Raw genomic sequence first — 56,092 nt, forward strand, 5'->3', positions numbered from 1 at the left:
GGCCTGTTCTGGGTCTTGGAGGCAATGCGCGGCTGGTTGATCGCACGCTGCTCGAGACCGTTGTACCAACTCCTCGACGTACTGGCGTTCAGCGCCACAGTGACTCGAGCGGGCACCCCGTACACCGAATCCATCAAGCTCAGCCAACGTGTCTCCCAGTTGGGGCAGCCCCTACGGACGTTCGCCGACCATGCCTCCTCGGACTTCGGCAACCGGCAGGCTCTACGCAGCAACCTGGTCGACCACGTCAATCAGGTCGACGCAACCTTCGGCAAAGTGGCGAACCAACTCGTCAGCGACCGGGAGTCGTCAGCCCGGAAACTGGGAGAACTCGCTGCTCTCGGTGCGAACAGCATCGCTGTTGGCCGCTTCGCAGCAATACTGCCGGCAGAGGAACTCGCGGTGGACGCCCCGCTCGAACCGGACCAGCTCGACGGCCGTCGCCTCGCAAAAGCCTGCCTGTGGAGCGTTGCGAGCGTAACTACCTTTTTCCTAGCCTTATCCCTATTGGGTGCACCTTCGGCGCTACTGCTACCTATGGCAATGATCGCCTTCATTGTGCTGGTGTACGGGATACTCGCCTTCCAGTACGGATTGCTGGAAGCCAGTCGACTGACGCGCAGCATCGGAGGGTTCTTCTCCGCAAATCCGCCTATTTAGCTTCGAATCGTTATGGAAGCAACTTATTTAACATCAAGTGTGGGCCACCACCCAGCTGGCCGCCCTTTAGTGGTCACATCGGCTCGGACTGACTGCGGAGCCCATACCGGGACCTGTCGTTACGCTGCTGGGAGTTCTGGAAGGTGCGTTTTATCTGCCGACACTCCTCCGATCGCGAGGCCCAGCATGAGAGCCCCTTCGAGAGCAGATAGTACGGCGCCAATCTGTTCCCGCTCCTCTGGCGATCCACTGTCGAAGTGTTTCATCTTCTGCAGCTTGTTACGTGCAGAGACGAGCACGCGTGCCAATACATCGTGAAGTGGGCTGGGACCTGTACCGTCATCGAACTGAGTGGGTTCACGCGGCAATACCGGTTCGCCACCGTAGATGAAGCACAACGATTCGGCACGCTTAGTTGGCTTCCGTACTCCATCTTGGATGTGCGTGGTTTCCGGTTCGTCAGGAAAGTTGGTATCGACCCAGGCAAGAACGACACTGGGGGGAAATGCTTCGCGCATAATCCTATCAATCAGTTCGATGAGAGAATTAGCGGCTTGCGAGACACCGTCCTCGGAGTAGGTGAGCGCATCACGCGCCCCACGGATTTTCCGCACGAGCGATGAATTTGCTCGCTCAACTCTACGCATCGATGATTCGGTTACGAGTTTGCGGAACTTAGCCACAAGGTCATCCGACTCTTCCTTCTTCCATTCCTCTAGATCCGCCCCGCCTCCCGTGGCCCTAGCCATAGGAAGAGAGGAGAGCACCTTCTCTCCCAGAAATGCATCGAGACCGAGGACCATATCCACAGCATTAAATGCAAGGAACTGGGCTCGACTTGCAGGCTTGATCTGATTTTTGGAAACAAGAGAGAGTGCATCGCCCCACGCGATAGCGAACGGCATGAGTGCGCGCACTCCGCGCCGAACGGCCAACGCCAGGACGGCGGCATCCTCCTGGAAGGCTTGGATCAAAAGTCGATACCGGGCGGCACCCAAAAGCTTCTCAGCGAACTTACGATACGAGTCACCATTGAAATTCTCAAGCCATGTCTTCACTTCCTCGACGCCGCCGAATTCTTCGACGACGGAAGATATTATGCGCTCAAGGCGCTCTCCATCGTCGACGAAGCAGCTTTCGATCTTTTCTTGCCATGGTCGGGAGTCGCCGGGATCCGTGAGTGCCTTGGCAACCGTCACCACGGCTTCCGCTACCAAGATCGCCGACTCTCTGATCCGCAGGGCTGCCAACAGAGCGGGATCGAGGCTCCGCACGTACGTAGCGAGACTCGACGTGTGGGTAGGAAAGGGGGACGGCTCTTGCATGATCACTTAGCCTCGCTTCGCACTGTCGCACGCTCAGTGCAAAAGTATCGGGGCAAGTAATGTTGCTGGTACTGGGTTTCGAAGTCTCACCAGGTCCCGACGGCGCCAGCCCAATTGACTGAGCAGTGTGTGATGACCATCGGGGCAGAGCCGTGGACGGCTCTCAGAGGACAGCTCCGGGTGAGTGGGCGCGGCGGGTCAGACCTCGATGGAGGCGACGACGACCACGGTGCGCAGGGCGGTAACGAAGTACAGGACGCGGACGGCTTCGACGTCGTCGGTGTACTGGCGCAGTTGGGGGCCGGTTGTGTCGCCTGGGATCGACGCGCCGATGTCGGGAGCGACGGAGATGACGCATGTTGGCCCGTCCGAGGTCAGGCCGGGCCAACGTCACGTCGGGGGTGGGCGAGTCGGACTTGTTCAGCGGCGGCAGCGACGTGCCAGGAGCGACCGCCAGGTGAAGCGCAGGCGCCGGACGCCGGGAGAGGGTGCCTTCTGGGGCAGGTCGAGGTGGACAAGCGGACGCGGCGGCTCAGCGGCAGCAGTGGGCGCTGGCGTCGGCGCTGTGGTGGCGTCGGCGGGTTCGCTGGTGGCGGTAGTCGTTGCCGGGAGGGCGAGCTGGGTGGGGGTGGTCTGTGTGCGCTGCTGGGCGTGTTCACGGGCGCGGCGGCGTCGGTGACGTTCGCGGCCGTGTTCGGCGCGTTCCAGGGCGGACATGGTGGCGTGGGCGCAGGCGGGGCGGAAGTCGTTCCGTTTGCCCAGGGCGAGCAGCGGCTGGGGGACCAGGCCCCACCATGTGGCGCCGTCGGCGGGTTGCGGGTGGGAGATGGTCCAGTCCCGTTTCCAGGAGGCCATGTCTCCGCTCCAGTCCTCTCCGGCCTGGTGGGTGTAGGTGCGCTGGTGGCCGCCGTAGGGGAGGAGCAGGGTGTCGTCGGCGAGCCAGCACACGGTGGCGCCGGCGGCGGCGAGCTGCCGCTGGGCGGGGGAGGGGCGCACTTTGGTATGCGCGATCGTTTTGCCGTAGGGCTGGACGTTGACGGTTCCGGCCACGTCGCAGTGCAGGGGGTCGTCGCGGTCGAATACCCACCAGTGAGCGGTCAAGGTCGGGTACTGGGTGCGGGTCTGGGTGAGGCGACGAGTGACGGCGGCCGGTGTGAGGAGGCGGCGCGGTCGCTCCAGGACGACGACGTGCTCGCCGCGGCGCACGATCAGGGCGGGCGGTATGTCCCAGCGCTGTCCGGCGAGTTCGACGTCGATGCGCAGGCTCAGACTCCCGTCGGGAAAGACGTGAAGGAGCTGTTCGTACAGGGCGAGCATGGTGGTGAGGTCGGCCTGGATGTCGGCCTGGTGCTGGGCGGGGGCCGGGCAGTGGTCGGCGCCGGAGGAGACGGTGTCGTGGCGGAAGCGAGGCGTGAAGCGGGAGTCGGGGCTGGAGGGCCACTGCAGGATCAGCCGGTGGCCGCAGGCCAAGCACCGGTAGCGACCGTCGGCGCGGCCGTGAGGCAGCCGGGCGGAGGCGGCGGCATCGCGGCGCAGGTCGATGATCCGTCCGTGGTCGGCGACGTCGACGGCGAACTGGCCCATCCGCGGCAACTTGCTGCGTGCACTGCGGCGCGCGACACCGGTGGACAGAGCAAGTGGGCGGGGAGGGGCACCAGGAGTGGTACCAGGGCGGGGCGAGCGGGTGGGGGTGGTGCCGGTGGCGGAGAGGGCCATGCGGTGGGACTCCAGGTTCGGGAAGGGACGGGGCGTTAAGAGGAGCCTTGCCCGGATGGAGTTGTCCGTCAGTTGTTCGGTCGCGTTTTCGCAGGTGGCGGCCGGACATGGCCGGACTGGTTCGGACAGGCATCTGTGACCGGACAACGTTCCGGCGCGCTCTGTCGCCAGTTTCTGACTGTCCGTACGCTGATCGTCGGGGTACGGCGAGGGGACAGCCGGATGGCGGGGAGGGGTCATGGCGGAGAAGAGCCCGGGCGGTCGGGGATATGGCGGGTTCCACAAGGACGCGACGCCCGAGAGCATCGAGCTGGCGAAGTTCCTGCGCGGCCTGGTGACGCGGGCGAGTAAGACGCAGCGGGATCTGGAGGAACCCACCGGCTACGGAAAAAGCACCATCTCCTCATTCCTGAGCGGCGAGACCGTGCCTTCTCAGGCCTTCGTCGAGAAACTGGTCACTCACGTCACCCATCCCCGTCAGCGACCGGCGTGCATGGGGGAAGCGTTACGTCTGTTCGTCGCTGCTCAGCGCCCGAAGCCAGCCCCGGTGCTTCCCGTGCCGCGGACGGCGGTGCAGGACGATCCGTCGGCGGCGTTGGCCAGCGTCGCGGCAACTGCCCAGGACCAGGCCGCGAAGGCCCACGAACAACTCTCACAAGCCCACGAACGCAACCGGGAGCTGATAGAGGAGCGGGGCCGTACCCAGCAGCTGGTACTGAGCCTCAGCCGGTTCACCGCCGAGCTGCAGCAGCAGGTCACGACTCTGCAGGACCAGTTCGACGAGGAAAATGAAGAGAACGGGGCACGTCTTCGCCAGCTCACCGACCAGTTAAAGGCGGCGCAAAGAGAGCTGCGGCGGGCGCGGGCCGGCCGAGACGAGACCGAGGTTCTCCTGGCTCGGCTGCGTAAGCGCAGTGACGAGCTGGAGGAGGAACTCGCTCAGTCCCGCCGAACCGTCACCTCCTTCGAAGAGTCCGGGCTGCCGCCGATGCCGGAGGAGCTCCAGGAGGCTTTCTTCCGTGCCGACTTCGATGCGGCCCTTCGCGCCGCTGAAGGGTTCCTCAATGACGGCCAGCGGCGACGGGACGCGGTCAGCGATGAGTGGAGTGTGATCCGCCCTCGCCGGTCAGCGATGCGGACCGTCGATCGTCTACAGACCGGCTGTCATCTGCTGGCACGCGCATTCGGGTGCCTGGCGATGATGTCCGCAGCGGCGCTCCTCGTGGCGGCCGCCAGATCCGGCGCGGGCGGCTGGACGTTCCTGCTCAGCATGCTGATGCTGGTCGGCGTCGGCGTCGTCAGTGATCCCTGGGGTCCGGTGGCGCAGCTGTGGCCGGCCATCCGCGCCGGATTGCGCCGGGAGCCATTGTCTCGGCCCATCACCATCAGCGCGCGGGCCATGGCCGTGCGGGCAGGACGGTGCCTGATCGCCGGGCTGGCCGCGACCGGCGCCGCACTGAGCGTGGAATGCTCGGTGCAGTGGAGCGCCTGGTGGCTGGTGCCGCTGCTGCCGGCGACCGCCGCGTGCGCTGGGTATGCAGTGTTCGGCCACGATCCGCGCGTCGTCCTCCTGGTGCAGGAGGTCGTGGGTGAACTGGGCGCGGACTTCAAGACTCCGCCGCATCCGCACCGCGCACCGGCAGCCGCGATGGGAATGACGTCGCCGATCGTCTTGAGCGACTCCGAATGGCTAGAGGCGCGACGAAAGGACATCGGGGACTCCCTGACGGGTGGCTGGCGTCAGAGCGCCCTGTGGATCAAGCTGCTCGTCCTGTTCTCCGCCTTCCTGGTCGGCATCGCCGTCGTCGGCGTACTGGCCAACACCGTGTCGAGCAGGGCCCACACGTGGCATCCCGCGGGCGGCTGGCACTGGCACAACGTGGCCGCAACGATCGACGACCCAGTCCACGCCTACCTGACCACGCACTCCGCCGGACTGCCGCTCCCCGTCACCACACTGCATCTGCTGTGGATCGCCAGCGGCGCGGCGCTACTCCTGATGAGCTTCCTGTTCGGCGGCTTCGGGGCGCGGACGACCTGGATTCTGTGGGGTGCCGCAACCGTCCTCATGGTCTGGTCGGGCACGCCAGGGGGCGCCCGTCAGGTAGCAGCCGGCCTCGCCGTGATTGCTTGGGGGCTGGCGTCGATCCCTGCAATGCGGGGCCTCAACCTGCGCTCGATCACGTCGCAAAGCGTGATCGTGTCGAAGGACTCCTAGCGCGCGGGCGTGCCGCCCCAGGAATGCCATGTCACAGCTCCGCGATAGACAGCAGGATGAGTCAGACCTCGATGTAGGCGACGACGACCACGGTGCGCAGGGCGGTGACGAAGTACAGGATCCGTACGGCTTCGATGTCGTCGGTGTACTGGCGCAGCTGGGGGCCGGTGGTGTCGCCGGGGATCGGCGCGCCGGCGTCGGGGTCGACGGAGATGACGACCAGGGCGCGGTCCAGGGCGTGGATGTCCGCCTCGCTGGTGATGTTCTCTAGTTGCTTGGCGGCGGAGTCGGAGAAGGCGATCCGGGCGCGGCGGGGCCCGTGGCCCGACGTCATCAGGCGACGGCCGGCCGCTGCGCGGCGAGCCGGGCGAGGTGCGCCTCGCGCAGTTCTTCCCACGGCGTGCAGTCGTCGGGCGAGGGGAGCCCGTTCTCGGCAATGTCCTCCAGGACGGCGGCGAACTGGTCGGCCCGCTCGCGGGTCTGGGCCGCGTAGGCGCGGACGGCGTCGGCGGCTGCGGGCTCCAGCTGCTGCCGGACGGCTCCGTCGGCGGGGGCCGGCTGGTCGGTCATCGGAGCCTCCAGGCGCAGGACTGGCGTGTGCCTTCACGGTATCGCCGTAGAGGGCAGCGGGGGTGACTACCGGAAGTTGTTGTTCGCCGGGCTGCTGCACCAGGAAGAGCTCCGCAGGACAACGGTGTCGGATGGGGGCGCGTTCATCCGGAAAGGATGCTTCCTGTGTGATGTTGGGCACGCGATGGGCGGGAACTGGCTTGCGGGGCTGGACGTACCGTGTACGCGAAGCCACGTTGTTGGGCTTCGGATTCCGTTGTGCCGAGTCTGTGAGCCCAGCGTGACGCGGGTAGCGGGCACGCGATGCCCGGGATTGGGCACCGAGTGCCTGCTGAGGGGCGGAGGCAAACAGGCGGCCCTCATCCTACGCATCCTGCACCGGAACTTGACGGGACAGCAGGTCCTGCGGCGCTCGGGTAAAGTTCGGCCATCCGTCTCTCCAGGGGCTCATGCACGCTCGTGCCTCCCCGGGAGTCCACGAAGGCATGTGGGCCTCCGACGGGGGACCTGCGAAATCCGCAGGCCCTCACGGAAATGGGGTGACGGTCCCGATGGTTGTGCAGGATCTGCCAGAGGGGCACTGCCTGTGCTGCAGCAGGCGAGGTCGGTTCTACCGGATCGCTCGCTGGCTGGGGCCGGTCTACACGGTCTACCGGATCGTGTCGGACCACTGGCCCTGGTAATGCGGAAAGCCCCGACCTGACGGTCGGGGCCCGCGTCTGCAGACGGTGTGCGAGGAAGGCCTCACCCTAGGCTTCGCGGGCTCGTGGGTGGGGCCTTCTTGTTTTCCCGAATGCGGTTACCGTCGCGTAGTGCAAGCGAACACCGACTTTTGTGGTACCCGTCACACTCTCGCGCGGTGACTTCCCCATCGTGCCTCAACTTGTGCTGGATATGCGACAGCTGACTGCATGCTGATCAGAACCCAGACTTTGCGCTACGCCCGTAATACCCCAGCTTGAGGGTGGTTTGGAAGGCTCGATCCCGCTTGCAATGTGGCGCACATCACACACCCCATGGGGTGAGTGTTCGCACTCCCGAGCGAAGTTATATGGGGCGTTTTGCCGGGTGTTCTCCTGGTGGGAAGTCACGGACTAGATCACTCCGCTTGTGAGCGGAGGTACTTTAGACACCGTTTCCTTTGGTGCTGCTGGGTCGTTGGGTGATTTGTGACAGACCTGGTTGAGCGGCTGGTTCCGGATGACTTGTGGGTGCTGTTCCGGCGAGTGGTGCCACCCATGGAGATCAAGCGTCCGCAGGGCGGTGGACGGCGTCGGGCGGGTGACCGCGAAACGCTGGCCGCCATCATCTTCGTAGCCAATTCAGGCTGTACGTGGCGGCAACTGCCGCCGGTCTTCGGCCCTGCATGGCCTACCGTCTACCGTCGCTTTGCCCAATGGAGTCGGGGGCGCGTCTGGGCCCGACTGCATCGCGTCCTCCTCGACGAGCTCGGTGCCCGAGGCGACCTGGACTGGTCGCGGTGCGCGATCGACTCCGTCAGCCTGAGGGCGTCAAAAGGGGGCTACTGACTGGACCGAATCCGACCGACCGTGGCAAGAGCGGATCGAAAATCCACCTGATCACCGACCGCAACGGCCTGCCCCTGTCGCTGGGCATCTCCGCCGCCAACACCCACGACAGCCTTGGACTCAAGCCGCTCGTGTGTGGCATCCCGCCGATTCGCTCCCGGCGCGGACCACGTCGACGACGGCCGGCGAAACTGCATGCCGACAAGGGATACGACTACGACCACCTGCGCAAATGGCTCCGACAGCGGGGCATTCGTCACCGCATCGCCCGCAAAGGGATTGAGTCCTCACACAGGCTCGGTCGACACCGCTGGGTGGTCGAGCGCACGGTGTCCTGGCTGGCCGGATGCCGCCGCCTACACCGTCGCTACGAGCGCAAGGCCGAGCACTTCCTGGCCTTCGTAGGCATCGCCGCTGCCTTGATCAGCCACCGCAGGCTGGCACGCTCGCCGGCCGCCTAGGCGAGGGCTCTGGCCAGACGGCGATAGCCCAGCTCCTGCGCGCCCAGAACCTGACGAAGCCTATCAAGGCCGCCAGCCTCCAACTCTCGCTGAGCGTCGATCTGACAGGCCCGTTCGTAGGACATCAGGCTGCCGCCAGGGTCAATCTCAAGGCCGATCGAACCCGGCCACAGGGCTGCGGTGCTTCGAGCAAGGGAGTGGATCTCTGGCAAACCGTAATGCTCATCAGGTTGCTCAAGCGCCTGCAAGATTCGCCCCATCAGCATGAAGCCGGCCTGGGTGAATGGTGCGGCACGGTCCACCGAGTAGCTGCTCTGAGCAGCATCCAGGCCGGACCGAGCATGTTGCAGTACATCCTGATCGAGCGTCCGACCTGGTGCGCCCCGCAGACCGGCCCGTAGACCTGCATCGGCAAGGTAGTACGGGTCAGCGAGTCCAGCCCGCTCAGCGAGGATGTACAGGGCCCCTCCGATCCGCAGTCCAGTCGAGCATGCCAGCGCCCGCGCCGACGTGCTGTCCAAGTCTCCGTGCATGATCGGACCAACCTCGCAGACATAGTGGATCAGGGCGGCCCCACCGTACTGCCACCATGAACCCGCACCCTGGCGTGACTACGGCCAAAGGAAACGGTGTCTTACTCGCCGGGTCTGACAACGAGTGACTGTCGAGTCTCTCCCGTTCGGCGCGTCGCAGATCAACAGTCGCTCGGTACCCGTCTCAGGCTGCGAATCCGATGTTGGTGACGTACTCGTACTGGCCCCACTGGGACCCGAGGTCGACCACCGCGTCATCGACCCACGCGTTGTCGAGCGCATCGTCATCGTCGGCAGCCCATGCGGCGACGATCCGGTCCCAGTGCCGCACGTTCAGCGTCCGGTACTCCACCACCCGCTGTTGGGGTCGGGTGACCTGTGACTGGTTGAGCGGGTGGAACTCCACGCGGGTGCCGCGGCCGTCGCGGTTGAGGCGGGCCAGCAGGTAGCGGGCGACGTTCTCGCGGCGCACCGCGCGGTAGGCGTGCTCGATCGCGGCAAAGTTCGCGCGGGACGGGGAGCGGGTGCCGGCGAGCCAGGCCCGGATGGTGCGGGGCGTGGCGGTCAGGCCGGCTTCCCGCGCGGCGGCGCGTGCGCGGTCGGATCGGGTGAGGTAGTGCAGGCGGGCGAGCAGGCCGCGGCGGACGGTGATCGGGGTGGCGACGTACCCGGCGAGGGCGTCCAGTTGCCGCGCGACGGCTTCGTGGCCCTTGATGCCGCGCGCGCCAAACTTGCCGAAGTCGAGGTTGCGCTCAGGCATTGGCTTCTCCTGCACCTGCTGGCTCGACGTCGTACCGCTGAAAAGGTCCTTCCATGACGTCGACCTCCAGGATACGTACGCCGTCCCGTCCGGTTCGGTACCGGACGTCGTGAATCAGGTATTCCTCTCCGGATTCTTCACGGCTTTGAAAGTACTCAGCAGCGGCTGCCAGCAACTCGGAAAGGCGGCGGCTGCGTGTGCGGTCGAAAAATCCGACGCTGTGGACAGGGTTGGTGTTCCAGCGTGCAGCAGTCACGCCATTGTTCGCTTCTGGCATGTCAGGCCTCTTCTGGGGTCGCGGTGTCGGTGCTGCCGACGGTGTAGACGTCCTTGACTTTCGCTTCGGTCACGCCGCGCCCTTCGGGGAAGACAGCTTGCCAGTCGCCGGCGACGTGGAGTTCGTCGGTGCCCATGGCGCGGACGACCATGAGGCCTTCGTCGTAGGCGCGGTGGGCCTTCCACCACAGGTTCGCGAACGCCTGCGAGCGGATCAGGTGCATCCAGTCGGCCCTGTACAGCTCACGGTTGTAGTTCGACTCCCCCATGGTGGAGACGAACTTGGAGTACATGGCCTTGACGTACTCCAGCGTCACGTCGTCGCCGTCGGCGATCGCCTGGTCCCGGGCGTCTTTCAGGGTGATCCGGAACTTCTCCAGCAGGCCCTCGGTGGCACCCGAGGTCCAGGATTCGTGGATCACGGGCGGGTCGCACAGGCCGTACTTCGGCCCGGAGATCCGCAGTAGCAGGCGCAGGGTGGGCTCGGTCACCCACAGCGGGCCCGGCTCGTCGCGCTGGCCGATCGGGTTGGGCAGGACCGCGTCGTGGTCCCAGTCGGGCGGGGTGATCAGGTGGACACCGGCGCGGCGCCGGTCGTGCTGCCCACCCTCGGAGTGCTCCAGCTGTCCGAGCGGCAGGTGCGTCTTGAGCGCGCTCAGGTAGGCCCCGTTGATGTCCAGCGCGGTCACCTCGTGGACGCCGGCCGGGAGTTCGGGGCGGGTCCACTTGGGGCGGGCCTCCCACACCTGGTCGGCGCCCCGCGCGGTCTGCTTGCGCAGCACGTCCGGGAGCCACGGGTGGGCGACGATGTCGTAGCGGCCGCCGAGGCGGGCCTGGTCCAGCAGGGCCATCGCGTCCGGGATCGCCCGCTTCACCAAGGCCGCCGTGGCGGCCGCGACGTCCCCGCCGTGCTCGCCGAGCGCGGCCGCGACCGCCGAGGCAATCCGCCCGGCGAGCGGGTCGGGGGCGTCGGCGGGCTTCACCCGGCGCCCGGCCGCCACGACCTTCACCCCGCGCGAGCCCTGCCCCGCTCCGCCGGTACGGCTCTGCCCACGCTGCACGAGGGCGGGGGCCGGTTCGGGTGCCGGGGCCGGCTGCACGGTCGCGGTGGTGCATTCGGCGGGGTCCAGGTGCTGGGGGAACCCGGCGACCTGGTGGCGGGCCGGCTGCCCGCAAAGCACGCACGGCTCGGGCGCGGCCAGTTCGTCCTGGTCGTCGTCGCCGTCGTCGCGGCGGTCGTCGTCGGCGGAGGGCGCCGCGGGCTCTCCCACTTCGGCGCCGGAGTCGTCGGCGGCCGCCGCGGGCGTCGTACGGCTGGCGAGCGTTGCCTGTGCCTGCTCGAGGAAGTACGCGTACTGCTCGCGGGTCTCGCCGCTCGGGTCACGGCCGGCTTCCCAGCCGCCGAGCGTCGACGCGCTCACGCCGACCGCGCGCGCCACCTGAGCCTTCGAGAGCCCCAGGTCCTCGCGCAGCCGGCGCCGCACCTCTGGGGCTGGTAGCGGGAGCTCGTCCCGAACTCCGGCAAGCAGGGCGTCGATGGCGGCACGGCCAGTGGTGTTCGTGTCCCGGTCCATCGGGACTTCCTTCCTTGATCGTCTGTGTGCCTCTGTGGGGGCCGATCTCCACCCCGCAGCGGGTGATTGTCTGTGAGGGGGGAGTTCGGCGCTACACGAGGCGCTGAGCGGCTTCTGGGGGGTGCTCAGCGGCGGATCACGAGTCCAGGGCGGCCATGTCGCGGATCCGGCCGTAGTGGAGTTGGTGGGCCACGGTGACCGTGCAGAGCGACCCGTTGCGGTTCTTGCCGATGATCAGGTCGACCTCGCCCGCGCGGGCGCTGTACGGGTCGTAGGCGTCCTCGCGGTGCAGCAGGATGATTGCGCTGGCGTCCTGCTCGATCTGGCCGGAGTCGCGCAGATCCGAGACCTGTGGGCGTTTCCCGTCACGGCTCTCTGCACCACGGTTGAGCTGCGCGCAGCAGATGATCACCGCGCCGGTCTCCTCGGCCACGATCTTCAGTTCGCGGCTGATCTCGCTCACGCGCTCGTAGGGGGACTGGCGGCTGCTGCGCTGGTCGGTCTCCATGAGCTGGAGGTAGTCCACGATCACCAGGGGCGGCCGGCCGGTCTCGCGGGTGATCGTCTGGACACGGTGGCGTACGCGGCTGGGGGAGACGCGGGAGCTGTAGTCCATCCACACCGGCAGGGTCTGGAGGTCGGGCACGTGGCGGGCAAGGCGCGTCCAGTCGTCGTCCTCGATGGCCGGGCCGCCCTTGAGCAGCCGCCTGAGGCTGACCCTCGAACGAGCCGCCAAGATCCGGTTGTTGACTTCCTTGCGGCCCATCTCCATGGAGTGCACGAGGGTCGGCCGGCCGCTGCTGGCGTTGGCGATGGCCACGCCGAGGGTGAGCGCGGACTTGCCCATGCCGGGCCGTCCCGCGACCACGACCACGTTGCCGGCGAGCATCATTAGGACTTCGTCCAGGTCGACCAGGCCGGTGACGGCGGCGGCCTCTTCGGTGGTCTCCAGGCTTTCCAAGTGGGCGTGGAGGTCGTCCCCGAGGCGGCCGAAGTGCCGGTCGGCCTCGCCGCCCGCCGCGAGGAAGTCCAGCTCGGTCTGGACGGCGCGGACGGTGTCGGTCACGGCGTCCGGCGCGGTCTGACGAGCCATCTGAAGGCCTCGCCCGAGCGAGGCCTGAAGGGCGCGGACCTTGGCATAGCCATGAACGAGAGCGGCGTAGTGCTCCACCTCGGCCGAGGAGCACGCGACCCGGACCATCTCGGACAGGGCCACCCGGCCGCCGACCCGCTCCAACTCGCCCATCGCGGTCAATTCAGCCACGACCATAGGCAGACCGGTCGGCTCGCTCCTGCCGTGCAGGCTGCGGATGGCGGACCACACGGTCTCGTGCGCGGGCCGGTACCAGTCGCCGTCCTTGATGATCCGGGCTGCGTCCGCGACGGGGTCATAGGCGGGCGTGGCCAGCATGCAGGCGCCCAGGATCGAGGCCTCGCCGTCCTTGTCCGCGGCCGGCGGCTGCTCCAGCATCGCCTCGGTGTCGGTCGTCATCGCTGCGCCTCCCCGGCCGCGGCCGCCGTCACGCCCGGGTGGGTGCAGCGGCGCATCGGCGCATCGTCGTTGTCATCGAGGAGCCAGCCGCTCGGGTCGCACGCTGTGCATGCCGCGACCAGCGCGAGACGCACGGCGGCCGCGTCCGGGCCGCCTTCCGAGCCCGCGGCCGCCACACGGGGCTTGACCTTCGCGTACAGGCGCAGGTCGTCCACCCACCCGGGCAGGCACTTCGCCCAGGACGCCGCGCCTTGGGTGTTCTTCAGCACGTCGGCCTCCAGCAGGGCCCGACCGGCGTCGTCCAGGTCGGCCAGTAGCGGCCAGCCCTGGTCCCGCATCGCGCGCAGCAGCCGCGGCGCGCACCTTCTGGCCGTGGCTGCGCCCGCCTGCCAGCGCTGCATGCTGGCCAGGAAGGCGGCAGCGTTGCGCAGCTGCTCGTCGGTGAACTCCGGCGTGCGCTCCGCCCGGCCCTGCTGCTCCCGTTGTGACGGGAGTGACCGTGCCGGGCCAGTGAGGGGGTTGGGGGAGGAGGATTCCTCCTCCTCCGGGGGGTGTGGGGGGGGCGAGGCGGAGTGCGGGTTTTCCGTATTCCGCCTCTGACCAGGCGAAACGCGGGTTTCCAGATCGCGGGTTTTCCGCGATTCGGGTCCGGACTGCGGGTTTTCCGCATTCCGGCTCTGACCAGGCGAAACGCGGGTTTCCTGCGATTCGGTGGTGTGGGGATCGCGGGAAACCCGCGTTTCGGGGCTGACCTGCTGCGATGCCGCGATGCCAAGGTCGACGTACTGGGTGTTGTTGGCGGGGTTCCGGTACACCCGGGTGACCCAGGTCGGGCGCCCGGTGGACGGGTCGAAGACACTGACGCGGGCGAGGTGGCCGGCGGTCGTCAGCCGCTTCGCGATGGCGTTGTAGCGGTCTTTGCCCATCTTCCAGCCCTGAGCTTGGAGGTCCGCCCGGATCGCTTCCATGGTCGACGGCAGGCGAGGATCGCGCAGCAGCAACTCGGCGAGGACGCCGAGGTCTTCAGGCTGGAGACCGGGCGTACGCACCAGTTCGCGCCGCAGGATGACCTCTTCCGGGGCCTCCCAGCCACGCTCCAGGTAGCTGGAGCCGAAGTCGTCGCTCACCGCGCCACCTCCACCAGCTGGTGGACGACGGCAGCCGGGACGGGCGTGCGCTCCCGTGCAGCCGGTGGGCGCGAGACGGTCCGCGCGGCTGGCGGACGGTAGAACAGGCGACGCAACTGTGTCATCTCCCCAGGTAGGGGAGCCGTGACCAGAGAATGTGATCTAGTGCCTGGCCCGGAGTAGTGGCGTTGCGCTATTTGTTGCGCATACTCTGGGTAGAGGTGACCACGCGGGCCAACGGCCCACGGGCATCACCCGGCAGACGAGGTCACCTCGCTGCTCACGACTCGAAGCTTTTGCAAGGGCGAGCGAGTCGGACTTGGAAGCGGCTCCTGTTGTGGCGACAGGGGCCGCTTCGCATTTAAGGAGATCGGGAGAGCATCAGCTTGCTCAACCTGCCTCTCGCTGAGTCGGTTCCGGGTCGGACATCACGTCTGGGTGCTTATCGGCCCAACCCTGCAGGAGCCGGACGTAAGCTTCCAAATGGCGCCGTCGCGGCTTGGCGATTCCGGTCTCCCAGCGGTGGAAGGCGACCCTGGTGACACCGAAGACCTCGGCGACTTCTTCCTGCGTGAGCCCGTCGGCCTTGCGGAGACGCGCCCGAACATCCGGCGGCGGCATGGTGTCCGGCCGCGCGAGTAGAGCGTCGACTGCATCAAGTAGGTCAGACACTGTTCCCCCTCTCCTCACGTGATCCAGAACTATACATAACTCTGCACTCCGAGCTGTGGAGTTGCCGGCGTGTCAGGCGAAGATCTTGCCAAGCTAGGGTCACCAGCATGCGTCTCGCCCTCTTCGACCTGGACGGAACCCTCGTCGACCGCCGATCGGCCTTCCCGGACGCCATCGCCCAGCTCAGCCACGATCACGGCTACGGCCCCGAGATCGAGCGCTGGCTGGTCACCGAACTGAAAGACCGAGCGAACCGCAGCGACTTTGAGCGCCTGCAGGCCACCTTCCAGCTCAACGAGTCGGCCGACCATCTGTGGCGCGTGTACGTGGACCGCATGGCGGCCGCCGTGCACTGCCGCCCGGCCGTCCTTGACAGCCTGGCACGACTCCGGGCCGCCGGGTGGAACATAGGCGTTGCGACCAACGGCTCCAGCGACATCCAGCGCGCCAAAATCCAGGCAACCGGCCTTGCGGACCTGATCGACGGGGTCGCCGCGTCCGGAGACATAGACGTCCGCAAGCCGGACCCTCGGCTCTTCGAGCTCGCCGCCGCACGGTGCGGCACCCAGCTCACCCCCGGCGACTGGATGACCGGAGACAACCCCGAAACCGACATCGCCGGAGGCTACAAAGCAGGGCTCCGCACCATCTGGGTCGACGGCCGCCCCTGGCCCGCCAGTCTTGCCACACCCCACCACACCGTCGGTGACGTCACCGAGGCCATCGACTACCTCCTCACCCACTCCGCGGAGTAGCCCCATGCCCCACCAGCCGATTGTCGGCATCCTGCACCCCGGCAGCATGGGCGCCGCCGTCGCCGCCTGCGCCGCGACGAACGCGAACACGGTCCTGTGGTGCGAGGCCGGACGCAGCCCCGCGACCATCGCGCGCGCCGAGCGGTTCGCCCTGACCGGGATGGCCACGCTGACGGAGCTGCTGGACCGCAGCGACATCGTCCTCAGCCTCTGCCCGCCGGCCGCTGCCGAGGAGCTGGCCCACGAGGTCGCCGAGCACGGCTTCACCGGCGTGTACGTGGAGGCGAACGCCATCAACCCCGAGCGAACTGTGCGGATCGCCGAGTTGCTCGGGTCCACGGCGATCGTCGTCGATGGAGGCGTCATCGGTTCCCCGCCGGTGGGCGGCAAGAGCCCGACCCTGTTCCTGTCCGGCCCTACTGCCGCGGTCACCGAGGTCGACGCGCTGTTCGCCGGCACTGACGTGCAGACGGGGATCTTGGGCACGGAGGTCGGGAAGGCGTCCGCGCTGAAACTGTCGTACGCCAGCTTCCAGAAGACCTCCCGCGTGCTCGTGGCGCTCTCGGTCGGCCTCGCCCACCAGCACGGCGTCGACCAGGAGCTCCTCCAGGTCGCCGCCCGGCGCAGCGACTCGTACCTCGCCGAGCCCGAATACATCGCCAAGACCGCGGCCCGCGCCTGGCGGTGGGGCCCGGAAATGGAAGAGGTCGCCGACGCGCTCGCCGCGGCCGGCCTCCCCCCGGAGATGCTGCGCGCGGCCGCGTCCACGCTGGCACGCTGGAACGACGCCAAGGACGACGCCGAGCTCACGCTCACCGACGCCCTCGACAGGCTCGCCCAGCCGTAGCCCACGCTCATACCGACGCCGCTCCCACCCGCTGCACCAGCAGCTGTTCAATGAGCCGCGCCGACTCCTGCGGGGAGACCGACGAGGTGTCCACGGTCAGGTCCCAGACCATGTCCCGGTGCGCGTCCAGGTCCTCCTGCGTCGCCTCCCACGCCGCCAGCCGCGCGGCGGTATCGCGGTCACCCCGCGCTTCGGACCGGTGCGCGGTCACCTCCCTCGGGCACCACAGCAGCACCGTCGACCAGAGCGCCGGGTAGCCGCCGACCACGGCTCGGATGCCGTCGATCTGCCCGAGGTGCAGCACCGGCACCCCGGCCGCGAACGCCGCCGCGAGCCCGGGCCGGTCGACCGCGTAGGTGTTGCCGTACCGCCGGTTCGCATAGACGACGTCGCCCGCGGCCTCCAGCGCGAGCAGCTGCTCGGCGGTGCCCATCCGGTAGCCGTCGCGCTTGCCCGATCCGACCTTCAGGCGCTTGAACTGCCGGTAAGAAGAGGCGAGGTGGGCCAGAGCTCGGGTGACGGTGTCCTTGCCCGCGGCAGGCGGCCCGTAGAGGACGACGCCGTGCTTCATACCGCCACCGCCCCGATCGCCTGCCGGGCCTGATCCGCGAGCGAGATCGCGCCCCCCATCCGGTTGTCCACCACCAGGTGCGGGACGACCGGACGGAGGTTCACGTTGACGGTGGCGATGTATTCCTCCCACCGCTCCAGCTTCCAGGCGTCCCGGGCCGCGCCGCGGTGCGAGATGTACTCGTGCATCGACTCCACATCGCACTGCACCCAGATCGGCGCCACGTCGACGCCGTGCGACGCGCACCGGTTGATCAGGCGCTCCATCCATGCTTGGTCCGTGAGCTCAGCGATGAAGGGGGCGGTCACCACGGTGCTGATGCCGCACGAGACGTTCGAGTAGACGGCCTGCATCAGCGCGGCGTACTCGGCGGGCCGGACCTTCTCCCGGTAGAGGTCGGTATGCCGGTCGTGCGCTTGCGATCCCAGCGCGGTCAGCAGCGGTTCTACGAGCGGCCGCGTCAACGGGTCCTTGTCGACCAGCGGCCAGCCCGTCAACTGCGTCAAGAACCGAGCGAACTCGGTCTTGCCGGAGCCCGCGAACCCGCCCACCAGCACCACGCACGGCTTGTGCGGATCGCCACCGGTACGACGGCGCTTCCACGCCTCCATCACCCGCTGCTGCCAGCTGTAGCTGTCGAACCCGTCCCCGTCCGCGATCCGCGTCAACGCCCGCTCGACAGCTATCACGTGCAGACCATTCCGCTGCTCAGGAAGCGGGGTGACCTCGAACTTGGTCTCCTCACCGGGCAGCGCCGGCCGGAACCCGAGCGACGGCTCGGTCGCCCGGTACAACAGGCAGTAGGCCCGCCGGTACGGCGGCCCGGGGTAGCTCTCGCCCGTCTCGTGCTGGCTCAGAGTCTGGGGGTTCGCGGCCGGCACGTCCTTCAGCCCGGCCTGCTCGGCAACCAGCCGTAGCCGCTCGCCGGCTTCCTCGAGCGTCAGCCCGTGCCGCTCCCGATGCTCTCTGAGCTTGTCCGGGCGCCACCCTGCGCGCTTACCCACCCCGTCAGCCTCCGTCTTCACCATGATCCGGAGCCTAAGCGCGGGCCCCGAAAACCCGTGTGTAGCTACTCGTTGAAAACGTGTTGAGAAACTCGTGCACCGAAGTGACGAGCTGTTCGTGATGTTCCTCCGAGCCTCCGCCGGGTGTGATGGCCCCCACAGAACGAGCTATCAGGTGGAGGCCTCCGTGCCGGAGTTGAAGTGCTTAGGCATCGAATTCGTAGTCCAGCACGTACGCGGCCGAATCCATGGTCATCTCGTTGATCTCTACGACTCGCCCTTCAGCGTCGAAGGCTGTGCGGGCCAGCTTGATGACCGATCTTTCAGCGGGGATGGCGAGGCGGGCCGCCTCGCCGACAGTGGGCATGCGTACCCGGACCTCTTCTCGGTAGCGCGCTGGTGCGTGGCCAAGATCTGTCAGGCGAGCGTAGATCCCGCCAGGGCCGGTGTCGGCTTGCGTGATGGGAGACCCCTCAACCAGCGACTGGGGCAAATACGACTCAGCGACCATGACAGGGCGTCCGTCCATCAGGTACCGACGGCTCCGTACGCAAACCATCTCGCTAGGAGTCAGCCCAAGCACGTCCCTGATGTGGGGCGGAGGGGTGACGCTTTCCGAGACAGCGATCTGGTCGACATCCGGCAGTCGTTCGTCTGCGGACCAGATCGTCTTTCCGCTTCCCCACTGGTCGCGGGCCAGTCGCTTGATGCCGTGGCGCCGAATGGGCTCGAACGACATGACACGAGGGCTGGCTCCCTTCCTCATTTCGATGAGGCCTTCTGTGCGCAAGCTCTTCAGTGCCGTACGGGCAGTGAGGCCGGCAACCTCGTGCTGCTCAGCCAGCGCTTTCTCTCCCGGCAGGCGATCACCAGGCCCGTAGTCGCCCCGCTCGATCGCCGCCTTCAGTTCGTCAGCGATCTGCTGGGCCTTGGTGGGCTGTGCGCCGGTCTCGTCTGCTGCCATCTGTCTCCCTACCTCGATAACGATCCTATGGGTGGTTGCTATCGAGGTGCCCTGCGGGGCGCCGTAGCGGGTTCGGGGCGGCTGGGACAGGATACCGGAAAATTCCATCCTCGATAACGAAGTCGTTGACATCGGTAGCGAGGATGGTCTCTACTGGGACCCGCAACCTCGTTAACGAGGTGCTCGCCGGGTGTGCTACGAGCCCGGCTCCCTCACCCGGAACCGCTTCTGCAGCGGCGCCGGATGAGGGAGCCGGAACGTCGGTTTCCCACTGCAAGGCCGCAGGACGCCCCTTCCCCTAGTAGTCGGGGAGGGCCGGGGTGAGGCACCACCAACTCCCCCGGGTCATGGCTCCTGTGGAGCACGAAGCAGCGCAGATGTGCTGTCCGTCCATCAGGACCCCCGGGCCATGGCCTGTGCGTCCTGGCGGGCGGAGAAGGCATCGCGACGCGTTCCGTCCCTCCGACCCGAGGAGTCATCGTGACCACGACCGCCGCCCCGACGGCTCGCAAGCGGTGCCGCAAGACCCGCACCAAGAAGGTCAACCCCCTCCCGCCGATCGTCGCCTCCGCCCTCGCGGCCAACGAGATCGACCTCGCTCCCGGCCGGGAGCACATGGTCTGCCCCGAGTGCCGCACCTGGTGCCCGATCACCGGCATGAACGGCACGCCGAAGCTGGTGCCCCACCACACCGACCGCGCCGGCACTCCGAACCCGCGCCGCTGCACGGCTGGCAGCGACCGGCGAGTCACCATCGACATCGCCGTCGACGACTGGCGCACGACGCTGATCGAGGCCCGCCCGACCACCGCCTCCCGCCGCGCCACCAAGGTTCTGCCCAAGCCCAAGGCCACGTCCGCCCCGGCCGCCAGCCAGCTCAAACCCGCGCCGCTCAGCGCAGAGACCGTCCGACAGGTGTTCCGGCAGCACCAGCAGCAGTGCCGCGCCTGCAAGGGCGAGATCACCGGCCGCGACGGACTGCCGCTGCCCTGCCACGACGGCGAACGCCTCGCCGTCACCTTCCTCCGCCTGCTCCGCCAGGAACCCCGCCGCCGTGCCGTCCGCGACTTCTTCGCCCAGGAGCGGCGCCGGTTCGACCGCCAGTACGCGGCGGGTGTGTCCACGCAGCGGGCCTCGCAGTGGGCCAGCGTGCTGCCGACGGTTCGAGAGGCCGACACGCTGCGCGCGCAGCTGCCCGCCGGAGACGCCCCGACGGACAGCCCCGCAGTCCCGCTCACCACCCTTCACCCCACGCACCCGGCGAGCTGACTCCCGGACGAACAACCGCGGCCCCGGCCATCCCGAGCGATCGGGGAGGCCGGGGCCGCGGCTGCTCGTACGACAGCCGACTCCCGAACACGGAGGCCGACATGCCCGTCCCGACCGACCCCCGCACCCCGCAACAGCGCGTCCGTGACCAGCTGGCCGCCGCTCGCAATCGGCTGGTCCAGGAGGGCGTGTCCCGCAGCGAGCGCGCCCAAATCGCTGACCGCATCCACGACTTGACTGAGCAGGCCCGCCTCATCGGTGCCTGAGTCGCAGCTTGCGCTGCCCGTCGCCGACCGCGCCCGCCATGACCGGGGCGCGGTGGCCGGCGGAGTGCGCAGGACGCGCACCTCCCGCCGTTCGAACCGATCGAACGTTTCCTTCCAAATTTGGAAGGCGCGGGATGCGATGGACCCCAGGGTGGCCGCCCGGGGGTCCTGTCGCAGGTCACCCTGTATGAGAGGACGACCCACCACATGCCCAGCATGACAGCCGTTCCCGCCCTGGACTCCCGCCCGCCGCTGCCGAAGCGCCCGCTCCCGCACGAGAAGACGCCGGACCGGCCGGCCCCGGTCGGTGGGCGCCCGCACCCGCAGCGCGACGCCCGCGTCGACCAGGAGATCGGGCCCCGCGCGGTCGGTGCGATCTACCAGACCAGCATCAGCGCGTACGAGGTCCTGGCGGTCATCCGCGACCCCGAGCGTGCGAGCGCTCTGCTCAAGCGCACCGCCCTGTGGGCGGTCATCGTCCGCGACATCATGCGCGCCGATGCCGAGCCGTACGCGGTCGGCGACACCTGGACGACGTCGGATCACCTGGTCCGCGAGGGCCGGAACCCGGCTGCCTTCGCGCAGGCCGCCTGACGATCCGCCACGGTCCGCCGCCCGCCCCCCCCGCCCACCGACGGACGGGGCGGGGGACGGGCCGTGGCTGGCCGTCCGGCCAGTCGACACGAAGGGAGCTTGTAATGGGTTGCTTCAGTCGCAAGGAGATCAAGGACGCTGCCGCGCTCCGGGCCGATGCCGAGGCCCGGCTTGCCGACATCTCCGCACGCAGCACGACCGCCACCACCCCCGCACAGCACGTTGCCCTCGGGCGCGAGCAAGCCCGCGCTTTGGGTGATTGGAAGAGCGCCGGGTTCGTCCTCACCGAGGACACGCCGACCGCCTGACGATCCGCCACGGTCCGCCTCCCGCCTCCCGCCCACCGGCGGGTGGGAGCGGGAGACGGGCCGTGGCTGGCCGTCCGGCCAGTCACAGGCGGCGGCCCCGGAGCTTGACCCTCCGAGGCCGCCAGTACAGGAACTCGGGAAGGAGTCCCTGTGGCTGACAGCATGACACGCACGATCACGACCGATGAAGCCAACCGGCGTCTCGGCCAGCACCTCCTGGCGGTGGTCCGCGAGCAGGACGCGCGGATCCCCGCTGAGCGGCGCGCACCGCGCACCGTCGCCGAGATGCGCGCCCGCCTCGCCGCCGTCGCCCTGGACGATTCCGAACAGGACGCGTGCGGGCTGTGTGGGCGCTGGACCCTGTGCGGGCCGTGCGGTGGCCAGTTGCAGCGGGCCGCGGCCGTCCCCGCCGGGACGGTGGGCGCCTGATGCGACACCGCATGATCGCTGCCGCGTTACGTCTGGTCCTGGCCGTGTCCGGTCAGTGCTCGCAGTGCGGCGGCCGGTTCGAGGGCTGGTCGGGAGGCGTCTGCGACGCCTGCAAGGCCGCCGGGCACTGACCGTGCCCGAGGACCTGTACACCCGCTACCAAGCCGCGCACACCGCGTACCGCACCCACCGCGCCACCTGCACGTCGTGCACCGACACCAGCCGCTGCCGCACCGGCCAGCAGCTGTACGAGCGGTTCACGGCGCTCCAGGACGCATACCTCAACCGTCTGCGCCAGCAACGGCGTTGACGGTTTCCGCCAGTCCGGCACCGCCACCTCTGCCGACTGCCTGACCCGCCCGGCCCGGCCCCGCCCCGTCGGCGGCCAGTCCGGGCGCGGTCCAGGGGAGCCGCGCAGCCCGCGCGCCCGAACGCCCCCGCCGGGAGGCCTTGATGCCCACCCTGTCCCCCACCACCCCGACCGACCGCCTGCCCCGCTCGCTGTGCCGGCACCCCGTGCCGTGCCCGACGGCGGACAGCCCGGACCGGGAGGCCGCCGCCGTGGTGGCCTCCCACCCGGAGCAGGGCTGGAGCCTGCTCTGCAACGGCCTGATCGCTTTCGACGACACCGGCGACCTGCTGCCCGACGGCCAGATCGTCGCACCGCACCGCCCCGTCTGACACCGCCCGCCACGGAGCCGTTTCGGCTCCACCGGCCGCCGTTTCGACCCCACCCGATCGCGTTTCGGGAGCACACGGAGCCGTTTCGGCAGCGCCCTGGACACCCCCTCCCGGAGGCCCCCATGACGATCACCGAAGTGCCGCGCCAGGCGGCACCCGACACCCCCGTTTCGGCTCCACCGACCGCCGTTTCGGACGCGCCCGGCCGCGTTTCGGGAGCGCCGGAGTTCGTTTCGCAGACGGTCAACCGGAACCCGATCAAGCCTGGCCGTGACCGGCTGATGACCCTTCTGTCGGTGGCCGCTGCGCTCGGCGGCACGCTGGTCGGTGTCATCGGTTTCGCGATGTCCTACAGCACCCTCTCCGAAGTGGCGCTGAGCTGGGGATTCAGCCACGGGCTCGCGCCGTGGTTCCCGGTCGGCGTGGACGCGTCGATCATCGCGTTCCTGGCGCTGGACCTCTACCTGATCCGCAAGAGCACCCCGTGGCCGTTGCTGCGGATGGCCGCGCACGCCATGACGGCCGCGACCGTGTGGTTCAACGCGTCCTCGCAGGGCGAGATCGGCGCCGATCCGGTCCGGGCCGCCAGCCACGGCGTCATGCCGGTCCTGTTCGTGATCGGTGTGGAGGCCGCCCGGCGCCTGTTCATCGCAAAGGCGCAGCTCGAAGCGGGTACAGCTACCGACCGGATTCCGCTGCACCGCTGGATCCTCAGCCCGATCGGCACCCCGCGGATCTACCGCCGGATGCGGTTGTACGGGGTCACCTCCTACCCGGAGATGATCCGCCGTGAGCAGGAGCTCATCGGCTACGAGCAGTGGTTGCGCCGTAAGTACAACGGCGACCTCAAGGACGCGAGCGAGGACGAACGCCTCCCGATGACGATGGCCGCCTACGGCTACACCGTCGCCGAGGCCCTGGCCCTGCCCGAACGGCAGGAACGGGAGGCGCAGGAACGCGCTGAGGACGCCGAGCGCCGGCGCCTGGAGGCCGAGACCCGCCAGGAAGAGGCCAAGGCGCGGGCGGAGGCCGCCCGGCTGGAGGCGGCGGGCCGCCTGGAGACTGTCCGCGCCCGCGTGGACGCCGAGACCGGCCAGGCCCGCGCCCACGCCCGTGCGCAGGTCAACGCCGCTGAGCGGGCCGCCGAGCAGGAAGAGGCCGCCTTGGAGACCGCGTTGCTCGCCGAGGCCCGCGCCCGCCAGGCCGCCGCCGACCGTAAGGCCGCCGATGAACGCGAGGCCGCTGCCGCCGCCGACGTCCGCGCGGCCGACCTGGAACGTCAGGCAGCCGAGAAGCGGAGGCTCGCGGCGGAGGCCGACCGGGCCGCCGCCGCGCAGACGCAGGCGATCGAGACAGCCGAGATCGCCGAGGCCCGCAAGCGCGCTGCCGAAGCCGACAAGGCCGCTGCCGAAATCGAGGAGGCCGCCCGCGAAACGCGCCGCCGCGCCGCCGAAATCGACCGGCTGGCAGCGGACGAAGAGGAGCGTGCGGCGACCGCGCGGGCCAACGCGCAGGACGCCCGGGAGCGTGAAGCCGAAGCCGAACTGCGTGCCGCCGAAAAGCGGCTCGCTGCCGCCGAAACCGAGCGGCGCGCGGTCGAAGCCGAGGACGCCGCCCGACTCACTCCCCGCCAGCGCGCGGTCCGCAAGGTCGCCCGGATGATCCTCGCCGCCGACGGCATCGCCGAGCAGCTGCCGCTCGCAGCGATCCAGCGCGAGCTGGGTGTCACGTCGGCCGGCACCGCCTCCGAGTACCGCCAGGAGGCTGCCGACCTGCTCGCGGACGGCTACCGCCCCGAGCAGTGACCCACACGCACCACCGTCCGGCACACACCAGTGAGGGCCAGCCCACCGCAATTGGGCTGGCCCTCGCCGCGACTGCCGGAAGCAGTCACAGATCCCCAGTACACCAGGAGGAATCCCCACCGTGAACAGCACCGACCCGACGAACCGCCCCTCTCCCCTGCGCGACGTCGCGCAGTCCCCGGAGGCAACTGCCCGATACCTGGCCGATGTTCAGCGGGTCCTGCTGGAGATCGGCGACAACCTGGAGCTCCTGGCCCGCGAGACCCGCGTGCACCTGCGGGGCACTCACCTGGACGGGGACCACTGGGGTGAGGCCCGCTGGCGAGCCCTGCCGGTCGAGCGCTCCCTCCAGAGCGTGCTCAAGCGCGTGCACGGGCTCACCGCCGACCTGGAGAAGACCGCGTTCAAGCGGCACGCATTCTCCGAAAAGGTCAACAAGCTGCCGAAGGAAAGGCAGCAAAAGGCGCTGGAAAAGGCGCGAAAGAAGAATCCGCAGATCCAGGCCGCGCAGAATCCTTATCCGCAGGGTGGACAGCAGGCCCCCGGACATGGTTATAGTGGTCCTGCGTCCATTTACGACCTCGGACGGAACCGGGAATCCGCGTGAGCGGCCGCCCCCTTCTCCGGTCCGAAATCAAGGCGCATCGCTCCCATCAGCACCTGGTCGGCCAACGAGACAGATTCGTCCGAATTCACGGCGAGGACCTCGGGGCCTTCTACTTTCTGGTGATGCTGATTCAGACGCTCGGGAAAAAGGCGCTGAAAAAGGGAGACGTTCAGAAGCTGCGGGCCATCGCCCACGATCTGAACGCCGTCTACGCCAAGCACACCCAGTAACCAGCCGCACCCGCGGAAGGGGGCCGCCGCAGTCCGCGGCGGCCCCCTTCCGCGGTTCCAACGCGCAGACGCGCAGGCACGCGCTCACGCAGGCGCGCACACGCGTACGCGAGGCAGTGACCCGACGTCAAGGCTTGATCGAGATTGGAGGTGAGCCGTGTCGGAGGACGACGAGAGCGCTGGAAGGCTGATCAATTTCCCCGCTCCGGACACGGTGCTGAACCGACCGCCCGACCTCGCGGACCCCAGCCGTCTTTTCCCCGCCCCGGACATTCCCCCGGAATCCGAGGAAGAGACCACGCTGGAAATCCCCCGTATTCCGGCGGCCCCGGACCCGAAGAATTACCTCCGCTCGGATGGAATCCGGACCCCCGACCCGACTGACGGAGAGGAAGGAGAATACGAGGAAGGGGAATATGAGCAGCCCCGTTCTCTCGCCGATCGTCTCGGGGACTGGCTGGAACTCCGGCTGCACATCGCGCGGGAGCGCCACGACGGTGAGGCTGCATTCCGTGAGGCGGAAATCGCGCGGAAGGTCGCGCTTCTGGAGGCGCGGACTTCACGTGAGACCAGCCTCGCCGAGGCGCACAACAAACTCCGTGCCGCGCACCTGAAAGCGCAGGCTTCCCGCACGGGCGGGTCCGGGTCCGGGCTGGGTGCGGACAAGGGCCGCGGCGGCGCATCCGGCCGGGGCGGCGGATCCGGTTCGGGGCGCGGCTCCAGCGGATCGTCCGGAGCTGGCGGCGGCAAGCCCGGCGGCGGCCGTGGCCCTGGCGGCGGTGGAGCAGGCCGCGGTTCGGCCCGCTCCCCGTCGGGCGGTTCCGGGGGCAAGGGCCCCGGGAGCGGCAAGGGCACGGGCGGCCGGGGGCCCGGCAACAGCGGTTCCGGCGGCCGGGGTTCCGGCGGCCGAGCCGATGGCGGCCGGAAGAACAGCGGCAACGGCTCCGGCTCCGGCGGGTCGAACAGGTCCGGCGGCCGTGGCCCCGGCGGCGGTGGCCCCGGTGGCGGGCGCGGCTCGGGCCGGGACCCGGCGGTCAGCCCACGCGCGGAACGGGCCCGCGGCCAGCAGGACCGCCGGGCTGCCCGCCAGGCCGCCCGTGATCAGCGGCGTGCTGACCGGCAGGCCGCCGGCCTGGCCGACCGCACCAAGGACCGCGACCAGGAACGCGACCTGAGGCGGGGTGCGCAGGAGCGGACACAGCGCCGTAAGGAGAAGGCCGCCCGCCGCGCGGAGAAGGAACGCCGACGCGAGCGGGAGACGAAGGACGCTGCACGTTCGGCGGACCGCGAGGGCCGCACCACGTTCGGCGAGGCCGTCGCCGAGGAGGCGCAACGCCGCTGGGACAAGCGCCGCGCCGACGCCGACGGCAAACCGCAGGACGGCGCGGACAAGCCCCAGGACAAGGATGCGGGCGAGACCCCGCCGAAGGCGCAGGACAAGCCCTCTGGCGGGCCGTCAGACGGCCCTGCGGGCGGCGCGGGTGATCCTGGCCCGGACGCGGCCGGTAAGGCCCAGAACGGCCCTTCTGACGGCTCCGGCGACGGCCCGCACGAGGAGCGGGGGAAGCGGTCCTGGCGGGACTTCTTCGGCAAGCCCGCACCCGGCGAGGACGACGGCGGCACCGAGGGCGGTACCGGCAGCCCGTTCGGCCGGGACCGTACGCCCCCGACGGCGGAATGGCCCGGCCGCCCGCCCCGGACCGGTACTCGCCCTCCCGGCGAGGACGACGTGGTCGACGCGGTCATCGTCGACGACCCCGGCGACCCCTTCGGAACGTGGCGGGCCCGCCGCGCCGGCCTCCCGCGCGCCCCGAGGAAGCGGCGCGAACCGTCCATCCCGCAGCAGGAGATCAAGCGGCCCGGCACCAGCCGGCCTGTCAGCAGTGAAGGGAGCACCGCCAGCGTGAGCAGCACGGAAGTCACCCGGCCGTCCGGGCAGGGCGGTCTGGCCGCTCAGCACCGCACGGACATCACGTTCGATGAGTTCCTGGTGCGGATGACGAACATCGCGCTCCAGGCCGCCGCCGACCAGGAGCGGGCCGAAACCCTCATGGAGGCCCTCGACAAGGTCGCCGACGCCCTGCGGGAGATGGCCGCCGACCTGATCGGTGACCACAACATCGACACCGCCGTCACCAGCCTGATCGCCGATCTCGCCGACGCAGCGGGCCGCATGAAGCGGCAGACCGAGGTCTGCGCGGCCGAATGCGGCATGGCCTTGGAGGCCGCCAAGATCGCAGCCCAGATCGTCGGCCGCGTCTACGGCCAGGACATGGCCGCCAAGGAAGAGGCCGGCCTCACGTACGCGTCGGCCGCCGCTCACCACGACTGAGCACACGACAAGGACCCTGATGAGCGACCTCGAACCCAGCAGCCCGGGCAGCAGCACGAGCGCCGCGCCCGCTCCGGCCGACGACGACAACCGCTACAAGGCCGTCCAGGCCAAACTCGGCGCCCTCGCCGCCGCCCTGGATTGCGCGGGCAGCGACCTGGAAACCCTGGTGCGCAGCATCAAGGAGAACGCGCAGTTCGCCGAGGACATTGCCGCCGACATCGCCAACGCCGGCCTCGACCCGACGCACGTCGACCTCGCTTCCAACGTCGGCGCCGCGCTCGGCGGCGCCGGACAGCAGGTGCACAAGCTGCAGAGCACCGCGCAGGAGACCGCCGACCTCGCCTACAGCGCCCGCAGCACCCACTCCAAGCTGTACGCCGGTCTGGACGAACTCCGCTCCAACCGGCGCGAGAAGACACCCCGGCCCGGGTTCTTCAACCGCTGACCCCCCACTCCCCAACCCACCCCGCCACGGGCGGCCCCGCACACCGCGGGGCCGCCCGTCCTGCTTGCCCCGAACGGAGATCCGGTGACCACGCCGCGCAGTGTCACGCTCGAACGCCTCGCCTACACCCTCGCCGCGCCCGCGCTGGCCGTGGCCCCGAACCTCTACCCCGACAGCCCCGTCAACCAGGTCATCCAACTCGCAGGCGTCGCCGGACTCGGCGGCTGGCTGTTGGCCGCCAAGAGCGATGAGCCCGGCGCCGGACGCAAGATCCTGCGCTGGTCCCCGCTGGTCCTGGCCGCCGCCGTCGACGTCGCCGCCGCACACACCCCCGGCTTCGGTCCGTACTGGATGGACGGCCTGCTTGCCGCCGGATGGGCGGCGGCCGGCTGGCTGGTGATGCCGTTCTCCCGGCACGCCCGCCGCCGCCACCGCCCCGCCCTCGCCACCCCAGCCCCGCAGCTGGCGCCCGCCGCACCCGAGCCCGAGCAGCAGGGCCCGGCAGCGCCGGACGACGGCGCGAACCTGCTCACCCGCGAGACCCGGATGCTGTGGGAGAACGCCGGGAACCCCGCCCGCACCCACATCGTCAAGGCCGTCCCGCACCCGGGCATGCCCCACGACCTGACCCTCCTGCTGCGCGCCGTGGAGACCGGCCGCCCCATCACCGGCCTCACGGAGGCCGCCGTCGCCGCCGCGTTCGGGGTGTCCTCCCAGGACGTCGTCCTCGCAGACGTCGCCGTCCAGAGCGGACGGCAGGGCGGCCCGGGATGGATGGAAGTTCACATCACCCCCGACGCCAACGCCCGGCGCCGCACCGCACCCACCGCCCGTGAACAGTGGGCCGACCGGGTCGCCGGACCCAAGGGCGGCGCTCCCGGCTCCGAACTGGTCCACAAGAGCCGCGACAAGGAACGAGGCGTCACGTTCTACCGGGCGAAGATGACCGACACCACCGACACCCCGCGCATCGACCTCGCCAAGGTCTGCCGCGCGCTGAACCTGCCCGAGGACGACTCCTGCGCGTTCGTCCTCATCGACGGAGCCGAGTTCCTGATCAGCATTTTCGACCGGCCGCCGCTGTCGCAGATCTTCCCCGCCACCCGCGAGCTGCTCACCCCGGACGCCAAGGGCATGTACGTGTGCGGTTTCACCATCACCGGCCAGCCGGTGAAGACCATGGTGTACCAGCACGACAAGAACGCCGCGGCGCACGGCCTGACCCTCGGGGTCAGCCGGTCCGGCAAGACGCAGTTTTTCGCAATCCACATGGCCGCGCAGTCCCTGGACGGACAGGTGGTGTGGCTGGGCACCGTCCGCAAGGACGAGAAGACCAGCGTGCTCGGCCGGTACATCGACCGGCAGGGCTCGAACGCGCTGTGGATGGCCCGCTCGCTGCGGGCGGCGAAGGCGCTGTGCGAGATCAGGGCGGAGATGCCCTGGCCGCACGACGGCCAGCCGCACGACTATAAGCCGGGCGACCCGCGCTGCCCCTACCGGCAGCTCAACGTCTACGGCGACGAGTTCATGACCGCGGCGCAGGACGCGGACTTCGGCGAGTTCATCCAGAAGGACGGCGAGGACCTCACTGTCACCGGGCTGAAGTACGGCATCGGCTTCAACCCGGCAGGCCAGTCGCCGTTCGCGCACAACGGGTTCTCCACTGAGATGAAGGACAACCTGCGGCAGAACTCGAGGCCGGTCATCTTCAACATGGGTTCGCCCGGCGCCACCCGCAAGGCGGCGGAGGGCACCATGGAGAACGCCTACGACGTGCCGACCATCCCGGCCCGCTACTCCCGCAGCGAGGGTTCCGCGATCGAGCGGGCCATGCGAGGCGAGGCCGACCCGGAGAACGGCGTCTCCACGGGCGGCGTCGCCGTCATCGTCCTCGACAACGGCCGCGCCGTCCTGATGCGGTCGCTGTACGCGGACTTCGACACCGACCTCTCCGAGCTGTTCCCCAGCGAGGTCACCCGGCTCACCGACTACGAGATCAGCGAGCTGGAAAAGCGCGGCCTGTGGTTCGACTGGAACGAGCCCATGCGGCCCGGCGAGTTCTGGCCCGAGCCCGACGAGGACGGCGGCCACGGCAACTCCCGCCGCCGCGGCGGGAGCGGCGGGGGAGGCGGCAAGGGCGACGGCAAGCCCGGAGCCGAGTCCAGCAGCCGCACGCCGAAGGTCACTTCAACCCGCCAGGCACTGGACGCCATCAAGTCCCTCAACAACACCTGACCCCTCCCCTCTGCGCCCTCCCCCGCCTTTCTGGCCGGGGAGGGCGCGCCCGCTCCTGCCCCGGATGGAGACTCGCCGTGACGTACGACCCCACCACCCAGCCCCTGTCCCCCGCCGCCGCGGCCGCTGAAGCCGAACGGCTGATCGCCGAGGCCTACCGCCCCGACACGCCCCCGCCCGTCCCGGCCGTGACGTCCTACCGGGACACCAACCCGCTCCCCGCGTACGGCAGCACCCCGCCCGTCGCACAGCAGGGCCGCCCGCCCATGAGCCAACGCGCCGTCGACGTCAGCACCGTCATGCTGGCCGGGAGCGTCGCCTCGGTCCCCGTCGGCGGGATCACCTGCCTGGTCCTGTGGACCCTGGACGCCGTCAACCCGGTAAACCTCGCCATCGGCGGACTCACCCCGGTCGCGATCCTGCTCGCCGCCGGCGCCCTGCTGAGCCGCCTCAAGGGAGTCCACACCGAGCACCACCACCACTACTCCGGCCCGGTCCACCAGGACCTCAGCACCACCACCACGAACACCGCCAAGGGCGTGCTCGCCGTCAACCGCAGCCGCCACGACAGCCGCTGATCCGGGCACCCCGCCCGGCCCTCGCCCTCTGCCCCGGCGGGCGGGCGAGGACCGGACAGGCCGCCCGGCCTCACGCACCACCACCCCGCCCCCTCAACAGAACGGAGAACCCGTGGCCGTCATAGGCGTGCTGACGGAGCCGACCCCGCCGACCTGGTGGAAAGCGAACCGGCACAAGGTCTACGGCGTCGCCGGACTGCTGATCGGCTACTGGATCGGCAGCCACCTGCACGCCGCCCCCGGCCAGCCGGAGCAGCCACGGCCGGCCCACAGCACCCCCGCGCCGACCACGCCCGGCCCGCAGCGCACGCACGCGGCCCCCGCCCATCCCTGACCCGGTTACCGCCCGCGCCCCCGCCGACCATCAAGGCCGGCGGGGGCGCGGCCTGTTCACCGACGCCCGGAGGAACCCGACCGTGCTCATTCCCCGCCCGCGCCGCCGGATCGGCCGGCCCCGCCCGCAGCGCCCCGGCCCCCGCTACCCGCACCGCCCGCTGCCACTGCCCGCCACCTGGAGGCGGTGATGCCGCGCACCAGGAAGCACCGCCGCCGTGACGAGACAGTGCGGTTACTGCGCGGCGCGCAGGGACTGCCGGAGTACGACCGGGGCGCCTGCCCCGACCACCTCCTCACCCGCCGCCAGCTCCGGGACCGCGCCCTGGCCAAGGGCGGACAGGAACCGGTCGGCATCCTGCGCTGCGCTCACTGCCGCTACACCCCGCAGTGGTCATGCCGACATCCCATGCGCGGCTACCTGTACGACGTGCACCAGGCCGTGCCCAAGCGGATTCCGACGCTCGCGCAGGAGTGGGCGCTGGACCGTGCGATGGCCGCCAGGCAAACGTGCCCCGGTCCGTGTGGCCGCCGGTACATCTACTGCCTCCCGCTCAAGACGCTCGGCACGTGCCTGGAGTGCCACGACGGCACCCCGGCCGACCCGACCACCTACACCCTGCCCGCGGCCGCCGCCCACCGGCTCGCCGCCTGACCCGAGAGGACACCCCGCCCGTGACGACTCTGCCAGACACTGGTCCCGCGACGTCATACACCCTGGACCAGGCCCTGGACGACGCGGTCCGCGACACCGACGCGAAGATCAGCCGCACCGACAGCAAGGCCTCGCTGTTACTGGCGTTCGTCGGTGCCGTCCTCGCCGGACTCGGCTCCCTCGTAGACGACCACCTGCCGGTCCTGACCGCCATGGCCGGCGGCCTCGCCGTCCTCGCCCTGGCGCTCGCGGCCGTCCTGCTGCTCCTGGTCGTCCGGCCCCGTCTGTCCGGTGCCGACCGCGCCTCGTTCCCGTACTGGGCCCGCCTGCTGGACGACCAGCTGATCCTCACAAGCATGACCGGCGACACCCGCGCCGCCCGCATCCGCGTCATGTCCCGCATCGCCGTCCGCAAGTTCGTCGTGCTGCGCCGCGCGGTCGACCTGATCCTGCTCGCCCTGTTCCTGCTCGCGCTCGCCGCCGCCGGCCTCGCCCTGTAGATCCGCCCCGGGGCAGACGTCACGGCGTCCAAACACATGCGCCTGCCCCGGGCCTTCCCACCCCGTACGAAACGAGAGGGAGAGCCCAAGTATGACCCCCGCCTTACGCGTTCACGCCCGGATCGGGCACCGCGCACTCCTGGTCACCGCCGCCGCCCTGCCGCTGACCGGCTGGACCGTCCACGCGTACACGCTGCACCGGCAGCTCGCTGCGTCACGCCGTGACCCGCTCACCGGTCTGCTGCGCCGCGACACCTACACCGCCCGCGCCCACCGGATCCTCGCCCGCCACGGCGGCACCGCCGTCGTGGTCCTGGTCGACGTCGACCACTTCAAGGCCGTCAACGACACGTTCGGGCACGCCGCCGGAGACGCCGTCCTCGCCGCAACCGCGGACCGGCTCACCGCGTGGGCGGGCCCGCACGCATCTGCCGGCCGCCTCGGCGGCGACGAATTCGCAGTCGTCCTGCAGCTGGACGTCGCCGCCCGCGGCCGCCGCTTCGAGCAGCTGCTGCGCGTACTCCACACCCCGGTCGTCCTGGACGACGGCCGCACCGTCGACGTCGCCGTCTCCGTCGGGGCCGCCGCCCCCGACGCGATCGGCACCCGCGACCTGAGCGCGCTGCAGCGGGCCGCCGACGCGGCGCTGTACGCGGGCAAGCACTCCGGCCGCGTCACCTTTGCGGGTCCCGAGCACACCGCCGTCCCGGCCGTCAACGGCCGTCGCGCCGGCCGCCCGGGCACCGCGACGTGGGGGAGGGCGGCATGACCATCTACCCGCACGGCACAGAACACCCACGGTTCCCCCGGCCCCAGAGCCAGACGCCCACGCAGTGCCAGCTCACCCCGCAGCTGTTCGACTTCGAGTACGGCGACTGCAACCGCAAGCAGCCGGAACTGGAGCGGGCCCGCCGCGCCTGCTCCCGCTGCCCGCTGGCCGCAGACTGCCTGCTGTGGGCGCTGGTGAACAAGTCCCTCACCCCCGTCGGGATCATCGCGGGAACCACCCCCCGGCAGCGCAAGAAGCTCCGCGACCGGCTGGCGGCCCGGCTGGGACCGGACTGGATCGACGTCCTCGCCAACCAGGACCAGGCCCGCCGCAACCGGGCCGCCGCCCCGGGCCGTGCCGCATGAGTACCGCGCCTCGGCTCGCGTCCGCGTCGGACGGCAGCAACAAGAAGCCGAACAAGAAGCCGTTCGTGCCGGGTCTGGTGCCGCCGCCCGGCGCCCTCCTCGACTGGGGCGACGGCCGGCACTTCGACCACCAGCGGGACAAGCCGTGCGTGCTGTGTGACAAGCCCACGCCGATGCGGTCCCACGCTGACGAGCCCGTGCACAAGGCCTGTGCGGAGGCGTGGATCGCCGCCAACTCCGTGGAAGCACGGTTGGGCCGGTTCGCCTCCGACGCCAAATCTCAGCCCAAGAAGCCCAAGGACCAGGGCGCCCACGCCTGACGCAAGGAGAGCTCATCCATGAGCAGCACCCGGCGCGACCGTGACCGCGCCCTCGCCTACCCCGAACCGCCGGCCTCCCCGTGCTGGCACCGCCACGGCCCGAAACCCACCCCGCTCACCCCCGAGCAGCAGCGACACAACCGCGAGGCACTCGCCCTCGCCCTGCACGCTCCCCGACCCCGCGCCCCGCGCACCTCCCACACCCTGACCGTCGGAGCCGACTCGTGACCGACCAGACGACCACCGCCCCCGACAGCACCCCCCAGCACCCAGCCAAGCCGCCGCCGTCCTGCTCGCCGCGCACCCCGACCTGCCCGCCGACTCCGTCGACGTCACCGACGTACCCGGCCTCGGACTGACCGCCCTGATCCAGGTCCCAGACACCCGCGCACTGCGCGACTGGGCACGCGCCCTCGGCGTCCGCGCCCACTGGACGGGGGCCAGCGGCTACGGCACCACCTACCCCCGCCAGAACGGTGCACCGGACTGGCTGTGGTGGCGCGTCGCGTACATCGACACCGCCGCCGGCCTCCCGGTCCGGCTGTGGGCGCTGGAGGCCTCCGCCCACCCCCGCGCCCTGGCCACGTTCCTCGCCAGCACCATCCACCCCGCCACCCGATCGGAGACACGATGACCAGCACCCGCTCATACGCGCCGGACAGCCCGCTCGCGGTCCTGCTCGCCCTCGCCACCGACACCGTCGGCCCTGACGAGACCGAGCAGCGCGAGGACGCCGAGACCGCCGCCGCCCACCACGTGTACAACGCCTACGCGCACACCCTCGCCTCGGTGGTCGACGCGTGCGACTGGCAGGGCTACCCGTCCGTCACCGTCGACGGAGGCCGCCGCCTCGAACCGTCCGCCGTCGCCTGGCTGGACGGCGGCGCGTGGCTGCACCACACCCTCCGTATCAGCGAGGCCGACGGCGCCACCGACGCCCTCACCCTGGTGGTGCCCTGCACCTGCGGGCGCGGCTACGTCGACATCCTGCTCGACACCGAGGACGCCCTGATCGAGATCCTCACCGAACTCGCCCCCACTCACGGCCGCTCGCCGCACATCACCGACGCCGCCGTCGACTGCCACAGCATCCGCACCGCCCCGGCCCTCTACCGGCTCACCTCCTGACCACCCGGGCGGCCCGCCGGCACACGGCGGCCGCCCCTCCCGGATCGCAGCACCCCGACCCGAAGGGACCCCATGCACGCCACCACCAGCAGCTCCCGCCCGCCGATCGTCGTCCTGTGCGGCTCCACCCGCTTCTGGGAGCAGTTCGCCGAGGCCACCCTGTACGAGACGGCAGCCGGCCGGATCGTCCTCGCGCCCGGCTGCAACCTCCGGCAGCCGCACCCGCTGTGGGCGACCCCCGAGAAGGCCGACCGCGTCAAGCGGATGCTCGACACCCTGCACCTGCGGAAAATCGACCTCGCCGATGACGTCCTGGTCGTCAACCCCGGCGGCTACATCGGCGACAGCACTCGCCGCGAGATCGAATACGCCCGCACCCTCGGCAAGCCGATCCGCTACACCCACCCCGCCGACGGGAGCGACCGTGACTGACCCGACGGCCTGCCGCACGGGCCCCGCCGACACCCCGCCAATCGAGTTGGTGTCGTTCGGCTTCCTGCACCTGGGCACCGACCCCCAGGGCCGCCCGGTCCTGCCCTACGCCGACCGTATCGAGGACGTACGCGACCGGCTGCGCGACCCGGCCGCCGCCCGCACCATCCTCGACCTGGACGGCCATCACCCCCGCGTCCAGGACGTCGTCCTCGCCACCCCCGGCGCCCGCGAACTCCTCGACAACCTCACCGACTACGCCACCCTCCCCGACGGGCCCCGCCGCATCGCGATCGGCTGCGCCGGCGGCCGCCACCGCGCATGCGCACTCATCGAACTGCTCGCGCAGCGGCTCGCTGACCGGCACGTCCCGACCGTGGCTAAGCACCTGCACACCCATCTCCCCCGCGTCATGAAGAACTGAGCCATCGACCACAAGGGCCCGGCCCCCGCAGATACGGGGGCCGGGCCCTCTTTGCGTTGGTGTGGCAGGTGAGCAGTGTTCCTGGCAGCGCTCGTCGCCGGATTATCACGCCGTGATAATCCGGCGCCCCTACTGACAAGACCAGCCCAGCTGCCTTCCCTCAGCCGGAAGTTGCCGAGGGCGCGGTTCTTGCGGGGCGCGCCCACCTCCCGCGAAGTCGCCACCATCGGGGGAACTGGCCTCCCCTGGTGAACTGGCTCCCCACCTACCAGCTGAGCAGTTCTCGGATCTTGCCAAGAAGATCAGTCAATGCAGTGGCTGCCACAGAGGCTGTGCCCACTGCTGCCACCAAGCGATCAACGACCCGTTGAAACCGCTCGCGCTGCTGGGGTTCCCCCACCGGCGCCGTGATTACAGCCTGGAGCTCCTGTGCACTGGCGAGTGCTTGAGGCCCGTCTTCCAGGGTGCCGTCAGCCGCGCTATTGCGCACGAGCGTGATGATCGCGAGCGCGATCTCTTGAGCGGTGGGCTGACTGGCAGCAGCCACATTGTTCGTCATGTGGTGCTGGTGGTGATGCCCCTGGGCGAGGTTTCCCTGATTGAACGGAGCGCTGAAGTGGCTGTCTCCGCTGGCGGCCATGTTGTCGATCCTCTCAGCCAGGACGATGGTGGACGCGTTGGGCGCGAAGGGCGGGGCTCCGTCGGCGTCGCCCTGGTTGCTGTCTCGATCGCTTCGGTCTTCACCGGCCCGCACCCCGAACCATGTGATCGTCAGACCCCAGGGAGCCGCTGCCTCGGCAAGAACGCCCCGAATATGGTCGCTGAGCTCCCGAAGACCAACAGCCGCGTTGTCACTGCTCAACGTTGCGATGGAGTTGGAGAGCTCGTAGAGCATTCGCTGTTCGAGCGCCACGATGTAGTTGGACACGTTGTACGTCGCAGCGCGCGGATCGTAGATCCGGAACATCACAGTGACCAGGGCCGGAACGCTTACTCCGTCCCTCGCCGACACCACGTAGACCGGGAACATCACGACCTGCTCACGCAAGTCGAGCCGGTTGCGTATGGAGTCGACGAACGGAATGACCAGGTTGAGGCCGGGCTTGGCCGTCTTGGAGTACCGGCCGAACCGCTCAACCACGGCGGCACTGTACTCGGGAATGGCCTGTACCAGCTTCAGTGCGCCGAGACCGGCCGCGCCTACGCCGGCTAGCAACGCGGTCGTCCTCAACTTGTTCACTGGCCCCCGGTTCCTCAGCCGTTCATTCCGTCCGGGCGTATCGCCGTATCACCGCTGTCCGACCCCGCCCTCGCGCCTGCCGCTTCTCACGGCCGGTACTTCCCTTCACGGCAGACGCTTACGCAACCGGCGATCTGTCCACGCCACTTGACGCAGCACTGCCTTGGTAGAGGGCCTGAGTCACGATCTGCCTACAGCACAACAGGTGACGCAGGCAGATTCATGGCTGCGGCCAGGAAGGGCTGTCCATGCTGCTCGATGTGCAGGGCCTGCTGGGCCGCCATCTGCAGTGAGAGCTGTGCTGGATTATCACGCCGTGATAATCCGTGCCGCTCCGCCGACGCCAGCAGGCGATTATCACGGCGTGATAATCCAGCACCCCGCTAGCAGGGTGAAACCCTGTCAGACCTCCCGAACCGGGTGACACAAGAGCGGGAAGAGTCAGTAAGGTGACGTCGTGGCCTCTCCATACCCTGAGGGAGACCGGGAAAAGGTGGCGTCCAAGCTCCCCCCGGCGCTCCAACGCGAACTGAAGATCCGGTGTGCCGAACTCGGCCTGGACATCCAGGATGCCGTCGAAGCCGGCATCACCTCCTGGCGGGCAAGCACCCGCCCCTTGCCCGAGATCGACACATCGGGCGCCAAGTCGTTCTCACCGTGGCTCCCGCCAGGCCTGTACGACGACCTCAAGGCCACCTGCGCCGATCGGTCCGTCTCCTACACGCAGGGCCTCGCGCAGAGCGTCAGGCTCTGGTTGGACGAACACCCCTCCCCGCAGGACGCTCAGTCCGCCGACCCGGTGCGGATCATCAACGCCAACCAGAAGGGCGGCGTCGGCAAGACCACGGTGTCCCTCGGGATGGGCGAGGCCTACGCCGAAGACCCCGAAGCCGCCCGTACCGCGCTCATCCGGTACGTCGACTCCCTCGCCTACGGCGACCTCAAGCGCATAGGGAAGACGAAGGCCGACGTCCAAAACCTGCTTGAGCGGGCGACGGTCGGCGGCCGGCGGGTCCTGGTCGTCGACTACGACCCGCAGAGCCATCTGTCCGACCAGCTCGGTATCCCGCAGATCCAGCCCGGCCGGGAAAGCCTCGTCTCCCACATGATCGGTGAGGCGGAAAGCGACCTGCGCGACCTGATCGTCACCGTCGAAGACCCGCGGTTCGGACGGCGCCTGGACGTACTGCCCGGCGCGTTCGACGGATTCGTTCTCGACTCCCGGCTCGCCCTCACCGCGGCCCAATCCCGCGGCTTCCAGAAGGAAGTGGCTCTGGAGCGGGCGCTGAGGCCGATCGAGAACGACTACGACGTCATCATCATCGACTGCCCGCCCAGCCTCGGTCTGGCCATGGACGCAGCCCTCTACTACGGCCGCCGGCGCCGCAACGAACGCCCCGGCCACTCCGGTGTCCTGATCCCGGTCCAGGCCGAAGACAGCTCAGCGACCGCGTACCGCATGCTGGTCGACCAGATCGAAGACCTGCGCAAGGACCTCGGTCTCGACATCGACTACCTCGGCCTGGTGGTCAACCAGTACGACGCACGACGCGGCTACGTGGCCACATCATCCCTGGACCAGTGGGCAAGCCTGGAAGACCAGCGCGTCCTGGCCGTCCTGGACGACCTGAAGGAACAGCGCGAAGCGGTCCGCGTCAAAGAGCCGTTGCTCTCGTACGCGGCGCACTCGAAGCAGGCCAACACCATGCGACTGATCGCGATGGAGGCAAACCCGTGAGCAAGGCGGCCCAACTCGGCAACGGAAGCGCGTTCGGCGCGGCGGCCACCGCCCGCAGCTCCCGCCGCGATGTCATCGGGCACGCCATCGGCGACGGCGACACCCCGGCGGCAGCAGTCACCGACCTGCCAGTCACGCAGATCAGCGAGAACCCCGACAACCCGCGCAACCACCTGCGCAACCTGGACGACACCGTGGCGTCCGTCCGTGAAGTCGGCATCATCCTGCCCATCGTCGTCGCCACGACCGAGGCCTACCTCCACGACCGGCCCGACCGCACCGACGACTTGGACGACGGCGCCCACTACGTCGTAGTCGACGGCCACCGACGCCTCGAAGCCGCCCGCCGCGTAGGCCTGGCCACCATCCCCGTCCGCGTCGACAACGCCCGCGTCAGCACCGACGAGTCCCTCCTCGAGGCCGCGTTCATCGCGAACTACCACCGCGACGACATGACCGAACTCGAAGAGGCCCACGCGCTCCAGCAACTGGTGACCTACTACGGCAGCCAGACCAAGGCCGCCCGGCGACTGGGCATTCCCCAGAACACCATCTCCAGCAAGCTGTCCTTGCTGAAGCTGTCACCGGAACTCCAGAAGGACCTCGTCACAGGCGAGCGGACGGTAGAGCACGTACGCAACCTGGGCAAGCTCTCCCCCGCAGACCAGAAGAAGAAGGCGGACGAACGCGCCGCTACCGCCGGCCACCGCAAGGCCATCCGCCAGACCCCTGAAACTCAGGGACCTGCTGGCCCCCCAGCCGACGACACCGCGGCGCCCGGGCAACTATCACGCCGTGATAACCCCGGCACGACGCCGCCGGAGCAGGACAGGTCACCGCGAAGCCAGACCACAACGGTTCCGGAACCGCGTGCCAACGAAGACGCGTCGCCTGAGGGCGACCAGACCGCGGACCGGCGACCGACGAAGCCATTCCCCTACGACAGTGGATTGGACGCGGCGCATCTCCTCATCCACAAGATGACGCCTGAGGAGTTCAACACGATGCTGGACGTGCTCAACAAGCACCGCGACAGGCAGACCATCGCCTAACGGCGAACCGGTCGGTCGTGGTCGTGGTCGGCCCGACCACGACCACCGCCGATCACGCATGTCCCTCACAACGAGACCGACCACCGCGCCGACCATTGCAGGTCAGGACGTAACTGTGGTCGTGCCGGGACTTTGAGCAGACCGTAAGCTGAGGGGGCTCGGGGCCCGCCATCACGGAGGTCTGCGATGCCCCGGAGTATCTGGTCCGGCGCGATCAGCTTCGGTCTGGTCACGGTGCCGTGCCATGTGGTCAGCGCGTCTGAGGACCATTCGGTGCGCTTCCACCAGTACCACCTGGAGGACATGGCCCGGGTGAGGGTGCGTAAGTTCTGCGAGGTCGAAGACCGCGAGGTGCGCTCCGACGAGATCGGCAAGGGCTACGAACTCACCAAGACCCAGGTCATCCCCATCACTGACGAGGACCTGCGGAATCTGCCGCTGCCCACGGCGAAGGCGCTGGAGATCCACGGGTTCGTGCCGTGGGAGTCCATTGATCCGCTCCGGATCGGTGAGGGCTACTACCTCCAGCCCGACGGGCAGGTGGCCGTCAAGCCGTACGAACTGCTGCGCCAGGCGCTCGCCCGGTCTGCGCGGGTCGCGGTCACGAAGTTCGCATGGAGCGGCCGCGAGCGGCTGGGGCTGCTCCGCGTGCGGGACGACGTGATCGTCTTGCACGCGATGCGCTGGCCCGATGAGGTCCGCGACCCCGCCGAGTTGTACCCGCCGGAGGCGGACGTGTCGGACGCGGAGGTTGATGAGGCGGTGGAGCTGATCGAGCGGATGACCACCGACCGCCTGGAGGGGCCGGACTTCGTGGACCACTACACCGAGGCGCTGGAGAAGGTGATCGAGGCGAAGCGGGAGGACCGCGAGCTGCCGGAAGCGCCGGAGCCGGAGAAGCCGGCGGGCAAGGTGCTCGACCTGATGGCCGCCCTGCAGGAGTCCGTGGACAAGGCGAAGGCCTCGCGCGGCGAGGACACTGGGACCGACGCGCAGGTCCATGAGATGCCCGTGAAGAAGACTGCGAAGAAGGCCCCGGCGAAAAAGACCGCGGCTGCGAAGAAGAGCACGACGGCGAAAAAGACGGCAGGGAAGAAGACGACGGCGAAGAAGGCGGCCGCCCGCAAGCCACGCCGCAGCGCGTAGGTGCAGCGTAGCGGTCAGGGGCGAGTACTGACGTACCGTACCGCTGGACCCCACCGTTCCTGCACCGGTGCCATGCACCACTGGCACAGCGGGGCGCCACCACTTCCGTATTTGTGCGTCCTGCGCTGGCATCCGGCGCACAAACCGACCAGGTCGCCCGGGCAGACCAGCGCCGACGGGTCCGGCTCCGAGACCGGCGGGGGAGTGGTCATGGTGGCGTTCCTGTTCTGGGCGGCACTTTCCGGCCACCCGAACCACAGGATATTGGCCACTATGACACGGACGTTCGATCTACGTCGGAGTGCCTCTGCCCCGGCTCGGCGACATGTCAGGGCGGAGTACCGGGGCAACATCTCTTGCGACTACTCCTGCGCCATCTCCTTCATGAACTCTTGCGACATCTCTTGCGCGAGCCCGGATGATCACTTCGGGTTCGCGCAGGTCACCACGCGTTTTGGAATGTGGTCGGGGGCCCGACAACCCCTCTACGCCTACTTCTGCGCCCTGGACCTGGAAGGTGGTGGGTGGGCAGGGACCGGAAGGGCGGCAGGCGAGGGGAGCCCCCGGCTGGTGTTCATTCCGCGCGGCGCGGGGGGCCGCGCGGCCGGGTCGGGGGCACGGTGTTGCGCTGAGGGTTGCGCGTGATGGTGCGCCAGGTGTTGCGGTAGGAGTTGCGCTAGAGGTTGCGCAAGCCGAAGCGCTCCTGTCGCGTCCGCGCAGGTCACCACAGGGATTCGTGCGCGGGCGGTCGCGGACATCCCCACAGAGCACCCCGCGACCGCCACGGCAAAAGAGAAGGAAGGGCCAGGAAGAGACGGGGCACGGTGTGCGCTGCGGGGGACCGAGCGGCCCGGGGCTCTGCTCGCGCGACGGCGGGGCCGCGCGCGAGCCGGACCGACAAGCTGCCCGGCCGGCCCCGGCGAGTGATCTTCGGTGTGTGGCCGTGACCGGTCCGGCCGGGGCGGGGGTTGACGGCGTATGCGCCTGATCCGACGTCTGCTCATCACGGCGGCCGCCGTCCTCGCGACCCTCGTGTCCGCCACCGTGCCGGCGCCCGCCGCGGTTGTGTCCGCGCCATGCGCGTCGACATGGGCGGCCGTCCAGCGGGTGGTTGTGCGCAAGCCGGCATGGAACGAGGGACCGGTGGCGACCACGGGTTCGCCGGTCGTGCGCTATCTGCGCAAGGGGGAGCGGGTGACGTCGTGCGTGGTGGCGGTCGGCCGGGACGCCTCGCGCTACCGCGAGTGCGGCGGCGGGAGCCTGTGGCGGGTGGTCCCCGATGGGCAGGTGCCGGCGCGGTGTCTTGAGCGGCGTGAGCGTGGCGGTTGACCGCTACTCCAGCACCGCGTGGAGGGTGCGTTCGCCGATGCTTCGCATCAGCGGGTTGTCCGCCGAGTGCGTCAGGAAGACCAGGGACAGGGCGAGCGCCCACCCGCGGGCCCGCTCCCAGGTTGCGTCGTCCGCGCGGCCGTACGCCCGTCGAAGGACGACACGCTGCTCCGCTGTGAACAGCATCCAGGCCACGGACAGGTCGGTGGCGGGATCGCCGGAGGTGATGTCACCGAAGTCGATCACGGCGCTGATCCGGCCGCGGTCGACCAGGATGTTGGCTGGGTGCAGGTCCCCGTGCAGCCACACTGGCGGGCCGTCCCACACAGGCGCAGCAGCAGCCGTCTCCCAGACCTGCAGTGCGGTGGCTCGGTCGGCCGGATCGATGTGCGCCAGCCTGGTCAGGACGCCCTCGGCGCGTCCGGCCAGCGGGATCCCGCGAAACGCGTTGACGGGCGCCTGCGAAGAAGCCGGGACATGCAGCGCGTCCAGGAAACCGCCGAGCGCCTCCGCGGCCGACCAAAGGCTGTCGGGCTCCGATTGCGCCGCGATCCGGCCGGGGAAGAACGGCACGACGCTCCAGCACCACGGGTACTGGGCCATCGGTTGTCCGACACGCACCGGCGCCGGCACGGGCAACGGCAGACGGCCGGCCAGCTCCGGCAGCCACCGCTGCTCGTGCGCGACGAGCTCGGCGGCCATGGCACGCCGCGGCAGCCGCACGAGGAATTCTTCGCCAAGCCGGCACACCAGGTTGTCCCAGCCGTTGGCCAGCACCTCGACCGGCAAGCCCGCCAGGTCGGGGTGCTGCTCATCGAGGAGACGTCGCACCAGCTCGGCAGAGACCGGAACCTCCGCAGCGGGCATTCGCTGGACTGTCACAGCGAGAACCCTACGGCCGCATATTGGAGACGCCTCAGTCGATCGTCATCCCGGCTCAACAAGACTCCGCTTCTCAGGAGGCGGGCCGGTAGGTGGCGGCCGGGCCGATCGCGCCGGGCCCGAACTTCTCCCGGATCCGGTCGGCCGCCTGCTCGGCGGTGAGGCGTGCCTGGCGGGCGGCATCGAGGCTGAGCTGTTCGGCGACCTGGTCGCCGTCGGCGAGGTCTTCAGCGCGCAGCGCGAGTGCGGTCAGGCGGCCGCGCTGGAGGCCTGCCGCGTCCATGAGCTGGTAGGTGAGCTGGCGCAGGTCGTCCTCGTGCCCGGAGGGCTCGGTGAGGCGGCGGGTCTTCTCCCATGCGGGTCCGCCGGCGAACGTCAGCGTGAGCGTGAGGGCGCGCGCGGCCTGCCCGCGGCGGCGTAGCTCGGCACCGAGCTGCACGACCAGGCCCAGCAGGGCCGAACGCGTCGCGGCGCCCTCGAGGACGTCGTGGGGGAAGCGGTGCCGGACGCGGACAGAAGCCGGCAGGCGGCGTGGGGTGACGGTGCGGGGGTCGATGCCGCGGGCCCGGTCGGCGGCCGTCCGGCCCGCTTTGCCGAGCAGGCGCTGCACGGTCGCGGCAGGCAGTGCGGCGAGCAGGCCGACGCGGTCGACGCCGTAGCGCTTGAGGGTGGCGGCCTGGCGGGGGCCGATGCCATGCAGGTCCTGAACCGGGAGCAGCGCGAGCCAGTCGGCGGCGTCGGCGGCCTCGATGGCCAGGACGCCGCCCGGGCGCTCCACCTGCGCGGAGGCGGTCGCGGCGACCGTGACGGTCGGGCCGATGCCGACGCGGACGTCGACGCCGTAGCGGGAGACCGTCCGCAGCCGCAGGATGTCCCCCAGGTGCGCGGCGGTCGCACCGTGGTAGCGCAGCGCGCCGCGCAGGTCGACCAGGGCCGCCGTGGGCGGCAGGGCCTGCACCACCGGCGACAGCTCGTGCATCTGCTCCAGGACCTGCCGGTAGGTCTCCTCCGGCAGCCGGTCCGGGCAGCGCACATGCATCACCACACCCGGCCGACGCCCCGTCGACTCTGCACTCATCCGGCGCTCACCTCCCTCGCCACGCTATCGAACAAATAATCGAACACGCGAGCGCGGGGAGCGTGATCGCGTGCCTAGAATGAAAAATGTGTTCGATAACTCGCGGGACCTTCCGGACGACCTGGACCGGCTCCAGACACTGCGGATATGGCACGCCATGTGGCTGGAGCGCATCGATCGCAAGGCCGCCGACCTGCGGCAGCGGCAGGCCGAAGAGGAGCGTGGCCGGGCTCGCCGTCCGCCGGTGCCGGACTGGATCCTCGAACTCAACCGCGCCACGGGGCACCCGCTGGCTGTGCACGCCGGCGACTGCGGGATGGCCGGCCGCCGGACACAGCCGGTCGGCCAGGACGACGCCCGCCGCCTCCTGACCACCGACGGGGTGCCGGCCTGCCCGATCTGCCGCCCGGACACCTCACTGCACATCGTCGACGGCTTAACCAGCCCCTCCTGCACGACGCCCCGCGCCCCGGGTCAAGGGCCTGGATCTTCGCCGGTGGGCCCGCCCAGCTACTCACCGGCCGCGCCCACCGGCGGCTGAGCGGCTGTTGCTCCCCATTCCAATCCGGTGGCCCGTGGGAGAGTCGATGCCTCCTACCCGGGAGGCTGTGACGGAGCGTCCCAGTGGGCCATTCTGTGCACCGCAGTTGGCCACACCTCAGACAGTTGGCTGAAGTTCGCCGACACGGAGCGGCGGGATCAGGCACCATTTGCTCCTGGGGGGTGCCGTGCGATCCCGTCGATTGTTGTTGTGGTGTGGGGCAGGGGCGTTGCTTCTAGCCGCAATCTTTGCTGTCCTCGAAGTTCCGGGGGTCGGCACGTGGATCGCTGCTGCGGCTCTGGCAGGGCTGGCCTCCGCTGTAAGCGCACTCGTGGTGCGCGGCACAGACGTCGCCGTGAAACGTGGCCGTGAGGCCGTAGTTGAACCTGCGCCACTGACACCGATCACCGTCACAGCCTGGCACAGTAAAGTCACTAACAGCTATGGTCTTGTTCTTCCGCTGCCCGAAGGGCACGCTGCCTGCCCCGAGTGCCCAAGGGTTTGCGTGCGGACCCTGAACATCCACCTAGCTGTTGAGGCTGCCGTGGAACGCGCTGTGATCCTGACGAGCCTGACGGTGCAGGTGGAGTCACGGTCGTCCACTCCACCCGACCTCCAGATCCTCGCCCGGCCCAAGCCAAGGGCGCGCCCCAGGCGCACGTTCGACCTTCGGTACCGAGGCTCCGACCTCGGTGTGGACCTCGGCGCCCCGGAGCCCATGCCGAAACCGGCTGAAGGCGTTCCGGACTTCCCATACACGGTTTCGCCGGACGACCCTGAGTATTTCGTCCTTCAGACCAAGCTGGAAACGCCAGGGGACATCACTTGGCGTGTCGGGATTCACTGGGTCTACGGCGGAGAGGCCGGTGTCGTGCTTGCTGATGACGGGGGCCAGCCATTCCGCCTCGTCACTCCTCGCCCTTCACCGGTCACAGCCCCTGCCGCGGCCTCGCGACGTCCTCCCGCCTGAAGGGCCATGATCAGATCGTCATCGCCGAGCATCGGACGTTCCTGAAACTCACCTACAAAGCCACGCGGGTCTTGGGCCAGGTCGGTTGCAGCCCATCTCTGCGGTGAAACAGGGGGCTTGGGAAAGGCTTGGTCAGGGTGGGGTAAGGATTGCGAAGGTCGCTTCTTGTTCATCCCGCGGCTCTACTCGCATAGACCCAGGTGGTGGTGTCATGCCGTCAGCCGCCCGGCACCCCACCTTTCCGGGCCGATCCCGCGGGAGATCCCCTATGCGTCGCTTCACCGCCACTACCTGCGCCCTGGCCCTGGCGGCCGCCGGCATGATCGCCGCTTCGGCCGGCACCGCCCAGGCATCGACCTGCTCCCACGCCTACCTGCCGCTGCCCGATTCCTCGTGCACGCCCGGCGCCTACAACTCGGATGTCACGCAGTCGAACATCCACAGCACGATCTGCGTGTCCGGCTGGACTGCCACCGTCCGCCCGCCGACGTCCTACACCAACCCGCTGAAGGCCCAGGGCATCATCGACTACGGCTACTCCGACACCAACATGGCCGACTACGAGGAGGACCACCTGGTCCCCCTCGAACTCGGCGGCTCACCCCGCAGCACCAGCAACCTGTGGCCCGAGCCCTACTCCGGCACGAAGACCGCCACCACCAAGGACGGCGTGGAGACGAAGCTGAAGAACGCCGTCTGCGCCGGCACCATCACCCTGTCCGCCGCTCGCAGCGCCATCAAGACCAACTGGACCACGGCCCTGCAGGTCACCGGCATCGGCTGACCCCGCCCACCGCCGGGACGTCCAGGCCGAACGTGCTGGATGTCCCGGCAGCCGGCATCGCGTTCCTGCCCGGCCTGTCATCGCGTGCTCGCCGGTGCCGGTGCTGACCGAGGGTCCGGCCGCGGTGTGCTGCTGGGGCCTGTCGGCGGGTGTACGCCGGGTGTGCGTCTGCGCGCCGTACCCCGTGCGGTACGGCGCAGGTCGGGTAGGGCAGCATCTGCTCAGCCGTCGCCGTACCGTGAGGGGCCGTCATGCCGTCCACCCGCCGCGCCATGCCGATCGTGGTGCTGTCCTGCCTGCTGCTCGCGGGCTGCAAGTCCGGTTCGCTGAGCGGTCTGTCGCCGTCCGGGAGCGCGAGCGCCTCGGCAGCGGCCCCGAGCGCGGGCGGCGCGGGTGGCGCGAGCCGGGCGATCGCGGTCGGGGCCGGCCCGCAGAAGAAGTACACAGTGCAGCAGCAGCCGGTCGCCGGATCGTGCCACTACCGCTACGAGAAGGGCGAGCCGCTGGAGGACCCGGCCTGCACCCCGGGCGCGATTTCCCCGGCCGTCACCCAGGCGAACCTGGCGTCGACGATCTGCCGCAAGGGCGGCTACACCTCCGGGGTGCGCCCTTCCACCTCCGTGACCGGCAAGGAGAAGAAGCTCAATGCCGCCTCCTACGGCTACACCGGCGCGATGGGCGAGGCCGAGTACGACCACCTGATCAGCCTGCAACTCGGCGGCGACCCCAACGACCCGCGCAACCTGTGGGTGGAACCCGAGGACCCGGGCCACAAGACGAGCCAGGGCATCAACAACAAGAAGGACCCGGTAGAGAGCAGGTTGCACACTGCGGTCTGCGCGGGCAAGGTGACCCTCGCCCAGGCCCAGCAGGCCATCGTCACCGACTGGACCACCGCCCTCACCATGCTCGGTCTCAGCTGACGGCCTCCGCCCGGCGAGACGAGCATCGTGCGGTCCGCAGGGAGGGTGTGCGATCGTGAGGGAGTCCGGGCCCGCTGCTTTCCCCCGTAGCTGTGGGCCCGAACTCGTGTTCAACCACCGACGGGGTGCCGGCCTGCCCGGTCTGCCGCCCGGACACCCTGCTGCACACCGTCGGCTTACGGGCACTGCGCTTCATCCTGGGGCGGCGCGGGGCAGGTGACGGTCGCGCTGGGAGCTCTTGTCGTGGTTGTTCCACCTGTTCGGGTTACGGCGGTTGTTACGCACTTCCCGGCCGCAGCCCGCCGGCCGGAGGCGACCCGTGCTGTCCGCGCGCGGCGCCGAGCCCGCCAATTACGCGGTACCGGCTGATGACGGGCCGTCAAATCGGCATGTTCATCGCATACATGCTGTTTCCATGCGAGAGTCACAGGAATATCCGTGATTCGTCACGTGCTTCGCTTTTCCTTCACCTCGTGTCGGTGGGCGGGCAGGGTGTGCGTGTGCGGCCGACCGGCCGCCGACCCGCACCACACACCCCGCCTGACCTGCGGCTTGTATGCCGTGCGCCTGTGGGTGTCCGGCCCCGTGAAGGGGGATCCTGTGTCTGTTTCTGTGACCGTCCGCCGTGTGACCGCTGCTGCTGCCGTGGCTGCTGCCTGTGTGGGTGGGCTCGCGCTGCCCGCCGCGGCCGCCGGCTGGCCCGCTGCCCGCCCGCATGATGGGGCGGTGGTGATCAGTGACGTGCAGTATGACTCGCCGGGCCGCGACGACCGCACCAACTGGTCCCTGAACAAGGAATGGGTGGACGTCACGAACACCTCTGGGCGGGCGGTGAACCTGGACGGCTGGACGCTCTCGGACGAGGCCGGCCACACCTACACCTTCGACCGTTTCCGCCTGGACGGCCGTTCCACGGTCCGCGTCCACACCGGCATCGGCCGCGACCGCGCCAGTGACGTCTACCAGGACCGCCGCACCTACGTGTGGGACAACGACTCGGACACGGCGACCCTGCGCAACGACCATGGCCGGGTCATCGACGAGGTCTCCTGGGGCTACCACCGTGGTGGCGGCCGCCGGTTCGGCGACGGGGACCACCGCGATGGCGGAGATCGCTGGATCGGTGGTGACCACCGCGACGGCGGCGACCACCGGTTCGACGGTGACCACCGTGGCGGCGATCACCGTTTCGGTGGTGACGACCGCCGTGGTGAGCACCGTGGGGGTGACGACCGCCGGTTCGAGGGTGAGCACCGCGACGGCGGCGACCACCGCGGCTGACCGAGTAGGTGCCGGCGGCCGGCCCCGGTCTGGGCACCGGCACCCGCACTGACCGGCGGTGCACTGGTCCGGGGCGTACCGCGGGCCCCTGCCGCGTACCGTCTGCTTCCGTCCGGCCCGTCACCCGCTTCCGCCGTGGTGACGGGCCGGACAGCCGTTTCAGCGGGCGTAGGTGACGGTGATGGGCTGGTCGGGGCAGGCGGCGAGGCGCTCGGCGAGGGCGTTGTGCTCGGCGGGGTCGACGCTCAGCTGGTAACGCATCTTGTCGGCGACCCAGTTGGTGACGTACGTGCACCAGTAGGGCGCGTACGGGGGCAGCCATTCGGTGGGGTCCTTGTCGGCCTTGGACCGGTTCGAGGCTGCCGAGACGGCGATCAGCGCCCTCGGGTCGTCGAGGTCGTTGGCGTAGGCCTCGCGTTCCTTGGCTGTCCAGGTGGAGGCGCCGGAGTCCCAACTTTCGGCGAGTGGAACGAGGTGGTCAACGTCCAACTGGCTTGAGCTGTCGAGGTACCGGTCGTCATAGGCGGAGTACCAGCTGCCTCCGGTCAGGGCGCACTTCGGGCCGACCTCGGGCGCGGTGACCGCTTCCTCGAGGAGGACTTCGGCGCGGGTGTTGCAGCCGTCCTTGTCCGCGTCGGTCCAGTGCTTGAACTTGTCCCGGGAGTAGCCGGCGCGGGACTCGTCCGCGATGGTGAGCTCGGCGAGCGCGTCGCGGACCGGCAGGGTGATGGTCTCGCCGGGCGCGTGCCGTGCGGGCCGGTGCTCGGCGGCCGCGGGGGCGGCGTGGGCGGTGGTGGGAGCGAGCAGGGCGAGGGGCGTGAACAGCGCGGCGATCAGGGTGCGTCGGGTACGGGCGAGGCGCACGGACGGGTCTCCGTTTCGAAGATCGCGAACAGGTCGTGATCTTCGTAATCGTCGAGAGGACGCCGCGCGAGGCGATCGGTCCCCGGTTCACCCGACCGGCGGACCGGTCCCACCGCCGGAGAGTGGCCAGCCGGAGCTCCTCGGCGGGCGATGTACGTCGTTCTCGGCTCAGGCGCGCGGGACAGGGGCCCGCGAAGACTGGTGGGTGCCGGGGGAGTGGGCTGGGATGGGGCCGCTTCCGTCCAGCGTGTGGGGGCTGGACGGAAGCGGTGCGGTTCCCCCTTCGGTCGTTCTTCAGCACAAGGGGGCCGCGCGGCCTTCCGGACGGGAAGGTGTGACGCCGGGGGAGGCGTCCGTGTTCCATGGTGCGCCATCCCGGCACTGCCGCAATGACGGGTACGGTTTCGCCCTCAAAAGCGTTCATTCGCACACGATTTGGCCCTGTTTGTGGCTGTGATGGAGTAACGGGCCGTCCGGGCAGCGCGAGCGCCGGGATGCCATTGTTCCGTAATCACATGATCGCGTTGAGTGTCCGGTGCCGGTCGCACCATGCTGTGCGCAGTTCCTCCGTGGCGCGTCAGCACCGCTGCGGAGGGACCTCCTTTCCGGACCCCTTGATTCCCTTTCAGGGAAGGTGCGAATGAACAGCAGGCAGGTGATGACCGTGGCCGTCCTGGCCGTGGTCCTCGCGTGGAGCGCGGTGCTGGTCGCGCTCGGGCAGCTGGCGGCGGTCGCCGCGCTGCTGCCCTCACTCGGACTTCTCATCCAGCAGATCGTCACCGCCCTGGCCGGCTCTGGCCGTCCGGGCGTCCGGCCCGATACGCAGGCTGCGTCCCCGGCCGCGCCGGCCGGGAGCGAGGAGCTGCCGCGGTGACCGAACCTGAACAGACCGGGGTGCCCGGGCAGGACGACAGCGATCCTCCTGGAGCAGAGGCGCCTTGCCGTCGCGGGCGCCGGCCGGAGCCGATCGCCGAGGACGTCGGGGCGGCCCACCGCACGTGGCTGGAGCCCGTCCGCTCCCGGCTGGTCGCCAGCGGGCTGACCCTGGACGAACTGGTGGGCCTGTCCGGCTACTCCAAGACACGCCTGTCGGAACTCCTGCGTGGCAAGGGCTACTACCCGAGCTGGGAGATCACCTACAGCGTGGTCAAGGCACTGGACTTACCGCCGTGGCCGCTGCGCCGCCTGTGGACGGCGGCCGCCCGGGAGGCTGCCAAGAAACAGGGATGGATCGAGAACCGGATCCAGGCGGTGCAGCCGCTGGGACCCGAGCAGCCCCCGGTGGCACACCTCGCGTTCACGCAGGCCATGCGCGAGCCCTACACCGCCTACGCACAAGCCTTCCTGCAGACCGAGGACCGTGCCCAGCGGGCGGTGGGGGAGACCTTCGACCTCCTGTGGCTGACCTGGGACGAGGCACTCGCCAGCGCGGACGTGAAGCGGCACGCCTGGCAGATGCTGCGCTCGCGGGTCATGGCCCGCGCCCTCCAGCGGGACGGCCACCCCGACCTCAGGCAGGCCGCCTTCTACACCGCCGCCCAGGCCGCCATCACCGACCTCGCCGAACGCACGGCCCACATCGACACGATGGCCCACTTCTTCGACGCCGTTGCCCGGCTGCCCCAGGACCAGATGGACGTCATCGTCCTGGCCCACCTGTGCGGGATCCGCCCCGCGGCGGTGCCCGGCATCGTCGGCCTGAGCCCGGCCATGACCCACACCCTGGACCACCACGCCCGAGGGGCCCTGAGCGACCTCTACCTCCGCGACCACACCTGGGAGTGACCACCCCGCCATGACCCTCATCGACGACCTCCTCGCACAGTCCCGACTGCTGCCCGACCCCCAGGTCCCCGCCGACGTCATCCCCTACGACGACACCGCCTACCCCGCCTTCACCGACGACGGCCTGCTCCTGTGGGACGGCGACGGAGGCGACGTCGCCGACGACGTCGCCGCCCAGAGCCTGGCCGCCCTGTGCGAAGCCGTCCTCACCCACTGCACCCCCGACCAGCTCGCCGACTTCCTCACCGACCAACTGCCCCAGCCACGCGCCGCCTGGATCCTCGGTTGTGCCCTGCAACTCGCCGGCGCCGACGACGGAGCCCGCTTCTGGTGGCAGTACGCCGCCGGCGCCGGCGACGAAGCCCCCTCCTACTGCCTCTACCTCCTCCACCTGGCCCGCGGCGACATCCACGCCGCCGCCCTGTGGCAGGCCCAGGCCGGCCCCCACACCCCCGACGCCGACCTCAACAATGACGCCCCCGCCTACCGGATGATGACCGCCGACACCAGCATGCCCACCGTCCTGCGCATCCTCAGCCGCCTCACCCGCACCCGCCCCCGCCGCCACACACCGACCGCGAACGCCGTCATCGACTTCGTCGCCACCGCCGTCGCCATCGGCTACGACATCCACCCCGACCTCGAAATCCCCGTCCCCGGACCCCACTTCGCCGAACACCTCGAAATCATCATCGCCGCCACCACCCCCACACCCGCCCGCACACAGACAGCACGCATCCCCGCCCCACGCCGCCCCCGCCCCAAGACCCCCGTCACCCCGGGCGGAGAGCAGGCACAGCCCAACCGGCCCGCACCGCCCACCACCGACGGACAACCGCCTACCACCGCCCAGGAACACGACCGGCTGCTCGTCGAAGTCACCACTGCCGGCCACGAACCAGAAATCGCCTCCAGCTTCTTTAAAGAAGCCGTCGCCGTGTGCGGGAGGACCGCCACCGCCGCCCGGACACCCGATCCCGACACCCATGGCACCCGCAGCTACTACCTGGACCGCTACCGCCCTCGCCCGCAACGGACACGCACAATGCCGTTCTCACCCGCCCCCTCGGGATTCGGCACCAAGCCATCGGCCGGCGCCGGAGCACCACGCCCCCATGCGCTATAAGCGATCTCGAGTTGGCGCCGGACTCCGGCTGGCTGGTGTCGCGCTGGTGATCCCAAGGAAAGACGCCTCCGCTTCCTGTCCGGTCCTTCGGGGACTCAGCGTCGACGGTCTCCGGGGCACGGTCAAATGCCTTTCAGCGCGTGGAACTGCCGCGCGGCCGTGAGTTGGCGGCCTTTCGGGCGTTGGTTCTGTTCACGAGTTCCGAAGACAATGCGCACGGGAGGCGCCCGGCCCGGGCTGTGGTCGGTGTCCGCGAGAACGGGAGGCGCCTCACGTTCACGTGAACAGAGCCAAGGGTCGGGGGGCGGCTGACTCACTCGTGCTCGCACCCACGTACCGCTCTACCTGACCGAATAACACGAGAAGCCGGCCCCGCAGCTGCGGGGCCGGCTTCTCGCTGGGCAGTTCACGGGCCAACGTGATTCTGCCGGATCTCCCTGTTCAGCCTGTCGAGCCAGGAGCAGTCCCGGGAGCACGCCGACATGTCGGCGTGATGCGCATCGTCGCAGGAAGCAAGCTGATCGACAAGGGAGAGTGGGACGAAGCGAGATGAACTCAGCTTTTACGAATGATCATGATCGTTTAGGGGAGAGCCCTGCGGAGGAGTGCGGCTGGTCAAGGGGTTGATGCAGGATGTCCCGTCCCGATTGCTGAATTTACCGGCCGGTAGGGTCAGGTATCAGATGGCGGTACGGACAAGCCTCTATTCGGCAGATTGGCACGGAGCGTGCCACGAGGGTGACAGGATGCTGTCCGCTCGGAACAGGGCCAACTGGGCTGAGCGCAAGAGTACTTGAGCCAGGAGCTTCCGGCGGCGACGTGCTGCATGTGCCGCCGGAAGTCCCGAACAAGGAGCCTGTCATGTCTGATCTTCATCTTGCACACGACGTGCGCACTGTTTCCATGCCCAGGCGGCTCGGAGGTGGCGAAGCCGCCGTCATCATGACCGTTCTCGTACTGGCCGGTGTCCTCGCCCTGACCGGAAGGCCGGTCATCGACATCCTGCAACTTTTGGCCGGCGCCGGACTGCTCGCGGTGGCTCTAGTCACGGTGGCTGGCGCCAGCCCCCTGCACGGTCTTGGCCGTGCCGCACGGGCACTCCTGTCCTCCGGCGTGCAGCGCTGAACGGGACGACGCTATGGCACGTCCAGAAAAGCCGCTCGGTAGCCGGAAGAGCGCAGTGGTCGAACTGGCGGGGTACCTGCGAGAGGGGCGCCGCCACCCCTACTCGGCACTCGCCGCCCGGGCTGGCGACTACAGCGCCACGACGCTGCAGCGCGCAGCATCCGGTCAGTGTCTCCCGCGCCGGGAAGTAGCCCGGGCCTACGCGCACGCCTGCGGACTCGACATCGATCGCGTCGATCGATTGTGGGAGGCCGCGTACCGCGAAAAGCAGCGAGCGGAGCGAGGCGTGTCTCTTCCCCAGGGTCTGCCTCCCCACCTGGTCCACAACGTTGCGGACCTGAGTAGTGCCCTGGTGGCCCTGCACGCGAAGCACGGCGGTCCCAGTATCAGGCTCATGCACAAGAGGGCGCGTCGATACGAGGACGAGTGCATGCCGCTGTCCACCTCCACCCTTCACCGCATTCTTAGCCGCGCCACGGTGCCAGCCTCGAACGCCGGCCTGCGCGCGTTCCTGTACGGCTGCGAAGTGCCTTCACCTCAGCACCAGCTCTGGGAGCGGGCTGCGACACGGGCGCGACGGAACCACCGTCTGGACATGGCGAGAGCCCAGGAGGCTATGGCCGTTTTGGAGGCGGAGTTCGCCGATGGCGAGGGAAGACAGCTCTCCCCGGAGCAGGCCAAACAACTGCTGCGGGGCGCGGGTTACCGTCCCGCCGAGCCCTACCACGGCTTCAGTGCACCCTGGACGGTCCGCTGTACGACCTGTCAGGGCTTGCAGCGGGTGATGCTTTCGGCGGCCGCTCAGGGACAAGCCCGGTGCCGGGTCTGCCAGAGCACGGACCCGAATCAACCGGACGTACTCAGCTGACCTGTCGGGCTGCACCTCGGGGCCTCTGCCAGGTCCGAAACGGTCACCAGATCGCGCCCTGGGGCGCATCCTGAGTCGCACCCCGGGTCGCGTCCTGGGGTGCGCCGACCACGGCCCCGACCATGGTCCAGCACCCGTGGTGACCTGCGGTCATGCGCCGGATCCACAGCGCGTCACGTGCCGACTACTGTGATCGACCAGTGGGAGGACAACGCCCTGCTCGGCGTGCTGTAGACGTATGGACTTCCAACCACGCACGCATCTACGGATGCCCATGGATGGAGTAACCAGCCTTCTGACCTGCGGGTTCAGGTTGAATCCGGCTTAAAGGTGGTAAAGTTTTATGTGTCGACTGGGGGTTGCTCCAGTCGCGCAGAGAGACCCGGCCCGGCGGCATCCGAGCCAGGCCCCTCCACGCAGTTCACGAGCCCGGTCGAGCGTCATGCGGCCGGGCTCGCTGTGTTCGCAGCGGGACCGTGAACCGATTTCGACCGGTCGTGCGGCGGACTCAGTGACGTCACTGAGTGAACTGCACCGCCAGCGCGATGATTGCCACCAGCAGACTTGCCACCGCCAGGAGGACCTGCCACCTATCCGGCTCGGGCCACTTGTCCCTGTTGGGCTTGTCATAGGGCGCGCTCATCAGTACCACCTCACTTTCTCCTCCGGCCCGGCACCACGCTGTACTGGTCCCGGAGGTCTGTGAACTGGGCGCCAAGGCAACTCAGTTCGGGAGGATCCGTGAGGCAGGATCAGAATACCTTGCTTTCGAAGGGTAGGGGTGACCTAGGCCACGCAAGTTTTGATGTCGACCCGGTCACAACCGTAGAATCAAAGGCAGCGGTCTTGGTCGTGCTCTAACAACCTTAGGCAGGGCACTGCGTCCACCTGCGAACGTGTGGGGGTAGGGCAGCCTATTTCAGTGCACACCTCAATGCTGTGTCGCTGCCGGGGACTTGTCTCTTTTGGGGTCCCGAGTTGGCACCTCACACGAGCCGGACCGTAGCCAAGCTCCGCCGCGGCCGCCGCATCAAGGGAGAGTAGGGCCAGTACGCCTACGGCGCCCCGCCGTACGGCTGGCAGGTCCACAAGAAGGAACTGACCGAGGAGGAGGTGGAACAGGGTGGCCGCGCCGGCGCCCGACAGCTCCGCGACGAGGAAGAACTGTCGCTCCGCGAAATCTGCGCGGTCCTGGAAGCCGAGGACATTCGCCCCAAGGGCGGGGAACGCTGGCACCCGTTGACCGTCCGTGGGATGCTCGCCAACTCCAGCGACCTGCTGCCGACCACCCTGCGCCAGCGCGCCACGCGGGCAATGAGCTGAACCCTCGTCGGGAAAGGACGAACAGAGCATCACACGCCAGAAAGCTTCGTGATGCTTATCACCAGCTCAGAGGCAGAAGCGGCCCCGGACCAGGCAGTGCGGCAAGGCCCTGGCCTGCAGCTTTCCTCCAAGACCTGGGAGAGAGCAGACCTCGGAACAGAAGGTAACCCAACTTTCAGCGGTCGTTCCCCCGGGTCCCCTCTGAGCCCCCTTTGGGCCGCCTGACTGGGCAACTGACCTGCAGCGAAGGTGTGTTGAGCCCAGTACCTTTTGTC

Annotated in this window: 62 protein-coding genes; 43 read left to right on the forward strand and 19 right to left on the reverse strand. The window is 69.4% G+C overall.

Annotated features, from left to right (window positions below; genetic code table 11):
* On the forward strand, positions 1-660 hold a 660-nt coding region (locus BLW82_RS44800), incomplete at its 5' end, for a hypothetical protein (RefSeq protein ID WP_177233363.1).
* A gap of 119 nt (positions 661-779) precedes the next feature.
* On the opposite strand, the gene BLW82_RS44125 is transcribed toward BLW82_RS44800, so the two are convergent.
* Both BLW82_RS44125 and BLW82_RS42645 read right to left on the reverse strand, forming a co-directional pair.
* Entirely contained in the window at positions 780-1,934 is a 1,155-nt protein-coding gene (locus BLW82_RS44125) for a hypothetical protein (protein WP_143063761.1), read from the reverse strand.
* Between the two features lie 471 nt (positions 1,935-2,405).
* Positions 2,406-3,569: a hypothetical protein gene (locus BLW82_RS42645; RefSeq protein WP_093508587.1), complete on the reverse strand. Its 1,164-nt coding sequence runs from the start codon at positions 3,567-3,569 to the stop codon at positions 2,406-2,408.
* Positions 3,570-3,939: 370 nt separating this feature from the next.
* Between BLW82_RS42645 and BLW82_RS42650 the strand changes: the two genes are divergently transcribed.
* Positions 3,940-5,919, forward strand: coding sequence for a helix-turn-helix domain-containing protein (locus BLW82_RS42650; RefSeq protein ID WP_093508588.1), 1,980 nt, complete (start codon positions 3,940-3,942; stop codon positions 5,917-5,919).
* Between the two features lie 61 nt (positions 5,920-5,980).
* On the opposite strand, the gene BLW82_RS42655 is transcribed toward BLW82_RS42650, so the two are convergent.
* Entirely contained in the window at positions 5,981-6,253 is a 273-nt protein-coding gene (locus BLW82_RS42655) for a hypothetical protein (RefSeq protein WP_093508589.1), read from the reverse strand.
* Positions 6,253-6,489, reverse strand: a complete 237-nt coding sequence (locus BLW82_RS42660) for a hypothetical protein (protein WP_093508590.1) — start codon at positions 6,487-6,489, stop codon at positions 6,253-6,255. The genes BLW82_RS42655 and BLW82_RS42660 overlap by 1 nt, the downstream gene beginning before the upstream one ends.
* 1,238 nt (positions 6,490-7,727) lie before the next feature.
* Here BLW82_RS42660 and BLW82_RS42665 point away from each other — a divergent pair.
* Positions 7,728-8,479 (forward strand): IS5 family transposase gene (locus BLW82_RS42665; protein WP_371131269.1). Its coding sequence is split into 2 segments (ribosomal slippage): positions 7,728-8,016 and positions 8,016-8,479, totalling 753 coding nucleotides; the frame shifts between segments, so codons are not numbered across the junction.
* Here the strand turns inward: BLW82_RS42665 and BLW82_RS44130 are convergent.
* The 7 genes from BLW82_RS44130 to BLW82_RS42695 all read right to left on the reverse strand — a co-directional run bounded on the left by BLW82_RS44130 (position 8,476) and on the right by BLW82_RS42695 (position 14,862).
* Positions 8,476-9,000 carry a hypothetical protein gene (locus BLW82_RS44130; protein WP_143063620.1) on the reverse strand — a complete coding sequence of 175 codons (525 nt, stop codon included), beginning with the start codon at positions 8,998-9,000 and terminating at the stop codon, positions 8,476-8,478. The two genes, BLW82_RS42665 and BLW82_RS44130, sit on opposite strands and share 4 nt — an antisense overlap.
* 196 nt (positions 9,001-9,196) lie before the next feature.
* Positions 9,197-9,772, reverse strand: a complete 576-nt coding sequence (locus BLW82_RS42675) for a transcriptional regulator (protein WP_093508591.1) — start codon at positions 9,770-9,772, stop codon at positions 9,197-9,199.
* Positions 9,765-10,049, reverse strand: a complete 285-nt coding sequence (locus BLW82_RS44135; RefSeq protein WP_143063762.1) for a hypothetical protein — start codon at positions 10,047-10,049, stop codon at positions 9,765-9,767. The genes BLW82_RS42675 and BLW82_RS44135 overlap by 8 nt, the downstream gene beginning before the upstream one ends.
* 1 nt (position 10,050) lies before the next feature.
* A complete protein-coding gene (locus BLW82_RS42680) occupies positions 10,051-11,622 on the reverse strand; it encodes a helix-turn-helix domain-containing protein (protein ID WP_093508592.1) in 1,572 nt (523 codons plus the stop codon).
* Between the two features lie 136 nt (positions 11,623-11,758).
* A complete protein-coding gene (locus BLW82_RS42685; RefSeq protein WP_093508593.1) occupies positions 11,759-13,114 on the reverse strand; it encodes a replicative DNA helicase in 1,356 nt (451 codons plus the stop codon).
* The gene (locus BLW82_RS42690; RefSeq protein WP_093508594.1) at positions 13,111-14,241 is read right to left on the reverse strand and encodes a hypothetical protein; all 1,131 of its coding nucleotides are present in this window, start codon (positions 14,239-14,241) and stop codon (positions 13,111-13,113) included. Before BLW82_RS42690 ends, BLW82_RS42685 begins: the two co-directional genes overlap by 4 nt.
* Before the next feature lie 390 nt (positions 14,242-14,631).
* Entirely contained in the window at positions 14,632-14,862 is a 231-nt protein-coding gene (locus BLW82_RS42695) for a helix-turn-helix domain-containing protein (protein ID WP_256216283.1), read from the reverse strand.
* A 158-nt stretch (positions 14,863-15,020) separates the two neighbouring features.
* Here BLW82_RS42695 and BLW82_RS42700 point away from each other — a divergent pair, with 158 nt between their 5' ends.
* Positions 15,021-15,668, forward strand: coding sequence for an HAD family hydrolase (locus BLW82_RS42700; protein WP_093508596.1), 648 nt, complete (start codon positions 15,021-15,023; stop codon positions 15,666-15,668).
* A gap of 4 nt (positions 15,669-15,672) precedes the next feature.
* Positions 15,673-16,515: an NAD(P)-dependent oxidoreductase gene (locus BLW82_RS42705; protein WP_093508597.1), complete on the forward strand. Its 843-nt coding sequence runs from the start codon at positions 15,673-15,675 to the stop codon at positions 16,513-16,515.
* A gap of 7 nt (positions 16,516-16,522) precedes the next feature.
* Here the strand turns inward: BLW82_RS42705 and BLW82_RS42710 are convergent, their stop codons facing one another.
* The 3 genes from BLW82_RS42710 to BLW82_RS42720 all read right to left on the reverse strand — a co-directional run bounded on the left by BLW82_RS42710 (position 16,523) and on the right by BLW82_RS42720 (position 19,054).
* Complete coding sequence (locus BLW82_RS42710; protein WP_093508598.1) at positions 16,523-17,086, reverse strand: phosphotransferase-like protein; 564 nt, start codon at positions 17,084-17,086, stop codon at positions 16,523-16,525.
* On the reverse strand, positions 17,083-18,114 hold the full coding sequence (locus BLW82_RS42715) for an AAA family ATPase (RefSeq protein WP_177233364.1): 1,032 nt from the start codon (positions 18,112-18,114) through the stop codon (positions 17,083-17,085). The genes BLW82_RS42710 and BLW82_RS42715 overlap by 4 nt, the downstream gene beginning before the upstream one ends.
* A 181-nt stretch (positions 18,115-18,295) precedes the next feature.
* Positions 18,296-19,054: a GntR family transcriptional regulator gene (locus BLW82_RS42720; RefSeq protein ID WP_093508639.1), complete on the reverse strand. Its 759-nt coding sequence runs from the start codon at positions 19,052-19,054 to the stop codon at positions 18,296-18,298.
* Between the two features lie 480 nt (positions 19,055-19,534).
* On the opposite strand from BLW82_RS42720, the gene BLW82_RS42725 reads away from it, so the two are divergent.
* From BLW82_RS42725 to BLW82_RS42835, 25 genes are all read left to right on the forward strand, one after another.
* Entirely contained in the window at positions 19,535-20,323 is a 789-nt protein-coding gene (locus BLW82_RS42725; RefSeq protein WP_093508599.1) for a hypothetical protein, read from the forward strand.
* 101 nt (positions 20,324-20,424) lie between these two features.
* Complete coding sequence (locus BLW82_RS44805; RefSeq protein ID WP_177233365.1) at positions 20,425-20,589, forward strand: hypothetical protein; 165 nt, start codon at positions 20,425-20,427, stop codon at positions 20,587-20,589.
* Positions 20,590-20,796: 207 nt separating this feature from the next.
* The gene (locus BLW82_RS45990; RefSeq protein WP_256216273.1) at positions 20,797-21,183 is read left to right on the forward strand and encodes a hypothetical protein; all 387 of its coding nucleotides are present in this window, start codon (positions 20,797-20,799) and stop codon (positions 21,181-21,183) included.
* 104 nt (positions 21,184-21,287) lie between these two features.
* The gene (locus BLW82_RS42735; RefSeq protein ID WP_093508600.1) at positions 21,288-21,491 is read left to right on the forward strand and encodes a hypothetical protein; all 204 of its coding nucleotides are present in this window, start codon (positions 21,288-21,290) and stop codon (positions 21,489-21,491) included.
* A gap of 150 nt (positions 21,492-21,641) precedes the next feature.
* Complete coding sequence (locus BLW82_RS42740; protein ID WP_093508601.1) at positions 21,642-21,920, forward strand: hypothetical protein; 279 nt, start codon at positions 21,642-21,644, stop codon at positions 21,918-21,920.
* Entirely contained in the window at positions 21,920-22,051 is a 132-nt protein-coding gene (locus BLW82_RS45995; RefSeq protein ID WP_256216274.1) for a hypothetical protein, read from the forward strand. The genes BLW82_RS42740 and BLW82_RS45995 overlap by 1 nt, the downstream gene beginning before the upstream one ends.
* A 2-nt stretch (positions 22,052-22,053) precedes the next feature.
* Positions 22,054-22,230: a hypothetical protein gene (locus BLW82_RS44810; protein ID WP_093508602.1), complete on the forward strand. Its 177-nt coding sequence runs from the start codon at positions 22,054-22,056 to the stop codon at positions 22,228-22,230.
* A gap of 191 nt (positions 22,231-22,421) precedes the next feature.
* Positions 22,422-22,601 carry a DUF5999 family protein gene (locus tag BLW82_RS42750; RefSeq protein WP_305729069.1) on the forward strand — a complete coding sequence of 60 codons (180 nt, stop codon included), beginning with the start codon at positions 22,422-22,424 and terminating at the stop codon, positions 22,599-22,601.
* A gap of 281 nt (positions 22,602-22,882) precedes the next feature.
* Positions 22,883-24,406 carry a DUF2637 domain-containing protein gene (locus tag BLW82_RS42755; protein ID WP_256216275.1) on the forward strand — a complete coding sequence of 508 codons (1,524 nt, stop codon included), beginning with the start codon at positions 22,883-22,885 and terminating at the stop codon, positions 24,404-24,406.
* A 121-nt stretch (positions 24,407-24,527) separates the two neighbouring features.
* Positions 24,528-25,013 carry a hypothetical protein gene (locus BLW82_RS42760; RefSeq protein ID WP_093508605.1) on the forward strand — a complete coding sequence of 162 codons (486 nt, stop codon included), beginning with the start codon at positions 24,528-24,530 and terminating at the stop codon, positions 25,011-25,013.
* Positions 25,010-25,243, forward strand: coding sequence for a carbohydrate ABC transporter (locus BLW82_RS42765; protein WP_093508606.1), 234 nt, complete (start codon positions 25,010-25,012; stop codon positions 25,241-25,243). Before BLW82_RS42760 ends, BLW82_RS42765 begins: the two co-directional genes overlap by 4 nt.
* A gap of 157 nt (positions 25,244-25,400) precedes the next feature.
* A complete protein-coding gene (locus BLW82_RS42770; RefSeq protein WP_256216276.1) occupies positions 25,401-27,575 on the forward strand; it encodes an ATP/GTP-binding protein in 2,175 nt (724 codons plus the stop codon).
* Positions 27,576-27,594: 19 nt separating this feature from the next.
* A complete protein-coding gene (locus BLW82_RS42775; RefSeq protein ID WP_093508607.1) occupies positions 27,595-28,023 on the forward strand; it encodes a conjugal transfer protein TraB in 429 nt (142 codons plus the stop codon).
* Positions 28,024-28,107: 84 nt separating this feature from the next.
* Positions 28,108-30,258 carry a chromosome segregation protein ParM gene (locus BLW82_RS42780; RefSeq protein ID WP_093508608.1) on the forward strand — a complete coding sequence of 717 codons (2,151 nt, stop codon included), beginning with the start codon at positions 28,108-28,110 and terminating at the stop codon, positions 30,256-30,258.
* 77 nt (positions 30,259-30,335) lie between these two features.
* On the forward strand, positions 30,336-30,836 hold the full coding sequence (locus tag BLW82_RS42785) for a hypothetical protein (protein WP_093508609.1): 501 nt from the start codon (positions 30,336-30,338) through the stop codon (positions 30,834-30,836).
* Positions 30,837-30,948: 112 nt separating this feature from the next.
* On the forward strand, positions 30,949-31,170 hold the full coding sequence (locus BLW82_RS42790) for a hypothetical protein (RefSeq protein WP_093508610.1): 222 nt from the start codon (positions 30,949-30,951) through the stop codon (positions 31,168-31,170).
* 189 nt (positions 31,171-31,359) lie between these two features.
* A complete protein-coding gene (locus tag BLW82_RS42795) occupies positions 31,360-31,824 on the forward strand; it encodes an RRQRL motif-containing zinc-binding protein (protein ID WP_093508611.1) in 465 nt (154 codons plus the stop codon).
* A 20-nt stretch (positions 31,825-31,844) separates the two neighbouring features.
* On the forward strand, positions 31,845-32,324 hold the full coding sequence (locus BLW82_RS42800) for a Pycsar system effector family protein (RefSeq protein WP_256216277.1): 480 nt from the start codon (positions 31,845-31,847) through the stop codon (positions 32,322-32,324).
* A 91-nt stretch (positions 32,325-32,415) separates the two neighbouring features.
* Positions 32,416-33,093 carry a GGDEF domain-containing protein gene (locus tag BLW82_RS42805; protein ID WP_093508612.1) on the forward strand — a complete coding sequence of 226 codons (678 nt, stop codon included), beginning with the start codon at positions 32,416-32,418 and terminating at the stop codon, positions 33,091-33,093.
* Entirely contained in the window at positions 33,090-33,458 is a 369-nt protein-coding gene (locus tag BLW82_RS42810) for a WhiB family transcriptional regulator (RefSeq protein ID WP_093508613.1), read from the forward strand. The genes BLW82_RS42805 and BLW82_RS42810 overlap by 4 nt, the downstream gene beginning before the upstream one ends.
* Positions 33,455-33,778 (forward strand): hypothetical protein, encoded by a 324-nt coding sequence (locus tag BLW82_RS42815; protein ID WP_093508614.1) that lies wholly within the window; start codon positions 33,455-33,457, stop codon positions 33,776-33,778. The genes BLW82_RS42810 and BLW82_RS42815 overlap by 4 nt, the downstream gene beginning before the upstream one ends.
* A gap of 18 nt (positions 33,779-33,796) precedes the next feature.
* Positions 33,797-34,006: a hypothetical protein gene (locus BLW82_RS42820; protein WP_093508615.1), complete on the forward strand. Its 210-nt coding sequence runs from the start codon at positions 33,797-33,799 to the stop codon at positions 34,004-34,006.
* 402 nt (positions 34,007-34,408) lie between these two features.
* Positions 34,409-34,906: a hypothetical protein gene (locus BLW82_RS42825; protein WP_093508616.1), complete on the forward strand. Its 498-nt coding sequence runs from the start codon at positions 34,409-34,411 to the stop codon at positions 34,904-34,906.
* 72 nt (positions 34,907-34,978) lie between these two features.
* A complete protein-coding gene (locus BLW82_RS42830; protein WP_093508617.1) occupies positions 34,979-35,338 on the forward strand; it encodes a hypothetical protein in 360 nt (119 codons plus the stop codon).
* Positions 35,331-35,762, forward strand: coding sequence for a RapZ C-terminal domain-containing protein (locus BLW82_RS42835; protein ID WP_177233362.1), 432 nt, complete (start codon positions 35,331-35,333; stop codon positions 35,760-35,762). The genes BLW82_RS42830 and BLW82_RS42835 overlap by 8 nt, the downstream gene beginning before the upstream one ends.
* Positions 35,763-36,027: 265 nt before the next feature.
* Here the strand turns inward: BLW82_RS42835 and BLW82_RS42840 are convergent, their stop codons facing one another.
* The gene (locus tag BLW82_RS42840) at positions 36,028-37,002 is read right to left on the reverse strand and encodes an SPFH domain-containing protein (RefSeq protein WP_177233366.1); all 975 of its coding nucleotides are present in this window, start codon (positions 37,000-37,002) and stop codon (positions 36,028-36,030) included.
* A 457-nt stretch (positions 37,003-37,459) separates the two neighbouring features.
* Between BLW82_RS42840 and BLW82_RS42845 the strand changes: the two genes are divergently transcribed.
* From BLW82_RS42845 to BLW82_RS42865, 4 genes are all read left to right on the forward strand, one after another.
* A complete protein-coding gene (locus BLW82_RS42845) occupies positions 37,460-38,740 on the forward strand; it encodes a ParA family protein (RefSeq protein ID WP_177233367.1) in 1,281 nt (426 codons plus the stop codon).
* On the forward strand, positions 38,737-39,792 hold the full coding sequence (locus BLW82_RS42850) for a ParB/RepB/Spo0J family partition protein (protein ID WP_093508619.1): 1,056 nt from the start codon (positions 38,737-38,739) through the stop codon (positions 39,790-39,792). The genes BLW82_RS42845 and BLW82_RS42850 overlap by 4 nt, the downstream gene beginning before the upstream one ends.
* 186 nt (positions 39,793-39,978) lie before the next feature.
* Positions 39,979-40,938, forward strand: coding sequence for a non-homologous end joining protein Ku (locus BLW82_RS42855; protein ID WP_093508620.1), 960 nt, complete (start codon positions 39,979-39,981; stop codon positions 40,936-40,938).
* Between the two features lie 978 nt (positions 40,939-41,916).
* The gene (locus BLW82_RS42865; RefSeq protein ID WP_093508622.1) at positions 41,917-42,267 is read left to right on the forward strand and encodes a hypothetical protein; all 351 of its coding nucleotides are present in this window, start codon (positions 41,917-41,919) and stop codon (positions 42,265-42,267) included.
* Positions 42,268-42,270: 3 nt separating this feature from the next.
* Here the strand turns inward: BLW82_RS42865 and BLW82_RS42870 are convergent, their stop codons facing one another.
* On the reverse strand, positions 42,271-43,134 hold the full coding sequence (locus BLW82_RS42870; RefSeq protein WP_177233368.1) for an aminoglycoside phosphotransferase family protein: 864 nt from the start codon (positions 43,132-43,134) through the stop codon (positions 42,271-42,273).
* Positions 43,135-43,222: 88 nt separating this feature from the next.
* Positions 43,223-44,227, reverse strand: coding sequence for a DNA polymerase Y family protein (locus BLW82_RS42875; RefSeq protein WP_093508624.1), 1,005 nt, complete (start codon positions 44,225-44,227; stop codon positions 43,223-43,225).
* A 79-nt stretch (positions 44,228-44,306) separates the two neighbouring features.
* On the opposite strand from BLW82_RS42875, the gene BLW82_RS42880 reads away from it, so the two are divergent.
* The 4 genes from BLW82_RS42880 (at position 44,307) to BLW82_RS42895 (ending at position 48,726) form a co-directional block, all read left to right on the forward strand.
* Positions 44,307-44,768, forward strand: a complete 462-nt coding sequence (locus tag BLW82_RS42880; protein ID WP_256216278.1) for a DUF6233 domain-containing protein — start codon at positions 44,307-44,309, stop codon at positions 44,766-44,768.
* A 1,238-nt stretch (positions 44,769-46,006) separates the two neighbouring features.
* Positions 46,007-46,522, forward strand: coding sequence for a hypothetical protein (locus tag BLW82_RS42885; RefSeq protein WP_093508625.1), 516 nt, complete (start codon positions 46,007-46,009; stop codon positions 46,520-46,522).
* 251 nt (positions 46,523-46,773) lie between these two features.
* Complete coding sequence (locus BLW82_RS42890) at positions 46,774-47,445, forward strand: hypothetical protein (RefSeq protein WP_256216279.1); 672 nt, start codon at positions 46,774-46,776, stop codon at positions 47,443-47,445.
* 726 nt (positions 47,446-48,171) lie between these two features.
* On the forward strand, positions 48,172-48,726 hold the full coding sequence (locus tag BLW82_RS42895; RefSeq protein WP_371131534.1) for a lamin tail domain-containing protein: 555 nt from the start codon (positions 48,172-48,174) through the stop codon (positions 48,724-48,726).
* A 159-nt stretch (positions 48,727-48,885) separates the two neighbouring features.
* Here the strand turns inward: BLW82_RS42895 and BLW82_RS42900 are convergent, their stop codons facing one another.
* The gene (locus BLW82_RS42900; protein WP_093508627.1) at positions 48,886-49,590 is read right to left on the reverse strand and encodes an HNH endonuclease family protein; all 705 of its coding nucleotides are present in this window, start codon (positions 49,588-49,590) and stop codon (positions 48,886-48,888) included.
* A gap of 640 nt (positions 49,591-50,230) precedes the next feature.
* Here BLW82_RS42900 and BLW82_RS42905 point away from each other — a divergent pair.
* The 4 genes from BLW82_RS42905 to BLW82_RS42920 all read left to right on the forward strand — a co-directional run bounded on the left by BLW82_RS42905 (position 50,231) and on the right by BLW82_RS42920 (position 53,626).
* A complete protein-coding gene (locus tag BLW82_RS42905; protein ID WP_093508628.1) occupies positions 50,231-50,464 on the forward strand; it encodes a hypothetical protein in 234 nt (77 codons plus the stop codon).
* Positions 50,461-51,375: a helix-turn-helix domain-containing protein gene (locus tag BLW82_RS42910; protein WP_256216280.1), complete on the forward strand. Its 915-nt coding sequence runs from the start codon at positions 50,461-50,463 to the stop codon at positions 51,373-51,375. Before BLW82_RS42905 ends, BLW82_RS42910 begins: the two co-directional genes overlap by 4 nt.
* 10 nt (positions 51,376-51,385) lie before the next feature.
* Complete coding sequence (locus BLW82_RS42915) at positions 51,386-52,501, forward strand: hypothetical protein (protein ID WP_093508629.1); 1,116 nt, start codon at positions 51,386-51,388, stop codon at positions 52,499-52,501.
* Positions 52,502-53,362: 861 nt separating this feature from the next.
* Positions 53,363-53,626, forward strand: coding sequence for a hypothetical protein (locus tag BLW82_RS42920; protein ID WP_093508630.1), 264 nt, complete (start codon positions 53,363-53,365; stop codon positions 53,624-53,626).
* A gap of 1,385 nt (positions 53,627-55,011) precedes the next feature.
* Here BLW82_RS42920 and BLW82_RS46000 read toward each other — a convergent pair.
* A complete protein-coding gene (locus tag BLW82_RS46000) occupies positions 55,012-55,137 on the reverse strand; it encodes a hypothetical protein (protein ID WP_256216281.1) in 126 nt (41 codons plus the stop codon).
* 470 nt (positions 55,138-55,607) lie between these two features.
* Here BLW82_RS46000 and BLW82_RS42930 point away from each other — a divergent pair, with 470 nt between their 5' ends.
* Positions 55,608-55,817 carry a hypothetical protein gene (locus BLW82_RS42930; RefSeq protein ID WP_093508632.1) on the forward strand — a complete coding sequence of 70 codons (210 nt, stop codon included), beginning with the start codon at positions 55,608-55,610 and terminating at the stop codon, positions 55,815-55,817.
* Positions 55,818-56,092 lie beyond the last annotated feature (275 nt).

Origin of the sequence: Streptomyces sp. Ag109_O5-10 (genome assembly GCF_900105755.1) — a bacterium.
In the GTDB taxonomy this organism is placed as follows: domain Bacteria; phylum Actinomycetota; class Actinomycetes; order Streptomycetales; family Streptomycetaceae; genus Streptomyces.

Coding starts and splice junctions, on each gene's coding strand:
- BLW82_RS42645 (WP_093508587.1), bottom strand. CDS start 3,569: ATGGGCCAGTTCGCCGTCGACGTCGCCGACCACGGACGGATCATCGAC.
- BLW82_RS42650 (WP_093508588.1), top strand. CDS start 3,940: ATGGCGGAGAAGAGCCCGGGCGGTCGGGGATATGGCGGGTTCCACAAG.
- BLW82_RS42655 (WP_093508589.1), bottom strand. CDS start 6,253: ATGACGTCGGGCCACGGGCCCCGCCGCGCCCGGATCGCCTTCTCCGAC.
- BLW82_RS42660 (WP_093508590.1), bottom strand. CDS start 6,489: ATGACCGACCAGCCGGCCCCCGCCGACGGAGCCGTCCGGCAGCAGCTG.
- BLW82_RS42675 (WP_093508591.1), bottom strand. CDS start 9,772: ATGCCTGAGCGCAACCTCGACTTCGGCAAGTTTGGCGCGCGCGGCATC.
- BLW82_RS44135 (WP_143063762.1), bottom strand. CDS start 10,049: ATGCCAGAAGCGAACAATGGCGTGACTGCTGCACGCTGGAACACCAAC.
- BLW82_RS42680 (WP_093508592.1), bottom strand. CDS start 11,622: ATGGACCGGGACACGAACACCACTGGCCGTGCCGCCATCGACGCCCTG.
- BLW82_RS42685 (WP_093508593.1), bottom strand. CDS start 13,114: ATGACGACCGACACCGAGGCGATGCTGGAGCAGCCGCCGGCCGCGGAC.
- BLW82_RS42695 (WP_256216283.1), bottom strand. CDS start 14,862: ATGCCGCCGCCGGATGTTCGGGCGCGTCTCCGCAAGGCCGACGGGCTC.
- BLW82_RS42700 (WP_093508596.1), top strand. CDS start 15,021: ATGCGTCTCGCCCTCTTCGACCTGGACGGAACCCTCGTCGACCGCCGA.
- BLW82_RS42705 (WP_093508597.1), top strand. CDS start 15,673: ATGCCCCACCAGCCGATTGTCGGCATCCTGCACCCCGGCAGCATGGGC.
- BLW82_RS42710 (WP_093508598.1), bottom strand. CDS start 17,086: ATGAAGCACGGCGTCGTCCTCTACGGGCCGCCTGCCGCGGGCAAGGAC.
- BLW82_RS42715 (WP_177233364.1), bottom strand. CDS start 18,114: ATGGTGAAGACGGAGGCTGACGGGGTGGGTAAGCGCGCAGGGTGGCGC.
- BLW82_RS42720 (WP_093508639.1), bottom strand. CDS start 19,054: ATGGCAGCAGACGAGACCGGCGCACAGCCCACCAAGGCCCAGCAGATC.
- BLW82_RS44805 (WP_177233365.1), top strand. CDS start 20,425: ATGCCCGTCCCGACCGACCCCCGCACCCCGCAACAGCGCGTCCGTGAC.
- BLW82_RS45990 (WP_256216273.1), top strand. CDS start 20,797: ATGCCCAGCATGACAGCCGTTCCCGCCCTGGACTCCCGCCCGCCGCTG.
- BLW82_RS42735 (WP_093508600.1), top strand. CDS start 21,288: ATGGGTTGCTTCAGTCGCAAGGAGATCAAGGACGCTGCCGCGCTCCGG.
- BLW82_RS45995 (WP_256216274.1), top strand. CDS start 21,920: ATGCGACACCGCATGATCGCTGCCGCGTTACGTCTGGTCCTGGCCGTG.
- BLW82_RS42755 (WP_256216275.1), top strand. CDS start 22,883: ATGACCCTTCTGTCGGTGGCCGCTGCGCTCGGCGGCACGCTGGTCGGT.
- BLW82_RS42775 (WP_093508607.1), top strand. CDS start 27,595: ATGAGCGACCTCGAACCCAGCAGCCCGGGCAGCAGCACGAGCGCCGCG.
- BLW82_RS42795 (WP_093508611.1), top strand. CDS start 31,360: ATGCCGCGCACCAGGAAGCACCGCCGCCGTGACGAGACAGTGCGGTTA.
- BLW82_RS42805 (WP_093508612.1), top strand. CDS start 32,416: ATGACCCCCGCCTTACGCGTTCACGCCCGGATCGGGCACCGCGCACTC.
- BLW82_RS42810 (WP_093508613.1), top strand. CDS start 33,090: ATGACCATCTACCCGCACGGCACAGAACACCCACGGTTCCCCCGGCCC.
- BLW82_RS42815 (WP_093508614.1), top strand. CDS start 33,455: ATGAGTACCGCGCCTCGGCTCGCGTCCGCGTCGGACGGCAGCAACAAG.
- BLW82_RS42820 (WP_093508615.1), top strand. CDS start 33,797: ATGAGCAGCACCCGGCGCGACCGTGACCGCGCCCTCGCCTACCCCGAA.
- BLW82_RS42825 (WP_093508616.1), top strand. CDS start 34,409: ATGACCAGCACCCGCTCATACGCGCCGGACAGCCCGCTCGCGGTCCTG.
- BLW82_RS42830 (WP_093508617.1), top strand. CDS start 34,979: ATGCACGCCACCACCAGCAGCTCCCGCCCGCCGATCGTCGTCCTGTGC.
- BLW82_RS42855 (WP_093508620.1), top strand. CDS start 39,979: ATGCCCCGGAGTATCTGGTCCGGCGCGATCAGCTTCGGTCTGGTCACG.
- BLW82_RS42865 (WP_093508622.1), top strand. CDS start 41,917: ATGCGCCTGATCCGACGTCTGCTCATCACGGCGGCCGCCGTCCTCGCG.
- BLW82_RS42870 (WP_177233368.1), bottom strand. CDS start 43,134: ATGCCCGCTGCGGAGGTTCCGGTCTCTGCCGAGCTGGTGCGACGTCTC.
- BLW82_RS42875 (WP_093508624.1), bottom strand. CDS start 44,227: ATGAGTGCAGAGTCGACGGGGCGTCGGCCGGGTGTGGTGATGCATGTG.
- BLW82_RS42880 (WP_256216278.1), top strand. CDS start 44,307: ATGAAAAATGTGTTCGATAACTCGCGGGACCTTCCGGACGACCTGGAC.
- BLW82_RS42885 (WP_093508625.1), top strand. CDS start 46,007: ATGCGTCGCTTCACCGCCACTACCTGCGCCCTGGCCCTGGCGGCCGCC.
- BLW82_RS42890 (WP_256216279.1), top strand. CDS start 46,774: ATGCCGTCCACCCGCCGCGCCATGCCGATCGTGGTGCTGTCCTGCCTG.
- BLW82_RS42905 (WP_093508628.1), top strand. CDS start 50,231: ATGAACAGCAGGCAGGTGATGACCGTGGCCGTCCTGGCCGTGGTCCTC.
- BLW82_RS42915 (WP_093508629.1), top strand. CDS start 51,386: ATGACCCTCATCGACGACCTCCTCGCACAGTCCCGACTGCTGCCCGAC.
- BLW82_RS42920 (WP_093508630.1), top strand. CDS start 53,363: ATGTCTGATCTTCATCTTGCACACGACGTGCGCACTGTTTCCATGCCC.
- BLW82_RS46000 (WP_256216281.1), bottom strand. CDS start 55,137: ATGAGCGCGCCCTATGACAAGCCCAACAGGGACAAGTGGCCCGAGCCG.